Below are 57,671 nucleotides of genomic sequence, written 5' to 3' on the forward strand. Positions count from 1 at the left end.
CGGCGACGCCTGCCGAAGGAGTGCGATGACCGCGACAGTCCGCCACGACAGCAGTGGCGTCATCCCCCAGGATCTGGTCACCGTCACCATCGACGGCACGACGATCGCCGTGCCCGCCGGAACGTTGCTGATCCGCGCCGCCGAACTCGTGGGAATCCAGATCCCCCGGTTCTGCGACCATCCGCTGCTCGATCCGGTCGGAGCGTGCCGGCAGTGCCTGGTCGAGGTGGAGGGGCAACGCAAACCGGTCGCCTCCTGCACGATGGCCGTCACCGACGGGATGGTCGCCCACACCCAGATCAGCTCGCCGGCCGCGCAGAAGGCCCAAACCGGGGTCATGGAACTGCTGCTGATCAACCATCCGCTGGATTGCCCGGTGTGCGACAAGGGCGGGGAATGCCCGCTGCAGAACCAGGCGATATCCAGCGGGCGGCCCGAATCGCGCTTCGAGGGGGTGAAACGCACCTATCCCAAACCGATTCCGCTCTCGCCCGCGGTGCTGCTGGATCGGGAGCGGTGTGTCCTGTGCGCCCGCTGCACCCGGTTCTCGCAACAGATCGCCGGTGATCCGTTCATCGAACTGATGGACCGCGGCGCACTGCAGCAGGTCGGGATCGCCGCCGGGGAGCCGATGGACTCCTACTTCTCCGGCAACACCGTCCAGATCTGCCCGGTCGGCGCCCTCACCGGCACCACCTACCGCTTCCGCGCGCGCCCCTTCGACCTGGTGTCGAGCCCGGCGGTATGCGAACACTGCGCCGCCGGATGCGCCCAGCGCACCGACCACCGCCGCGGAAAAGTGCTGCGCCGCTTGGCCGGTGACGATCCGCAGGTCAACGAGGAATGGAATTGTGACAAGGGGCGCTGGGCCTTCACCTACGCGACCGAACCCGACCGGATCACCACTCCGCTGATCCGCGACGACAGCGGCGCACTCGTGCCGGCCTCGTGGTCGGAGGCGCTCGCGCGCGCCGGTGCGGGCCTGGCCGCCGCCCGCGGGCACGCCGGAGTGCTGGTGGGCGGTCGCGCCACCGTCGAGGACGCCTACGCGTACGCCAAATTCGCGCGTATCGCGCTGGGCACCAACGACATCGACTTCCGCGCCCGCGCCCATTCCGCGGAGGAGGCCGCATTCCTGGCAGCGGCCGTCGCCGGACAGGGGGTGCGGGTGGACTACGGCGCGCTGGATTCGGCGCCGGTCGTCCTGCTCGCCGGCCTAGAACCCGAAGAGGAATGCCCCATCCTGCATCTGCGGCTGCGCAAGGCCGCCCGCACCTCCGCGACCGCGATCTATTCGCTGGCCGCCTATGCGAGCCGGGGGCTGAACCGGATTTCGGGCCGGTTGATTCCCACCGTGCCCGGCGACGAAGCGCGGCTGCTGCAGGCGCTGGCGGTCGCGGGCGCCGGATACGAATGCCCGCCCGATCCGCCGGGACTCGACGAACTCGCCCGCGCGCTGCGCCGGCGCGGTGCGGTGATCCTGGCCGGTGAGCGGCTGGCCGCGCTACCCGGCGCGCTGTCGGCGGTGGCCTCGCTGGCCGAGACCACCGGCGCCGCACTCGCCTGGGTGCCGCGCCGCGCCGGCGAACGTGGCGCGCTCGAGGCGGGTGCGCTGCCGGATTTGCTGCCGGGCGGACGTCCGGTCGCCAATGCCCGTGCGCGCCAACAGGTTCAGCGAATCTGGCAGGTCGACGAACTGCCGACCGCCCCGGGACGCGATACCGCCACGATTCTCGACGCCGGCCGCCACCCGGGCGCGCTGCTGGTCGGCGGTGTGGAGATCGCCGATCTGCCCGACCCTCGCGCCGCCCGCGCCGCCGTCGAGGCCGCCGCCTTCGTGGTCAGTCTGGAGTTGCGCCACAGCGAGGTCACCGAGCGCGCCGATGTGGTGTTCCCCGTCGCCGCGGCCATGGAGAAGGCGGGAACGTACCTCACCTGGGAGGGCAGGCCGCGGCCGTTCGGCGCCGCTCTCGGCGATGCGACCGTGCGGCGGCAGGCGGCGCCGCTGGCCGATCATCGCGTGCTGCATTCGCTGGCCGACGAGATGGGGGTCCGGTTGGGCTTGCCGACGGTCGACGCGGCCCGCGCGGAACTGGACGCCCTGGGCGTCTGGGACGGGCCCCGGCCGCAGCCGCCGGCGTATCCGTCGGCCGCGCTCCCGGAGACCGAAACCGGCACCGCCGTCCTCGCCGGTTGGCGCATGCTGCTCGACAACGGACGCATGCAGGACGGCGAACCGAATCTCGCCGGCACCGCCCGCCGGCCGGTCCTGCGGCTGTCGCCGGCCACCGCGGCCGAAATCGGCGCGGCCACCGGCGATTCGGTGCGGATCAGCACCGGACACGGCCGCATCGTGCTGCCGCTCGACATCACCGAGATGCCCGATCGTGTCGCCTGGCTGCCGTGGAATTCGGCGGAATCGACGGTCAACGACCGGCTCACCACCGCCCTCGGTCACCGCGTGCGCATCCAACGGGAGGAACCCCATGAGTGAGATGTCGCCGGCCGTGCTGGTCGCCGCCCCGGCCGATCTGTCCGCCTTCGGCCACGACCCGTGGTGGCTGGTCGTGGTGAAATCCATCGGCATCTTCGTCTTCCTGCTGCTCATCCCGCTGCTCGCGGTGGTGATCGAACGCAAGGTGGTGGCCTGGATGCAGATGCGGGTCGGCCCCAACCGGGTCGGGCCGCGCGGCTCGCTGCAATCCATCGCCGACGGGGTCAAGATGCTCCTCAAGGAGGACATCATCCCCGCGATGGTCGACAAGCCGATCTACATTCTGGCACCGATCGTCGCGCTGATTCCGGCGGTGATGGCGTTCGCGGTGATACCGCTCGGACCGGAGGTGTCGATCTTCGGCACCCGCACACCACTGCAGTTGACCGATATGCCGGTGGGAGTGCTCTACATTCTCGCGATGACCTCGATCGGGGTCTACGGCATCGTGCTGGCCGGGTGGTCGTCGGGATCGACCTATCCGCTGCTCGGCGGCCTGCGCTCGACCGCGCAGGTGATCTCCTACGAGATCGCGATGGCGGCCTGTTTCGCGGCGGTGTTCCTGCTGGCCGGAACCATGTCCACCTCCGGCATCGTGGACCGGCAGTGGGGCACCTGGAACGTGTGGCTGCTGCTGCCGTCGTTCGTCGTCTACGCGGTGGCGATGGTCGGCGAAACCAACCGTGCCCCCTTCGATCTGCCCGAGGCCGAGGGGGAACTCGTCGGCGGATTCCACACCGAATACTCGTCGCTGAAATTCGCGATGTTCATGATGGCGGAATACATCAACATGGGCACCGTCTCGGCGCTGGCCACCACACTCTTCTTCGGCGGCTGGCACGCACCCTTCCCGCTCAACCTGTGGGACGGCGCGAATTCGGGCTGGTGGCCGCTGCTGTGGTTCACGCTGAAGGTCTGGACGTTCCTGTTCGTCTTCATCTGGTTGCGCGGGACGCTGCCACGGCTGCGCTACGACCAGTTCATGAACCTCGGCTGGAAGCTGCTCATTCCGGTGTCGCTGCTGTGGGTGATGATCGTGGCGACGCTGAAGGTGGTGCAGGACAACGGCCACGACGTGCAGACCACGGGCCTCGTGGTCGCCGGGGTGATCATCTCGGTGGTCCTGCTGGCGATGATGTTGCGCGCCGGGCGCGCCGGGGACAATCCCGCACCGGAAACCACCGGGACACAACAGTTCTCGGACTTCCCGGTCCCGCCGATGCCCGAGACCGCGCCGCCCGCGACCAAAGCCGGTCTGCTGGAACCCATCGGCGGATTCTGGGTCACCTTCGTCACGATGTTCAAGAAGAAGAACACCGAGTTCTATCCCGAGGAGAAGGTCCCGACCGCGCCGCGCTATCACGGCCGCCACCAGCTGAATCGGCATCCCGACGGCCTGGAGAAGTGCATCGGCTGCGAACTGTGCGCCTGGGCCTGCCCCGCCGACGCGATCTATGTCGAGGGCGCCGACAACACCGACAGCGAGCGCTACTCCCCCGGTGAACGCTACGGCCGCGTGTACCAGATCAATTATCTGCGCTGCATCGGCTGCGGTCTGTGCATCGAGGCATGCCCGACCCGGGCGTTGACTATGACCAACGAATACGAGCTGGCCGACGACAATCGCGCCGATCTGATCTACGAGAAGGACCGGCTGCTCGCCCCGCTGGGCGACGGCATGATCGCGCCGCCGCACGCCGCCTATCCGGGCGCCACCGAGGAGGACTACTACCTCGGCGCCGTTCCCGCAGCGCCGGGCACCGACCGCGATACGGGCCTCGGCTCCACCGGTATCGCGGTGGCGCGGCAATCCGGTTCCCGCGGTGCGGATCTCGCGGGCGCACAGGGAGGCGCGCAATGAAACCGGAAGTGAACATGATTGCCGCCGAGGCGGTTACGCGAACGTCCACCGGCGAGGCCGTGCTGTTCTGGGTCCTGGCCGTGGTCGCGGTGGCGGGTGCCCTCGGCATGGTGTGTGCCCGCAAGGCCGTGCATTCCGCGCTGTGCCTCGCGGCCACCATGATCACCCTGTCGGTGTTCTACATCGCCCAGGACGCGCTGTTCCTCGGCGTGGTGCAGATCGTGGTGTACACGGGCGCGGTCATGATGCTGTTCCTGTTCGTCCTGATGCTCGTCGGCGTCGATTCGTCCGAATCGCTGCGGGAGACGTTGCGCGGGCACCGCATCGCCGTCGTCGTGGTGGGCATCGGATTCGGGCTGCTGCTGATCGCGGCGATCGCCCGCGGCGTGCGCGACGATTCGGTGGCCGCCACCGGACCCGGGTTCGGTGCCGACCCGATCTCGGCGCTGGCCGAACTGATCTTCGTGCGCTACGTGTGGGCCTTCGAACTCACCGGCGCACTGCTGATCACCGCCACCATCGGCGCGATGATCCTCGCGCACCGGGAACGGTTCGGTCCGCGCACCGGGCAGCGCGAACAATCGCAGCGCCGCCTGCGCGAAGGCCACCGCATCACTCCCCTGCCCACCCCCGGTGTCTATGCCCGGCACAACGCCGTCGACGTGCCGGCCCGGCTGCCCGACGGCTCGTTCGCCGAACTGTCGGTGAGCACCATCCTGCGCCATCGCCGCCGCCGCGCCCACACCGAGGCGGCGGAGATCGGCATGCGAAACGGCAACGGCGCCAACACCGCCCACACGACCGGCGACAACGAGAGGAAGGCTCCGCGGTGAATCCGGACAACTACCTGTATCTGTCCGCCCTGCTGTTCACCATCGGCGCGGCCGGGGTGCTGGTGCGGCGCAACGCGATCGTGGTGTTCATGTGCATCGAGTTGATGCTCAACGCGGTCAATCTCGCCTTCGTCACCTTCGCCCGCCAGCACCACAACCTCGACGGGCAGGTCTTCGCATTCTTCACGATGGTCGTCGCCGCCGCGGAGGTCGTCGTGGGCCTGGCGATCATCATGACCATCTTCCGCACCCGCCGCTCGACCTCGGTCGACGACGCCAACCTGTTGAAGTACTGACGTGGGTACCGGGAATCTGCTCTGGCTGCTGCCGGCCCTGCCCGCCGCCGGTGCGCTGATCCTGCTGCTGGCCGGACGTACGAGCGACCGCTGGGGGCACTGGCTGGGCTGCGCGACCGCGGTGGCCTCGTTCGGCGTGGCGGTGTGGGCGTTCGCCGAGATGCTCGGCCGCGCCGGCGCCGATCGCGCGGTGTCGCACAACTTCTTCAGCTGGATACCGGTGGCCGGTCTGCAGGCGGAGTTCTCGCTGCAACTCGATCAGCTGACGATGTGTTTCGTCCTGCTGATCACCGGCGTCGGCTCGCTGATCCACATCTACTCGGTCGGCTACATGGCACACGATCCGGCGCGGCGGCGGTTCTTCGCCTACCTCAACCTGTTCCTGGCCGCGATGCTGATCCTGGTCATGGCCGACAACTATCTGGTGCTCTACCTCGGCTGGGAGGGTGTGGGCCTGGCCTCGTACCTGCTGATCGGGTTCTGGCACGAGAAGCCGTCGGCGGCCGCGGCGGCGAAGAAGGCCTTCGTGGTCAACCGCGTCGGCGACATGGGATTGGCGATCGCGCTGTTCCTGATGTTCGCCACCTTCGGCTCGGTCGATTTCGGGCACGTCTTCGCCGGTGTCCCGCATGCGAGCGAAGGCACCCTCACAGCTCTGGGGCTGCTGTTGCTGCTGGGCGCCTGCGGTAAATCCGCGCAGGTGCCGCTGCAGTCCTGGCTCGGTGACGCGATGGAGGGCCCTACTCCGGTGTCGGCGCTCATCCACGCCGCCACCATGGTGACCGCCGGTGTGTATCTGATCGCGCGCTCGAACGCGATCTTCGACGCCGCCCCGGCGGCGCGCGCCGGCGTGCTGGTGGTCGGGGCGGTGACGCTGCTGTTCGGTGCGATCATCGGCTGCGCGAAGGACGACATCAAGAAGGCGCTGGCCGCGTCCACGATGAGTCAGATCGGCTATATGGTGCTGGCCGCCGGACTGGGCCCGGCCGGATATGCCGTGGCGATCATGCATCTGCTCACCCACGGCTTCTTCAAGGCCGGATTGTTCCTCGGCGCCGGATCGGTCATGCACGCGATGAACGACGAAACCGATATGCGCCGCTACGGCGGGCTGCGCAAGTATCTGCCGATCACGTTCGTCACCTTCGGGCTCGGCTATCTGGCGATCATCGGGGTGCCGCCGTTCGCGGGGTTCTTCTCCAAGGATCGGATCATCGAGGCCGCGTTCGGGTACGGCGGTGCGAACGGCATCACCCTCGGCGCCGCCGCGCTGCTCGGCGCCGGAATCACCGCCTTCTACATGACGCGCGTGATGTTGTTGACCTTCTTCGGTGAAAAGCGCTGGGCTGCGGGCGAATCCGAGGTAGAGCCGCATCCGCACGAGGCGCCCGCGGTGATGACCGGACCGATGATCGTGCTGGCACTCGGCTCGGTCTTCTCCGGTGGCGTGTTCGTCTTCGGATCGTCGCTGCAGAACTGGCTGGCGCCGGTGGTCGGGACCGAACACGCCGAAAGCGCCGTGCCGGCGTGGGCGGTGACCGTGGCGGCGCTGGTCGTGGTCGCGATCGGTGTCGCGGTCGCCTACCGCCAGTACGCGCGTCGGCCGGTGCCGCGCACCGCTCCGCAGGACGTCACGCCGCTGACCGTCGCGGCTCGGCGCGATCTGTACGGCGACGCGTTCAACGAGGCCGCGTTCATGCGTCCGGGCACCCACCTGACCCGCTCGCTGGTCTTCCTCGACAACCGCGGAATCGACGGCATCGTCAACACCACGGCCGCGGTGATCGGCGGTCTGTCGGCGCGAATCCGGCGCGTGCAAACGGGTTTCGTGCGCTCGTACGCCCTGTCCATGTTCACCGGCGCGGCCCTGGTGGTCGCGGCCCTGCTGGCGGTGAGGTTGCTGTGACGGAGTATCCCTGGCTGACCACCCTGTGGGTGCTGCCCCTGGCCGGCGCCGTCGTCGTGCTGGCGGTCCCGGCCGGCCGGCGCACGCTGGCCCGGGTGACCGGACTCGTGTTGTCGCTGGCCACCCTGGCCGTCGGGATCGTGGTCGCGGTGCGTTTCGATCCGGGCGGCCCGCAGTATCAACTCGTCGAATCTCACCGCTGGATACCGGCTTTCGGCGCCGGCTACACCCTCGGCGTCGACGGAATCGCCCTGGTACTGCTGCTGTTGACCGCGGCACTGGTGCCGCTGCTGATCCTCGCCGGATGGAAGGACGACCGCGAGGCGGGCAGCGGGCGGCGGGTCGCGCACATCTACGTGGCGCTGACCCTGATCGTCGAGGCGATGGTGCTGATCTCGTTCGTCTCGCTCGACATCCTGCTGTTCTATGTGTTCTTCGAGGTCATGCTCATCCCGATGTACTTTCTCATCGGCGGATTCGGGCCGCGCACCACCGGCGGTGAATCGGCGGCCGTGGAACTGGCACTGCGGCAGCAGCGGTCGCGCGCGGCGGTGAAGTTCCTGCTGTACAACCTGTTCGGCGGCCTGATCATGCTGGCCGCGGTGATCGGGCTGTACGTGCTCACCGCGCGGGCCCATCTCGGCGGCGACGGCGGGACCTTCGATTTCCGGGCGGTCACGGCGGCGGCGAATTCCGGGCAGCTCGGCGCCGGGCCGGCCGTGCTCAACGCGCTGTTCCTCGGCTTCATGTTCGCCTTCGCGGTGAAGGCGCCGCTGTGGCCGCTGCACACCTGGCTGCCGGGTGCCGCGGTGTCGGCCACGCCCGCGAGCGCGGTGCTGATGATGGCGGTGGTCGACAAGGTCGGCACCTTCGGCATGCTGCGCTACTGCCTGCTGCTGTTCCCCGCCGCCTCGACCACCTACGCGCCGATGATCAGCGTGCTGGCGGTGATCGGCATCCTCTACGGCGCACTGCTGGCCATCGGGCAGACCGATGTGATGCGCCTGATCGCCTACACCTCGATCTCGCATTTCGGCTTCATCATCCTCGGCATCTTCGCGATGACCGATCAGGGTGGCGCGGGTGCGACGCTGTACATGGTCAACCACGGCATCTCGACCGCGGCGCTGTTCCTCATCGCCGGATTCCTGGTCTCGCGCCGCGGAACTCGGGCGATCGCCGAATTCGGCGGCGTTCAGAAGGTGGCGCCGATATTGGCGGGCACCTTCCTGATCGCGGGCCTGGCGACGCTGTCACTACCCGGGCTGGCGCCGTTCGTCAGCGAATTCCTCGTGCTCGTCGGCACGTTCACGAGGTATCCGGTGGCGGCGGTGTTCGCGACGGGCGCGTTGGTGCTGGCGGCGCTCTACGTGCTGTGGATGTACCAGCGCATGATGACCGGACCGGTCCGCAAGGGCAATGAGCGCTTGCCGGATCTGCTACCACGCGAACTGGTGGTCGTGGTGCCGTTGCTGGTGGCGCTGCTGGTCCTCGGCGCGTATCCGAAACCGGTTCTCGACCGGATCAATCCGGCGGTGGCCGGCACCCTCACCACCATCGGCAAACACGATCCGGCGCCCACGGTCGCGCCGGATGCGGCGACCGTACCGGCCGCGACCACTCCGAGCGGAGGTAACCACCGGTGAATCAGTATCTGGCCGCGACGGTTCCGGCTCCCTCGATCGAATATCACGCCCTGTCACCGATGCTCGTCGTCTTCGGTGTCGCTGTCGCCGGGGTGCTCGTCGAGGCGTTTTTGCCGCGTTCGTGGCGTTACCCGCTCCATCTGGTGCTCGCGCTGGGCGGTTTGGTGGCGGCACTGGTGGCGGTGATCGCGCTCGCGGGCACCCATGCCACGGTGGCCGTCGGCGCGGTCGCGGTCGACGACGTGACGCTGATGCTGCAGGGCGCCATCCTGGTGGTCGCGATCCTCGCGGTCGCGCTGATCGCCGAACGGGGTATCGAACCGCGGCTGGCGCGCGAAAGCCGGGAGGGCCCCGGAACCTGGAGCCGGGCGGCAGCGGTGGCCTCCGGCGCGGTCGTGGTCGACGCGTTCACCCCGCAGGCCGCGGCGGTGCCGGGAAGTACGGACGAGATCGCCGCCGCGCGGGCGGGTATCGCCACCACCGAGGTTTTTCCGCTGACCCTGTTCGCGGTCGGCGGCATGTTGCTGTTCCCCGCCTCCAACGATCTGCTGTCGATGTTCGTCGCGCTCGAGGTGCTGTCGCTGCCGCTGTATCTGCTGTGCGGGCTGGCGCGGCGGCGTCGGCTGCTGTCGCAGGAGGCGGCGCTGAAGTACTTCCTGCTGGGCGCGTTCGCCTCGGCCTTCTTCCTGTACGGGATGGCGCTGCTGTACGGCTACGCCGGCACGGTTCGGCTGTCGGGCATCGCCGACGCGGTGGCCCGGGATTCGGGCTCGAAAACCCTTGCGGTGCTGGGTGTGGCGATGCTGGTGGTCGGGCTGCTGTTCAAGATCGGCGCGGTGCCGTTCCAGTCGTGGGTACCCGATGTGTATCAGGGCGCGCCGACCGCGATCACCGCGTTCATGGCCGCGGCGACCAAGATCGCGGCCGTGGGGGCGCTGCTGCGCATCCTGCAGGTGGCGGTTCCGGGGCTGAGTGCGGACTGGCGTCCGATCCTGGGCGCCGTGGCGGTGGCCACGATGGTGCTGGGCGCCATTCTCGCCGTCACCCAGACCGATGTGAAGCGCATGCTCGCCTACTCCTCGATCGCGCACGCCGGGTTCATCCTCACCGCGCTGGTGGCGGCCAATTCCGACGGGGTGTCGTCGGTGCTGTTCTACCTCGCCGTCTACGGCGTGAGCACCGTCGGCGCGTTCGCGGTGGTCACGCTGGTACGCGACCGCGTAGGCGATGAGGCGACCGCACTGTCGGCGTGGGCCGGGCTCGGCCGCCGTTCACCATGGCTGGCAACGGTTTTCGCGCTGTTTCTGCTGTCGTTCGCGGGTATTCCGCTCACCAGTGGTTTCGTCGGGAAATTTGCCGTGTTCTCGGCGGCCGCCGCCGGGCACGCGGCGTATCTGGTGATCGTCGGTGTGATCTCCAGTGCGATCGCCGTGTTCTTCTACATCCGCGTCATCGTGCAGATGTTCTTCACCGATCCGCCGGAGGCGCCGCCCGCCGTGGTCACCGCGCCGGTGACCACGATGGTCGTCATCGTCACCGGCGCCGCCACACTGGCCTTGGGTATCGCGCCGCAGCCGCTGCTCGATCTGGCGAACCGCGCGGTCGGATTCGTCACCGGCTGATCACGGAAAACATCTCGCGGACAACGGTTCTCGGTGACACCGCACCGAAAAGCCAACGCTGGCTCTAGGATCGAGCCCGACGACGACCTCCGCGCACAGAAACAGGTGTCATGACCGACAGCGCCGCACAGGTGGATCAATCCAAGCCGAGTATCGCCCGCGTGTACGACTATCTACTGGGCGGGCGCGACAACTATGCCGTCGACCGCAAGGTCGGCGACTACTTCATCAACGATCTGCCCGGCTCGGTCGCCATCGCCTATGCCAACCGGCAGGCCATGATTCGCGCGGTCGCCGATATCGCGGACTCCGGTGTGCGCCAGTTCATCGATATGGGCAGCGGGCTGCCGACCGTCGACAATGTGCATCAGGTCGCGCAGCGTCACCTCGAGGCGCCGCGCGTGGTGTACGTGGACAACGATCCGATCGTGCTGGCCCATGGTCGCGCACTGCTGGCCGCCGACGACCACACCACGGTCATCCGCGCCGACCTGCGTGATCCGGAGACCATCTTCTCCCATCCGGATCTGCAGCGGCTGATCGATTTCGACGAGCCGGTGGCGGTGATCTTCAGCGCCATCCTGCACCACCTCAACGACGACGAGAATCCGGCCGAACTAGTGCGGTGGTGGACCGACCGGATCCCGGTCGGCTCGCAGATCTACATCTCGCATTTCCGTTCCGGTTTCAACGAGGAGACGCAGGCCGCAGAGGGGAAATTGCAGGCGACGTTCGGGCGGGGGCGCTGGCGTTCGGACGAGGAGATCCTCGGCCTGTTCGGCGATCTCGAAGTGCTCGAGCCGGGGCTCGAGATCTGCGCCCGCTGGCGGCCCGCCGAAGCCGATGCCTCGGTCGCACGCATCGGTCCAGCCGAGCGCGAACCGACCCTGTGGGAACAACTGATCGCGTGCGCCCTCGCCCGGAAGACCCGCTGAGGCGCTCGCTCGGGCTCAATTCCTCGATCGGGAACGAGAAGCGTTGCGGCACTGGCGTCCTCGCTTGCCGGGGTGAGGGCGACTCGCCGTCCGCTGCCGGTGCGCCGGGCAGCGACTAAGCTGCCGGTCACCATGTGTGCACCTCGGATCGTCCGGATCGCCCACGACAGCGCCGATTTCCCGGCGGTTCCGTCGCGGCGCGCCTTGGCGGGCGCCGCGGGTCTGGCGGCACTGGCGGCGGCCACCGCACCCGTCGCACGCGCGGGCACAGGAACCGTCGTCGACCTCACTCATCCGGTGGGACCGAATATGCCGATGTGGCCGGGCAATCCGCCGTTCGCGATGGTCCCGGTGGGATGGCATGCGCTGGGAGGTTTCGATCAGAACGCGATCGCGCTGTGGGAGCACACCGGAACACATGTCGACGCACCGCTGCGCCGTGCCTCCGGCGGGGTGGGGCCCGACACCTTCTCGGCGCGCGATCTGGTGGCTCCGCTCATCGTGATCGACATCAGCGCGAAGGCGTCGTTCGATGTCGACGCGACGGTCACGATCGACGACATCGATGCTTTCGAGCGGATCTACGGTCGCATCCCACCGCGTGCCTTCGTCGCCATGTACTCCGGGTGGGAGCGTCGGCTCGCTCATCCGGCGGCCTTCGTCAACCTCGACGTCGAGGGCACCCCACATGCCCCCGGCTTCTGCGCCGAGGCCGCGGAATACCTTGTGCGTCAGCGCGATATCGCCGGCGCGGGGGTGGATACGCTCAGCCTCGACCACGCGGCCGATCTCGACTACGGCGCACACACCGCATTCCTCGGCGGGGGGCGCTACGGCGTGGAGATGGTGGCCAACCTCGGCGCCGTCCCGCCGACCGGTGCCACCGTCGTGGTCGGCGCGCCCGAATACATCGGCGGCACGGGCGGGCCGTGCCGGATGCTCGCTCTCACCTGAGATCGGGCACATCGCGACGCGGGCAGTTTCAGCCGGTGACCGGATGCACCTCCAGGGCACAGGTGTCGATGGTGGTGTGCACGGTGTGGGTGTCGGTCGAATCGGGGGCTGTCACAGCGAGACTCGTGTACAGCGGGCAGTCCTCCCCGGCCGGGCCCATCGCGGATCCCTCCACGACCGCGCGGGCGGGGCGGCCGGGCAGCACGGTGACAGTGGGCGGAGTGTCGTCGTCCGAGGGCAGGCCGCCCATATAGCCGCGTGGGGTGCGTCGGGCGTGCAGGACCGGGCCGCCCTCGCCGGTGTCGACGCCGGGATAGCCGCCGATCGTGCAGGGCGGGGTGTCGGCGGCGAGGGTGAAGGTCAGTTCGACGCCGCGATGCATCATGCCCGGCGACAGGGTGTGGGCGGCGATGTCCAGTTGGCGCGGCCGGCACGCGGCGATGGCCGACGAAGTGGTGGTGGGCCCCGCCGTGGGGCTCGCCTGCGGCGAAGGTGCCTGTGCGGCGGAGGTTTCGGTGGCCGGGCGAGCTGATGTGGCGGTTCCGGAGTCGTGGTGCGCACAACCGGCGAGCGCGGTGGCGGCGCCGAGCACCACCACCGCTGCCGTCCGATTTCCGTATCTGCCGATCATCACAGCGACTCCTTCCGGCCGCACGCGTGCACGTTCAGTTCACCGCTGCCTCCAGCACTACCCCCTCGGCCGTCGCGCCCTCCGCATCGGTCCAGCCCACCCGGACCCATCCGTGCACGGATGCGGCCGACCGCGCCGGAATCCGGTTGACGCGCACGGCCTTCGGTGTGTCCGGATCGACGACGGACACCTCGACGGTGCGGGCGGGGGTGTCGCTGAGGTTCTGGTCCTGGGCCACCGCGCGCCCGGCGAGCAGCGCCGCCATCTGCGCGAGTGCCACCGGATCGTGCGCGGCGTCGTAGATCCACCTGGTCCCGAGCACGCCGTGTTCGGAGGTGCCGATCAGGGCCGCGTCCGCGCCGGGAAGCGGGGCGCCGCGGTAGGTCATCGGCACGTGGTAGACGGGCTTTCGGGCATCGGCGGTGTCGACGACGAGCATGTGCTCGATGCCCACCTCGCCGTCGGGGTCGTCGAGCCGGAAACCGCCCGCCTTGTGCAGGTGTGGCGTTGTGCCGGTGAACCATTCGCGTGTCGGCAGCCATGCGGTGAGCAGGTCGAGTTTGCCCGGCTCGAGGGTGGTGTGGTGAACGACAGCCATATGCCGACCCTAATCCGCGGCCCGGACCGGGGTTGGTGCGCGCGGACCGAGCAGGCCGCGCACCCCCACCTGGTCCCCGCCGCGTTCCGGACGGCGCACGCGCACGGCCATGCGGATCTCCATCGCGCCGAGCAGGATCAGGCAGACACCGACCAGTATCGACAGGGCCGCGACGGTGTCGATCGGCCACACCAGCACGATCAGCCCGGCCAGCAGTGTCGCCAGGCCGTAGCCTTCGCGCCGGCCCGGCTTCGGTAGATCGTCCGACCAGGACGCGACGATGGCCTGCACGATGCCGCGGATCATCCATCCCATCCCGACCCACATGGCCAGCAACGCCACCCAGTCTCCGCTGCGCATGCACCACAGTGCCAGCAGTACCGACAGGGCCCCGCTCACGAATTCCAGCGCCTTGAGCCCGCCGCGGATGCGCGCCCGGAACGCCACCGTGAATTGCCAGGCGGCGGTCAACAGCAGCGTCGTACCGAGCAATAGCTCCGCAACCTGAACGGACTTATCGGGCCAAACGAGCAGGACCACCCCGACGACGATCGACCCACCGCCGATCGCGCACGCCAGGTGCCAGGCATCACCAGCGAAGACATCCCTGCGTCCGGCTGCTCGGAAGGTGGGCATGGCCCCGATGATATGGCCCCGGACGGTGCGCACTGCGCAATTTCACAGGTTCGGCCCGGCCGATCAGCTATCGGACAGCCGCACATCCGCTCGTAGAACGTGTGTGGTTCGGTTACGGCTACCGGGCTACCGTAGGTGGGATATCGGATCTCGCACCGTTGCGGCCCGCCGGGAGGTTGCCTCATGAGCACTGTGTTTCCGCCGGGTCCCCGGCTGCCACGAGTGGCGCAGACGCTGCTGCACGCGAAATGGCGGGGCTGGTTCGCCGGGGTGGCGTCGCGCCGCTACGGCGATGTCTACACGATGCGCATGATCGCACCGTATGCCGAGAATCTGGTGGTGTTCTCGCGGCCGGAGCACATCCGCGAGATCTTCGCCGGCGCCCCGGCGGATCTGCATGCCGGCGAGGGCAATCGGGTGCTGGAGCCGGTGATGGGACAGCATTCGCTGTTGCTCACCGACGAGGACGAACACGCCCGCGCCCGCCGATTGCTGATGCCGGCGTTCACGGGCTCGGCGTTGCGCGGCTATCGCGACCTGGTCGAGGCCATCGCCAAACATCACATCGACCAGTGGCAGCCCGACACCACCCTCGTGACGTTGCCCCGGATGAACGAACTGACACTCGATGTGATCATGCAGGTGGTGTTCGGTATCAGCGAGCAGCGCGGGCGTGCCGAGCTCGCGCCGCGGCTGCGCTATCTGGTCGATGTGGGCCCGCTGATCTTCCTGGGCTGGAAATGGCATCGGCTGCAGCGTTTCGGCCCGTGGAAGCGGTTCGCCGACAACAAGGACGCGATCGACGCGCTGCTCTACGAGGAGATCGCGCGCCGGCGCGGCGAACCGGATCCCGGCGACCGCGCCGATGTACTGGCCCGGTTGCTCGCGGTGGGCGCGGAGGCCGGTGACGAGCCGCTCTCGGATGCCGAACTTCGCGATCAGCTGGTGACGCTGCTGCTGGCCGGGCACGAGACCACCGCGTCGGCGCTGTCGTGGGCGATGTTCGAATTGGCCGCCCATCCCGACGTGCAGCAGCGGGCGCGGCGCGCGGCCGCCGAGGGTGACGACAAATATCTGGAAGCGGTGCTGAAGGAGGCGATGCGCCGCCATCCCGTCATCGGCGGCACCTTGCGCCGACTGACGCGCGAGACGACGATCGGCGGGTACACCTTGCCCCGCGGCACCGTCGTGCAGACCTCGATCGTGCTGGCGCATGCGAACCCGGACAATCATCCCGAACCCGAAAGTTTCCGTCCCGAACGCTTTCTCGACGGCAGTGTCGCCGCCAACACCTGGTTGCCGTTCGGTGGTGGTGTGCGCCGCTGTATCGGCGCGGGATTCTCGTTGATGGAGGGCACGGCGGTGTTGTCGGAGGTGCTGGGCCGATTCGCCCTGACTCCGGTGCGTACTCGCGAACGCGGGCGCATCCGCAACATCACCAACGTGCCCGCCCACGGGGCGCCGGTGCTGCTGCGACCACATCCGGGGACCTTCTGATCCGGCAGAATCCGTCTCGGAGGATTGCGGCGCGCTACTGCACCCGTTCCCAGCCGCGCGGCGGCCGGTGCGCCCCGAGCGACACGTCCCGGCTGCGATAGACCAGATAGGGTCGCGTCAGATAGCCGACGGGCGCGGAGAATACGTGGACCAGCCGGCTGAACGGCCAGAACGCGAACAGCGCACAGGCCGAGAGCGCGTGCAGCCGAAAGCCCAGCGGCGCACCGGCCATCAGCTCGGGGTGCGGGTCGAGATAGCACAGCGACCGGAACCACGGCGACACGTCGGTGCGGTAGTTGTGCGGATCTCCGGTCGCGTTGCCGTAGACGGTGGCCGCGAGGCCGAGCGCCAGGGTCAGGCCCAGCAGCACGTACATGATCTTGTCGTTGCGGGTGGTCGCGGAGAACACCGAGCCGACGGTGCGGCGGCGGTAGATCAGGATGCCCAGCCCGGCCACCGTCGCGATGCCGGCCACGGCGCCGAGGCTGAACGACACGATGTGATACGTGGTTTCGCTGATACCGATCGCCTCGGTCCACGACTGCGAAATCACCAGCCCCAGGACGTGGCCGAGGAACACGAACACGATGCCGTAGTGGAACAGCGGACTGCCCAGGCGCAGCAGCCGGTTCTCGTACAGCTGCGAGGAGCGGGTGGTCCAGCCGAATTTGTCGTAGCGGTAGCGCCAGATCAGCCCCACGACGCAGACCGCCAGCGCCGCGTACGGCACCGCGACCCACAGCAGCACGTCGGTCGCGCTCACGGTCATCGACGGCCTCCGATCGGTGTCGGCATGTAGGTGGGCGGTGCGAACGGCTCGGTGCCGACCTCCTCACCGGGCGGGCCGGCCGCGATGAGCCGCGCGACGGCCTCGCTGTCGGTGCCACGCAGCGGCGGCAACGTGGCCGATACCGAATCCAGTACTCCGGCCCACGGAGATCCGTGCTCGCGCAGGGCTGCTCGCATGACCTCGACGCCGGCGCGGTGTTCGATCAGCACCCGCAGTCCGGCTTCCGGTTCGGTGGCGGCGAATTCGAGGACGACGGCCAGATGGTCGGGTAGTTCCGCGTCGTCGAGTTGCCACCCGGCGCGGCGGTAGAGCTGTTTGAGGCGCAGCAACGCCATCCCGCGTTTGCGGGTGTCGCCGTGGGAGAAGTAGGTGAGGTAGGGGCTGAACCGCTTGCGGTGGTCGAAGGTGTCGACGTATTCGCTGCCCAGCAGCATCGGCGGCGTGCTCGCCAGGTGTGACAGCAGCGGACGCAGCGGTGTGCCGACCGCGACCGGCAGCGCCGCCGTCGCCCGGGCGAGCAGTGGAAGCGAATCCAGCAGCGCCGCATCGGGATAGCCGAGCAGCAGTGACTGGATCTGCCATGCCGCGCAGCGCGTCGTGGTGCGGGTCATGTGCGATGCCTCCCGCCCCGCCGCCGCGGTAACAGGCCCTCCGGCCGCCCACGTCCGTCCCAGTTGAGCAGATTCACTCGCGTCGGTTCCGAGGTGGGCGCGTCGGCAGTTTGACGGTCCTGCAACATGCGGAAGTTCTCCACCGCCACGGGAGTGGGCCCGCCGGAGCTTTCTCCGAACGGACCCCAGCCTCCCATCCCCGGGCCGCCGTCGCGGTCCAGATCGCATTCGGTGGCGAGTTCCTCGAGCCCGTGCGCCTGTTCGGCATGAGCCGTCGGAACGACGTAGCGTTCCTCGTATTTCGCCAGTGCCAGTAGCCGATACATGTCGTAGAGCTGTTCCTCGGACATGTCGACGGCGGCGGCGATCTCCGGCCGCGGCGGACGACCGAGATTGACATCACGCATATAGCTGCGCATCGCCGCCATTCGCCGCAGCACCGCCTCGACCGGTGCGGTGTCGCCCGCGGTGAACAGCTGCGCCAGATAGTCGACCGGGATGCGGAGGGCCTCGATCGCGGCGAACAGATTGCCGTGGTCCTCGGCGTCGTGGCCGGTATCGCGTAGCACATCCACCACCGGTGACAGTGGCGGGATGTACCAGACCATCGGCACGGTGCGGTATTCCGGATGCAGCGGCAGCGCGACCCGATAGGTGCGGATCAGCGCGTAGACCGGGGAGCGTTGCGCGGCCTGTATCCAGTCGCGCGGAATTCCGGCGTGTTCACACGCCGCGACCACCTGCGGATCGAACGGATCGAGAAAGGCGTCGCGTTGCGCGGCATACAGATCGCGCTCGTCCGGGGTGGACGCGATATCGGTGACGGTGTCGGCGTCGTAGAGCAGCACGCCGATATAGCGCAGCCGTCCCACACACGTTTCCGCGCACACCGTCGGCAGGCCGACCTCGAGCCGCGGGAAACAGAAGGTGCATTTCTCCGCCTTACCGGTGCGGTGGTTGAAATACACCTTCTTGTACGGGCATCCCGATACGCACATGCGCCAGCCGCGGCACCGGTCCTGATCGACCAGCACGATGCCGTCCTCGGCGCGCTTGTAGATCGCCCCCGACGGACACGCCGCCATACAGGCCGGGTTGAGGCAGTGTTCGCAGATGCGCGGAAGATAGAACATGAAGGTCTGCTCGAACTCGAATCTGACCTTGTCGCCGACCTTGTCCAGCAGCGGGTCGGCCGCGGCGAGTTCGGGGGCGCCGCCCAGATTGTCGTCCCAGTTGGCCGACCAGGTGACGGCGGTGTCGCGGCCGGTGATCAGCGAGCGCGGCCGCGCCACCGGCGGATGCCGTTGCAGCGGAGCGGTGGTCAGGGTGTCGTAGTCGTAGGTCCACGGTTCGTAGTAGTCCGACAGTTCGGGCAGGGTCGGATTGTCGAAGATCGTGAACAGTGTCCGCATGCGGCCGCCGCGCCGCAGCCGCAACCGGCCTTTGCGGTCGAGGACCCAGCCCCCCTTCCAGCGGCTCTGATTCTCGTAGGTGCGCGGATACCCCTGTCCCGGACGGGTTTCCACATTGTTGAACCAGACGTATTCGACTCCGGCGCGGTTGGTCCAGGTTTGTTTGCAGGTCACCGAGCAGGTGTGGCAGCCGATGCATTTGTCGAGGTTCATCACCATCGCCAGGTGTGCCATGGGCCTCATCGGTAGCTCACCTCCTGGCTGCGGCGGCGGATCACGGTCACTTCGTCGCGTTGATTGCCGGTGGGGCCGAGATAGTTGAACGCGAACGACAATTGCGCGTAGCCGCCGATGAGATGTGTGGGTTTGATCAGCAGCCGGGTGAGCGAATTGTGGATCCCGCCGCGCTTGCCGGAGGTCTCGGCCAGCGGCACATCGATCAATCGGTCCTGGGCGTGATGCATGTACACCGTGCCTTCCGGCATGCGGTGCGAGACGACGGCGCGGGCCACCACGACGCCGTTGCGGTTGACCGCCTCGATCCATTCGTTGTCGCGCACACCGAGTTTCGCCGCGTCCCGATCGGAGATCCAGATCGTCGGGCCGCCGCGCGACAGGCTCAGCATCAACAGGTTGTCCTGATATTCGGAGTGGATGGACCATTTCGAATGCGGGGTCAGATAGCGCAGCGACAGTCCGCGCTCCCCGTGCTCACCCAATCGGGGTTCGTCGAACAGGGCCGACATGTCCAGCGGCGGCCGGAAGACCGGCAATTGCTCACCGACCTCGGCCATCCAGTCGTGATCGAGATAGAAGTGCTGGCGGCCGGTGAGGGTGTGCCACGGTTTGGCGCGTTCGACATTGACGGTGAACGGCGAGTATCGCCGCCCGCCGCTTTCGGATCCGGACCATTCCGGTGAGGTGATCACCGGCACCGGCGCGACCTGGGTGTCGGCGAAGGTGATGCGCGTGCCCTCGTGTTCGGCGGCCAGATCGGCCAGCGGCGTGCCGGTGCGCTGTTCGAGAGTGCGAAAGCCCTGCACCGCGAGGCGGCCGTTGGTGGTGCCCGACAGTGCCAGGATCGCCTCGCAGGCGTCGATATCGCGTTCGAGGCTGGGACGCCCGGCGGCCGGCCCGCCGCGCACGATGCCGTTGCGCGCGGCCAGGTCCGACACCTCCCGGCTCACGTCGAAGGTGACGCCCTTGGTGGCCGCGCCGAGCCGGTCGACCAGCGGCCCGAGTGCGCCCATCTTCGCGCGGATCGCGCCGTAGTCGCGTTCGACGACGGTCAGCCGCGGCATCGTCAGACCCGGAACGGGTTGGCAGGCACCGGTTTTCCAGTCCCGCACGGCGCCGTGCGGGGTGGCCAGTTCGTCGGGGGTGTCGTGCAGTAGGGGTGTCGCGACGATATCGGTGCGCACCCCCAGGTGCCGGCGCGCCAAGCGGCTGAATTCGGCGCCGATGCTCGCGAACGCGTCCCAGTCGGTGCGGGTCTGCCACGGCGGTGCGATCGCCGGGCTGAACGAATGCACGAACGGGTGCATATCGGTGGAGGACAGATCGTATTTCTCGTACCAGGTCGCGGCCGGCAGCACCACATCCGAGTACATGGTGGTGCTGGTCATCCGGAAATCCAGCGTCAGCAGCAGATCGAGCTTCCCCTCCGGTGCCCGCTCGCGCCACACCACGTCGCGCGGCCGCGCATCCGGCGGAGCTTGCTCGGCGCGCAGCGAGGAGTCCGCGCCGAGCAGATGGCGCAGGAAGTATTCGTTGCCCTTGGCGGAGGAGCCGAGCAGATTGGACCGCCAGATCGACAGCACACGAGGGAAATTCGCCGGGTTGTCGGGGTCCTCGCAGGCGAACCGCAGCTTTCCCCTCGTCAACTGGTCGACGATATGGTCCGCGGGCGTGCGGCCCGCGCGTTCGGCCTCGTCGGCCAGGTCGAGGGGATTGCGATCGAAGGTCGGATACGAGGGGGTCCAGCCCATGCGCGCCGCCTGCGCGATGAGGTCGGCGGTGCTGCGCCCGGACAGGTCACCCGGACCGGTGGTCGTGGTGAGGGTGTCGGCGGCGAAGGGGTCGTAGCGGAACTGATCGGTGTGCAGGTACCAGTAGACGGTCTGGTTCATATGCCGAGGCGGGCGGGTCCAGTCGGTGGCGTTGGCCACCGTCGCCCAGCCCGTGACGGGCCGGCACTTCTCCTGGCCCACATAGTGCGCCCAGCCGCCGCCGTTGCGTCCCTGGCAGCCGGTGAGGGTGGTGAGGGCCAGGAACGTGCGATACATGGTGTCGGAGTGGAACCAGTGGTTGGTGCCGGCGCCGAGGATGATCATCGAACGGCCTCGAGTCTCTTCGGCATTGGCGGCGAATTCGCGGCCGATGCGCGCCGCGGCGGCGGCCGGCACCCCGGTGATCGCCTCCTGCCAGGCGGGAGTGCCGGGATGGGCGGCATCGTCGTAACCGGTGGGCCACTCCCCCGGCAGGCCCTCGCGCCGCACACCGTAGCGGGCCAGCATGAGATCGAACACCGTGGTGACGAGATGGCCGCCGACCGTGCGCACGGGAACGCCCCGACGCACGACCGCGACGGCGCCGTCGGCGGTGTCGAAGCGGGGCAGTTCCACCACCACCGCCCGGTCGCCGGCTGCCGACAGTGCCGGCGCCACACCGTCCAACTCCAGATTCCAGCGTCCCGCGCCTTCGGCACCGTAGCGGAATCCGAGAGATCCGTTGGGCACCACCGGATTTCCGTGCCGATCCAGCAGGACGGTCTTGAATTCGGCGTGTTCGGTGTCGGCGAATTCGTCGAGATCGGCGGCGGTGAGGAATTTGCCGGGACGGTACACGCCGTCGCCGTCGTCCAGCCGCACCAGGAACGGCAGATCGGTGAACCGGCGCACGTAGTCCTCGAAATACGGCACCTGCCGGTCGACGAAGAATTCCCGCAGGATCACATGCCCCATCGCCATTGCCAGGGCGGCGTCGGTGCCCGGATGCGGGGCGAGCCATTCGTCGGCGAATTTCACGTTGTCGGCGTAGTCGGGCGCGATCGCGATCACCTTCTGGCCGCGATAGCGGGCCTCGGTCATCCAGTGCGCATCCGGGGTGCGGGTCACCGGGACGTTCGACCCCCACATCAGGAGATAGCCGGCGTCCCACCAGTCTCCGGACTCGGGCACATCGGTCTGGTCGCCGAAGACCTGCGGGGAGGCGACGGGCAGATCGGCGTAGAAGTCGTAGAACGACAGCATCGACCCGCCGATCAGCGAGATGAACCGCGAGCCGGCCGCGAACGACACCATCGACATCGCGGGAATCGGTGAGAAACCCGCAATCCGGTCGGGCCCATAGGCTTTGATGGTGTGCACATGGGCGGCGGCCACCAGTTCCACCGCCTCTTCCCAGCCGGCGCGGACGAGTCCGCCGCGGCCGCGCGCGCTCTTGTAGCGCCGGGCCGCCGCCGGATCGGAGACGATCGATTCCCAGGCGGTGACCGGATCGCCGGTGCGCGCCTTGGCTTCTCGATACATTTCGAGCAGCACACCGCGGATGTACGGGTAGCGGATGCGGGTGGGTGAATAGGTGTACCAGGAGAACGCCGCGCCGCGCGGGCAGCCGCGGGGCTCGTATTCGGGGCGGTCGGGACCGACGGACGGATAGTCGGTGGCCTGGGTCTCCCAGGTGATGATGCCGTCCTTGACATACACCTTCCACGAACACGATCCGGTGCAGTTGACGCCGTGCGTGGAGCGCACCACCTTGTCGTGGGCCCAGCGTTCGCGGTAGAACTCGTCGGCCTGGCGGCCGCCGCGCACGTATTCGGTGCGCAGATCCGCGGAGACGGTGGCGCGGGTGAAGAATCGGCGACTGCGGATCAGCGCTGCCGTCACGTCGGAATCCAGGGCCGCGCCGTTCCCGCGTGCGGTACGTGCCATCTGCCCGCCTCTCGCCCGGATCGCGGCGTCCCGCGCGATCGCCTCACACCGTCACACGAACACTGGCACCGTAATCGCTGATCATCGGCAATCGGCGTATTTCGGCGGCAACGGACACGGAGTCGAAATCGGCCGTTTCCAGCGATCATGTAGCACTCACAGGTCGCGACCTGGTATTTCCATCCGGAACCGACTGGTTCGCACCCTGCCGCACAACATCTTCCGCCGCGATTGCGGCCCCGCCTCCGAACCATGCCCCCGGTACTCGTCGCGGCCGATACGGCGCACCCGGGCGCGGTGCGTATCGGCGCGGAGTCCACAATCGGCAGTGGACCGCACTCGCCGACAGAGAGGTGATCACTCGTGAAGGTGTTCCAGATCGGCGCGGCGGGCGGCGTGGGCCGCCGCCTCGCGCAACGGCTGACCGACCGCGGTGACCAGGTCACCGGAATGCATCGCAACCCCGAACAGGCCGAGACCGTCGCGGCGTCCGGCGCGACGCCGGTGGCCGGTGACCTGATCCACGACACCGTCGAGGATTTGGCGGCCCAGATCGCCGGGCACGACGCCGTGGTGTTCTCCGCGGGCGCACACGGCACCGGCCCCGACAAGACCACGGCGATCGACGGCGCCGGATTGGAGAAGGCGGCCGCCGCCGCGACGCAGGCCGGTGTCTCGCGCTTCGTGCTGGTGTCGGTATTCCCCGATGCCGGCCGCGACCGCGAAACCTCGGCGGGGTTCGAGCATTACATGCGGGTGAAGAAGTCCGCGGACGTCCACCTGACCCACACCGCGCTCGACTGGCTCATCGTGCGCCCGGGCACGCTGCTCGACGATCCGGGTTCGGGCACCGTCACCGCCGGGTTGGCCATCGAATACGGGTCGGTCGCCCGCGACGATGTCGCCGCCTTCATCGATGCGGCCCTGCACGAACCGGCGTTGAACCGGGTCATCGTGGAGCTCACCGGCGGCAGCACTCCCGCCGCCGATGCGGTGGCGGAACTCGTGGCCGTGACCACTCCCCGTAGCTGACCGTGGCGCCGCCCCCGCGAAAATCATGTGACAGCCATCGACGCCGGGCCTAGCGTTCTCGGGCATGTCGATGATGGCGCCCGACGCCGGCGCCGGGCGGCGGCTGGGCTCCGGCACAAGTTGCGCGGTGGTGTCGGCGGTGTCGTTCGCACTGTCCGGCCCCGTGGCTCGCGCCCTGATGAACGCCGGGTGGAGTTCCGCGGCGGTGGTGATCGTGCGGGTCCTCATTGCCGCCGCGGTACTCGCGCCGCTCGCGGCCGCGCAGCTCCGGGGGAACTGGAAATTGTTGCGTGTCAACGCTTTTCTACTCATCGGGTACGGCCTGGTGGCGATCGCCGGGGTGCAGCTGGCCTATTTCACCGCGGTCGCGCATCTGGCGGTGGGACAGGCGTTGCTGATTCAATACACCTCCCCGATCGCGGTGGTCGGCTGGCTGTGGCTGCGTCACCGCCAACGGCCGGCGGTGCCGACCGTGATCGGCGCGTTCCTCGGCTTGGCCGGGCTGGTGCTGGTGATCGATCTGCGTTCGGGTGGCGCAGCCGATCGGATCGGCATCGCGTGGGCCCTGCTCGCCATGGCCTGCGGGGTCGCCTATTTCCTGCTCTCCGTGCGCGGTGACGGCACACTGCCGGGAACGGTGCTGGCCGCGGGCGGACTGCTGGTGGGTGGGCTCGGGCTGCTCGCCGCGGGCGGAGCGGGCGTTCTTCCACTGGTCGCGAGCACGAATCCCGTTGTGTACCAGGGTGTCACGGTGCCATGGTGGCTGCCGCTCACGATCCTCGGCACCGTGACCGCCGCCCTCGCCTACGTCGCCGGCATTGCCGCCACCCGCCTCCTCGGCTCCCGCGCCGCGGCGTTCACGGGCCTGCTCGAGGTGGTGGCGGCCCTGATCTTCGCGTGGGCACTACTCGGTGAGGCCCCGCACCCCGTTCAGCTTCTCGGCGGGGTGCTGGTCCTCACCGGCGTGCTCGTCGTGCGCCGCGGCGAGGCGGCCACCGCCGGCGCCGATCAGTCGGTGAGCCGCTGCTCGGCGTAGACGGCCATGGCGTCGCGCTGGTATTCGGCCAGGCCGGCCGCGATCCGGTCGTAGTTCGCCTTGAACCGCTCGTCGTCGACATACATCTGGCCGAGGCAGATATAGGCGCTGCGGTTCGGGGTCCAGAAACGGCGGATCCCCTCGTACTGAGTGTGGATTTCGGCCTGCACCGCCGCATCGTCGACCGGTGTTCCGGCGGCCATGAACTCGGCCATCCGGATCATCGTCGCGGTCAGTTCCCGCTGCATGCGCTCGACATCCTCGGCGGTCATATCGGCGCTCGCCTGCCGGGACTGCTCGAACTGTTCGGGCCAGCGCTGCCGGGCCTCGTCGTCGTACTGCGTGTGATCGAAGCCCGCGAACAGATTTTCCGGGCGGTTGATCTGCACTGACATCTCCTTGTTCCCTTCGAGTTCGGCGATGGTGCGCGCCACGGTCTCGGCCATCCGTCCCAGCCGGTCGCGTTCGGCGAGCAGCCGGGCGTACTGGCGTTTGAGCGCCGCGAGCGTGTCGGGTTCGGAGTCGACCGCTTCGGCGATCTCGGCGAGACCGAGCCCCAGCTCCCGCAGCACGAGGATCTGCTGCAGCCGCAGCAGGCTGTGCTCGTCGTAGTAGCGGTAGCCGTTGCTGCCCACGTGGGCCGGGGTGAGCAGGCCGATGTCGTCGTAGTGGCGCAAGGTGCGGGCGGTGACTCCCGACATCTTCGCCACTTCCGCGATCGACCAGCTCATGGTGCTTCCCATCTGTCCTGAGGCCGGTCGCTCCGGCCTCGTCTTCGACGGTAGAAGTTGCCGTAACGTGAAGGTCAAGCCGAATTCTCGGCGGCGGGGCGCAGCCCGAGCAGGGTTTCGGCGATCCGCCGCATCTGTTCGAGGTATCGGGCGCGCTCGTGCGGCGGATCGGCGCGTCGGTCGAGTATGCCGCGGGTCAGTGCGTAGCCGATGGTTTCGGCGACGACTCGGACCGGCGCCGCGGGGGCGATGGTTCCGGCGCGATGTTCGCGGTCCAGGTAGCGCGTGAAGCGGCGGATGGGGCGTTCGGAGATTTCGGCGGCCAGTTCGCCGATCCGGGGGTCCACGGTGCCGCGTTCCTCGATCAATCGCAGCAGCGGTCCGGTGTGCAGCACCGCTGCGGCGAACGATTCGATGGTGGCGCGCAACATCTCTCGCGGATCGGAATCGGTCAGATCGGGTTCCTGGGCGGCGAGAAATTCGTCGCGCACCCGCGTGGCGAGGGCGTGGAAGATCTCGTCCTTGGAGGCGAAGTACACATACAGCGTCGCGCGGGAGACGCCGGCCCGGGCGGTGATCGCGGCCACCGTGGTCGCCGCGTAGCCGCGTTCGATGAAAACCTCGGCCGCGGCATCGAGCAGACCACGATGCCGGTCGGTCTCCGAGCGCTCCCGGGCCGCGCGCACACTCCACGCCGACGTCATACCGTCCAGCATATTGACGTTGACGTCAATGTCAATCAGACTGGCGGTATGCAGGTGGTGGTGGCGAACCGGGGTGAAGTGGCGGTCCGTGTGTTGCGTACGGCGCGAGAGCGCGGCTACGGCACTCGGGCGTTGTCGACGGCGGACGAACCGGACGCGATGCCGGTGCGGCTCGCCGACGAGGCGGTCCGGCTCCCCGGCGCGGGAGCCGCGGCCTACCTCGACATCGACGCCGTCGTCGCGGCCGCCGGCAGTGCCGGACCGGGTGCGCTGGTCCATCCGGGATACGGATTCCTCAGCGAGAGCGCCGATTTCGCGGCCGCGTGCGCGGCGGCGGGTCTGGTGTTCGTCGGGCCGGATCCGGAGGTGCTGCGGATTTTCGGCGACAAGGTCGCCGCGCGGCGCGCCGCGGAACAGGCCGGTGTCGCGGTACTGCCCGCCACCTCCGGCGCCGCCGGGCCCGAGCAGATCGAGGCGCTGCTCACCGCCCACCCCGAGGGCGTGATGATCAAGGCGACCGCCGGTGGCGGCGGCCGCGGCATGCGCGTGGTGCGCCGTCGCGAAGAGCTGGCGCAGGCCTATGCGCACTGCCGGGCCGAGGCACGCGCGGGTTTCGGCGACGACACCGTCTACGCCGAAGCGCTGGTCGAACACGCCCGCCACATCGAAGTGCAGATCGTGGCCGATGGTTCGCGCGCGGTCGCCCTCGGCGATCGTGACTGCAGCGTGCAGCGGCGCCGTCAGAAACTGATCGAGATCGCGCCCGCGCCCTCCCTCGCGCCGGACCTGCGTGAGCGCCTGCACGCCGAGGCGGTACGACTGGCCGAAACGGTCGGCTGCCGGGGTGTGATCACCGTCGAATTCCTGGTGCGCGACGACACCGCCTGGTTCCTGGAGGTCAATCCGCGGTTGCAGGTCGAGCACACCGTCACCGAGGAGGTGACGGGCTCGGATCTGGTGGCCGTGCAGTTCGATCTCGCGCAGGGCCGCACTCTCGACGATCTCGAGCTGCCGGCCACCGCCCGCGGATATGCGATACAGGTGCGTGTCAATGCCGAAATCCTCAGCGCGACAGGCGATGTCCTGCCCAGTACCGGTGTGCTCACCCGGTTCACCCCGCCGACCGGATCCGGTGTGCGCGTCGACACCGCCGCCTACAGCGGTATGCGCCAAGGCGCCGGTTTCGATTCCCTGCTGGCCAAGATCATCGCGCGCGGACCGACCTTCCCGGCGGCGCTGCGGCGGGCCGCCGACGCCTTGGCCGAAACCACGATCGACGGCGTAGACACCACGGTCGCACTGCAATGCGCCGTCCTCGACACCTTGCCCGGCGACACCACGGTCGACACGCTGTGGTTCGAACGCCACAGCGCCGAATTGGCCGCCCGGGCCGAGGAATCGGCCTCCCCGCCGGCGCCGCCGGTCCACACTGCGCCGGTGGCGGTGGACCGGTACGACGGCGACGAGCAGGTGCTGCGCTCACCGATGGGTGGCACGGTGATCAGTGTCGTCGAACCGGGCACGGTGGTGGCCGCGGGTGCCGAGGTCGCCGTCGTCGAGGCGATGAAGATGCATCACGTGGTCCGCGCCGCGCAGCCGTTGCGGGTGATGCGGATTCTCGCCGAGCCCGCGACGGTGGTGGATCCGCATGCGGCGCTGCTGGTGTGGGACGACGCGGATCACGACGGCGAGGACGCCGACGTCACGGCCGTGGATCTCGACGCCGAACGCGAAGATCTGGCGCAGGTGCGGGACCGCCACCGTGCCGGACTCGACGAGGCACGCCCGGAGGCGGTCGCCAAACGGCACCGGCTGGGCCGCCGCACCGCCCGCGAGAACATCGCGGATCTGGTGGACGACGACAGCTTCATCGAATACGGGGCGTTGGCCGTGGCGGCGCAACGGTCCCGGCGCAGCATCGAGGATCTCATCGCGAATACGCCGGCCGACGGGCTCGTCGCCGGGATCGCGACCGTCAACGCCGCCCGGTTCGGTCACGACCGTGCGCGGGCGGTGGTGATGTCCTACGACTACACGGTGCTGGCCGGCACCCAGGGCATGCGCAATCACGCCAAGACCGACCGGATGCTGGAACTGGCACGCGAACAACGACTTCCGGTGGTGTTCTTCACCGAGGGCGGCGGCGGCAGGCCCGGCGACACCGATCACTCGGGCATCTCGGGCCTGGACGTGACGACCTTCCGCGCGATGGCCGCGCTGTCGGGCACGGTCCCGCTGATCGGCATCGTGTCCGGGCGTTGCTTCGCCGGTAACGCGGCGCTGCTCGGCATGTGCGACGTCGTCATCGCCACCCCCGACGCCAATATCGGCATGGGCGGGCCCGCGATGATCGAGGGCGGTGGCCTGGGTGTCTACGCGCCGGAGGAGATCGGTCCCGCGCGGGTGCAGCGCCGCAACGGTGTGGTGCACATCGTCGCGGCCGACGAAGCCGAGGCGGTGGCGATCGCCCGCGACTATCTCGGCTATTTCCAAGGGATCGTGGACACGTGGGAGGAGCCGGACCCGCGACTGGCGCGCCATGTGGTGCCCGAGGATCGGCTGCGGGCCTACGACATCCGTGCGGCCGTGGCCGCGATCGCCGACACCGGTTCGGTCTTGGAATTGCGCCGCGACTGGGGCGTGGGCGTGGTCACCGCTTTGATCCGCGTACAGGGCAGACCCTTCGGGCTCATCGCCAACGACTGCCATCACCTCGGCGGCGCGATCGACGCCCCCGCCGCCGACAAACTCAGCGCCTTCCTGCGGTTGTGCGACGCACACGGTCTGCCCATCGTATCGCTGTGTGACACACCGGGTTTCATGGTCGGGCCGGAGGCCGAAACGCATGCCACGGTGACGAAGTTCAGCCGCCTGTTCATCGACGCGGCCGCCATGTCGGTGCCGTGGGGCACCGTCATCCTGCGCAAGGGCTACGGCTTGGGCGCGCAGGCGATGGCGGCCGGCTCGTTTCGCGCTCCCCGGTTCGTCGTCGCCTGGCCCACGGGGGAAATCGGCGGGATGGGTCTCGAGGGAGCGGTGCGGCTGGGCTTCGCGAAGGAACTGGCGGCGATCGAGGATCCGGTGCAGCGCAGTGCCGCGTTCGACAATCTGGTGCGCGCGGCCTACGAGAGCGGGAAGGCGCTCACCGCCGCGACGGTGCTCGAGCTCGACGATGTGATCGATCCGGCGCAGACGCGCCGCTGGATCGGCACCCTGCGCTGAGCGCGGGCGCCGATCCCTGTGCGGCTCAGGCGGATTTGCGGGCCAGCCCCGCGACGATCAGCTGCTCCCACACGCTGAGTTCGCGGCCGTTGCCGGAATCGTCGGCGGCCGACTCGGGCCACCAGCGCGCGCACGGCTGCAGGCCCGGATCGATCAGTTCCAAATCGCCGAACAGTGCCTCGATCTCGTCGTCGTTGCGCCAGCGACCGCGGCCGAAGGCGTCGAGCACCTTCCGCTCGGTGGTGTTGGTCTCGCGGTTGTGCCCGGAACGGAAATGCGAGATGTAGACCTGGCTGCCGGCCGGAACACGGGCGGCCCAGTCGCCGACCACACCGACCGGATTCTCGTTGTCCTCCACGAAGGCCAGCACGACGCCGAACAACAGGCCCACCGGTTCGTCGAAGTTGATCAGCCGGTTCACATCGGCATGGTCGGCGATATCCGAGACCTGGCACAGGTCACGACCCAGCACCGCGATCCGGTCGTCGATCGACAGCAACGCGCGGCCGTGGGCGACGACGAACGGATCGTTGTCGACGTAGACGATCGGCGCGTCGGGGTGCTGGCGGCGCACCACGTCGTGCACGTTCTCGGTGGTGGGCAGTCCGCATCCCAGATCGATGAACTGACGAATTCCGTTGGCGCACATACTGCGTACGGCGCGGAGTGTGGCCGCGCGGGCGGTGATCGCCACCTGCTCGGAACCGGGCAGGAAGTCGATGAAGTAATCGGCGAGGTTCTGGTCGACGCCGTAGTTGTCGCGCCCGCCGAGGATGTAGTCGTATACCCGTGCCACGCTCGGCCTTGCTTGCCGCGCTCGCATGGCGTCGTCGTTCACTTGTCACCTCTCGATTCCCACGACGCCCGTCGCAGCCGTGGCTGATTCAGTTGTCGAGCATAGCGGTCGGCCCCCACCGAAGCCGACGATCGACTCGGTCTCGGCGTGGTTTTCGAGACCTGTCGCCGGTTGATTGCGCGAATGTTCACCACATCAGCGGGGATCGGCCATTTCTGGTGCGTCAGTGCCGGATTCACGCGCATCGGCGGTCCGCGTGCCGGTGCGCCGCGACAGCTCGGCATCGAGTTGCGCCTCGGCGCGTTCGGCGCGGGCCAGGGTCTGGCGGCGCGCGTCCTCGACCGCCGCCAGCCGGGCCGCGGTCTGCTGTGCGACATGTTCGGCGGCCGCGGCGGCTTCGGCGCGCACGGCGGCGATATCGTCGGCGGCGCGCTGTTGTGCTGCAGTCGCCTCCGCGCGCATCCGGTCGATGTCGCCGCGGGCCCGGACCAATTCCGCCCTGACCTCGTCCAGGGTCCGGTTGCGTTCGGCGACAGCCGATTCGGCGCGCTCGATGGCGCGTTCGGCGTCGGCGGCGCGCTGGACGGCCAGGTCGCGTTCGGCGCCGGCGGCGGTGATGCGCTGGGCACTGTCGCGACGCACCTGTTCGAGCTCGGCGGTGAACGTGGTGCGCGCCAGGTCGGTCTGTTCGGCGGCCTGCCGCCGCGCCTCCTCGACGTCGTGGGCACACTGTGCGCGAACCGCGCGGATTTCGGCATCGGCCTCGGTGTGCGCGGCGAAGACGTCGTCGGCCGCCTGTTTGCTGACGCGCTGCACTTCGCGCAGTGCGTCGTCGCGGGCGGTGAGCGCCTCCGCGATGCGTGCCTCGGCGGACTCGGCGGCCGCGGCGGCGTCCTCGGCCGCAGATTCCGCTGCGGCGCGGGCTTCCTCGGCCTCGCGCCGCGCCTTCTCCGCCGCCACGGTCGCCACCTCGGCTTCGGCGATGCGGCGCGCGGCGTCGGCCTGCACGGCCTGGACCTGCGCCTCCGCCACCGAGGGGTCGGCCAGAGTCGACAATTCGGCCACGGCTACCGACAACGTATTGCTCAGCTGATCGGCCAGGGTCCGGAACTGAGTGAGCATCTCGTCGGCCCGCAACCGAGCGGCGGTCACCGGGCCCGGTTGCGTCACAGTGACGTTCGTCTCCGGCTCCTCACCCTCCTGCTGACGACGCTGCCGCTCCCGCCATGCCCGCCATCGGGTGTGCTCGGGGTGGTCGCAATATTCCGAGGGCCGTCCCGGCGTTCCGCCGCGAGTGATGGTGCGCGTACAGCCCGGGTAGTTACAGATGCTCGACACAAGGGAATCGTAGCGTTGGTTTCGTTGTATCCAACGGAACGACACGAAACGAAAGGGTTTGGAGGCCAGATGATTCCGCTGTGTCCTGACCGCCGATAAGTGAACCTTATCGGAGGTCGGACCCGTACTTCTCCGTCGAATCCACTCCGGCTGTTACGTTTACGTTTGGTCGCAACCAACTAAACGAAACCCCAACGCAAACGCCGAAAAACTGTGCTCGGCGGTACGCGCGTACCAATCGCCTCTGGGGCCGGTCAGAAGTTTCGGGCGCAACACCGGACGGGTGCCGGCGACTCATGGATTTCCGGATTGCGACAGCGCCGCATCTCGTCAGCGGCGGGGCGGGCGACCAGGATGAGGTGATGACCGAGAGCGCTGGCCGTGAGTTTCTTCCGCCGGCGACAAGCGGACATGATCCGACCTAGTTCTCTGCGATCGTCGGTGCCGAGTCGACAACAACCCGAAAGGACCACGATGACCATCGAGAACACCCCGGCGACCGCACTCGACGGCGAACGGGCCGATCTGCTCGCCCAGCTCGCCGCCGCACGCAGCGCCTTGCGCGCCACCGTCGACGGGCTGACCGACGAGCAGGCCGGCGCGCATCCCACCGTCAGCGCACTGTCGTTGGGCGGGCTGGTCAAACATGTGGCGGCCATGGAGGACAACTGGCTGCGGTTCGTCGTGGAGGGCCCCTCCGCGATGAACTACGAGCTGCCCGAAGGCGTCACCTGGGCGGAGTTCGCCGCCGGCACCGCGCGGGAGTATCCGCAGTGGGCGATCGACCACCGCAACACCTTCGTGATGCTGCCCGGCGAAACACTTGCCGGCCTCCTGGCCCGCTACGAGCAGATCGCCGCACGCACGCAGGAGATCATCACCGGTGTACCGGACCTCGGGGTCACTCATCCACTTCCGGAGGCGCCGTGGCACGAGGCGGGCGGGGTGCGCAGTGTGCGGCGGGTCCTCATGCATCTGATCGCCGAGACCGCGCAGCACGCCGGGCACGCGGATATCCTGCGTGAGTCGTTGGACGGCCGAACCTCGAGTTGAACCTCGAAACGTGTTCGGGCTCCGGCGGATCGTGGCTCAGGCGGATTTGGTGTGCAGGAGCGGGCTGGACTGGTCCCGGCTCCCTCGAACGTCCGAGGTCAACTGGAACGCATACGAGACGAGACCGGCCTGAAGCCGGGATTCCACACCGAGCTTCGCCAGGATATGGGTGATATGTGCTTTGACGGTGCGCTCGGCGATGTCGAGTTGTTTCGCCATGGTGCGGTTGGAATTTCCCGCGCCCAGCATCAGGAACACATCGAGTTCCCGCTCGGACAGGTTCTGCACACGGTCGATCCGGTCGTTCCAGCGGTCGGCTGCCACCGGAGTCCGTTGTCCGATCGCGGTCACCGCGGACCCGGCCCCTGCGACGTCCGCCCCCGCGGTGGCGAGCCCCGATGAAACGTTATCCATCCTCGACATCCCCCACGCTCGAACGCTTCATGGATTCATCCGACGGACCGTGCCGATTTCCGCGGGCACAGCAAGGTCGATGACCCAAAATTACCACGCCCCAACTTAATTGGTTCAGCCGTGAATTCCCGGGGCAGGGAAGAAGAATCGCGGCTCTTCTCGGCGCGGGCCGGATCAACCGGGTCGGACCGGCTAACTCCGAGCGGTCAGGTCGGCCCGCGCCTGCTCGTCCGGCTCCGGAGACGCTACGGCACCGGCCGTCCGGGTCGGGGTGAGGAACGCCGCGACGACGGTGCAGACCGCGAGCAGAATCACGGTGAGGTACAAGGAGTCGGTCAGGGCCGAGGAGTACGGCGCCTTGACCGCGTCGGGAAGGGCGCCGGCTTCGCCGGTCGAGGTGGGCAGCGAATGCGCCGCCATGCGCGCGGTCAGCAGTGCCCCGATTCCGGCACTACCGAGCACGGAGCCGACCTGGCGGGTGGTGTTGTAGATGCCCGAAGCAGCACCCATCCGCTCCAGCGGCAGGCTCCGCAGCGCGGTCGCCGGCAGCGGCGCCCAAATGCAGGAACTGCCGATGCCGCACACCACAGACATCACGCACATCCACGCGATGGGGCCGTGCGGGGTGGCGAGACCGACGAACCACAACACCGCCGCGGTGAACACGGCGAAGCCGAATGTCAGCAGATAGCGCGGCGGCACCTTGTCGGAGAGCTTGCCGACAACCGGCGACAGGACGCCGGAAACGACTGCCATCGGGGCGAATACCAGCGCCGCCCGGGTCGGGGACAGATCACGAACGGTCTGCAGATAGAAGTACGACGGCACCATCTGTGCCGTCGTCGCGGCGGCCAGCGCCGCGGTCGCGACGTTGCCGAGCGAGAAGTTGCGGTTGCGGAACAGGCTCAGCGGCACCAGCGGTTCGATCGTCGCCCGGTTCTGGTAGACCAGGAACGAGGCGAGAACCACGAGACCGCCGACGATCAATCCCCACACCCAGCCCGCCCAGTGATAGCTGTTGCCCTGCTGGATACCGAACACCAACGCCGTCATTCCGATCGCGACGGCAATCACTCCGGGGATGTCGAAGCGGTGACGGTTGGTCGGCAGCACCGGAATCAGCCACGCGCCCAACGCGAACGCGATCAATCCGATCGGCACGTTGACATAGAAGATCCACTGCCAACCGCCGTTGTCGATGAGCGCACCGCCGAAGATCGGCCCGACCAGCGTCGCGATGCCCGCGACCGCACCCCATACGCCCATCGCCGCACCGCGCTTGTCCCACGGGAAGATGCGGCCGATCACCGCCATCGTCTGTGGCGCCATCAACGCCGCGCCGAGACCTTGCACAGCTCGCGCCGCGATCAGCGATCCGATGCTGCCCGCCCAGCCGCACCACAGCGACGCCAGCGTGAAAACCGCCAGGCCCCCCAGGTAGAGATATTTCGGTCCGAACCTGTCGCCGAGGCGACCGGTGATGAGCAGCGGCACCGCGAAGGTGAGCAGGTAGGCGCTGGTCACCCAGATCACCTTGGACATGTCGGTGTGCAGTCCGTTCATGATCGCCGGGTTCGCCACCGCGACGATCGTCATGTCCAGCAGGATCATGAAGTAGCCCACGCACAGCGCGCCGAGCGCCCCCCAAGGGTTACGTTCCGTTGTCATGTCCGCGTCCTCAATTTCTTTGTCGGCTGACACAGAATAGGTAGCAGCGCCTCGGAAGCCACGTCAAGAGATATCTTGAACGGGCAACACATATTTGGTGTGATCAGGGAAGGTGGTAGGTGATGGGAGAGCGTGGTCGTCCCCGGGGCTTCGACCGCGACGCCGCGCTGCGGCAGGCGATGATGGCGTTCTGGAACGACGGGTACGAGGCGACGTCGATGTCCGACCTCACGGCCGCGATGGGAATCGCCTCGCCCAGCATCTACGCCTGCTTCGGTTCCAAGGAGCAACTCTTCCGTGAGGCTGTCGAGCTCTACGATTCGATCGCGGGCTGTCCGGCGCGCCAGGCGCTCGATCGCGCGCCCGGCGCCCGGGAGGCGGTGGACGAAATGTTGTCCACGAGTGCCGATTTCTACACCGATCCCGCGACTCCGCCGGGATGTATGGTCGTGATGGCCACCACGTGGAGCGCGCTGAGCCCGGATGTCCGGGCGCACCTCGCCGACCTTCGGCGCGGTATGCAGGCCGCGATCGCCGCCCGGCTGCGACGCGCCGTCGCGGAGGGCGATCTTCCGGACGACGCGGCGGTGGACACGATGGCCGCCTTCTACACCACGGTCCAGCAGGGCATGTCGATCCAGGCCCGCGACGGTGCCACCCGCGCCGACCTGGACGCCGTCGTCACTGCCGCGATGTCGGCATGGGACGGCCTGGCAGGCCGGCGCTGACGACGCTGCGCAGCGCCTCGACGAGGGCATCGGCCAGTGCCTGCGCGCGAGCGGCGGACAGCAGCCCTTCGACATAGCCCAGATGAAGCGACAATTCGTCCGATCCGAGTCCGACGGTGAGCATCAGCAGACCGCTGATCGACATACCGGAGACGAATTCGGCGCCGGTGACCTCCCACTCGCCGATGCGCTCCGGGAAGTTCCGGGTGTCCACCACCGTCATGCACAGATTGCCGGGGCCGTGGGCATCCAGTTGCGCGACGACCCGGTCCACCCGGTCCGGCGTCTCGGGCATCATATGCGCGATCCCGAGCAGGCCCCCGAGATGCCGGCGTTGCCGCACCCGCGCGGCGAATTCGGTTTCGAAGCCGGCCGCTGCCTCCCACAGCGGCGGCCCGGCGGCGATGGGGACGGCGATCATCGCCTGGTACGCCCCGGTGCGGGTGTCGTCCAGCGGAGGGTCCAGATGCTCCCGGAACTGCACCGAGACGCCGATCGGGTAATGCGCATGCGCCGCACCGGTATCCGCCGCGGCGGCCCGCGCGAGCGCGGCGGCCACCAGACTCTCCGGCAGCACCTCGTGCTCGCGGCAGGCCGCCAGCAACGCCCGATACTCGGATCCGCCCACCGCCCGGCGCGTCGCTCTGGTGAAACGCTGCGCCGGTCGCACCTCGGCCTCGACTGCCAGACGCACGAGGTTCAGCCGTTCGTCGGCCTGGGCGGCCGCCATCGAGCGGCCCAGGGCCGCGCGCTGACCGTCGGTATCCCGGAATTGTCCGGGCAGCAGGTCTTCCGGTGCGGCGGGAGCCGGAATCTCCGGCACCCAGCCGGTCGTACCGGCGGCGGCGAACTCCAATACCTGGCGGGCGAACGACAGTGTCGTCACCGCGTCCGCGATGGTGTAGACCGAGGTCAGGATCAAGTCGTGCACACCGGGCGCGGCGGTGACCAGCGTGGCGCGCAGCAGTGGCGCTTCACCCGATCCGGATGTGCTGCCCGCGAAGCGTTCCCGCAGTTCGGTGTCGATCTGCGCGGTCCAGTCGCCGGATGTGACCTCTCGCAACGGAATCGGCTGTACGGCGAACGGCACGAACAGTGGGTTGCGGCCCTCGTCACTGCGCACCGCGGCGTGCAGCATCGGGTGGCGCCGGGCCAGCGCGGCCAGACCTGTGCGCACCGCATCGGCGGTCAGATCTCCCGCGACACGCACCCGGGACACGATGTGCAACGGTGCGACCCGGTCCACGGTCCAATGCCAGCGTTCCAGGGCGGACAGCGCACGCGGTAGCGCGGCGGCCGTGTCCGGGTCGCCCAGGCCCGGCCAGGTCATCGGCTCGAGACTGCGGGTGTGGCCGTCCGCGCTCGACATGTAGCGGTCGCGCGCCGCGACGCGGTCCGGGTCGACGGTCTGCTCGAGTTCGCCGAGTTTGCGCGATTCGTCGACGAACATGGTGGTGCGCGGAATCCGGCGCCGCTCGTAGGCCCGCAGCGCGGTCTCGGCGTCGTCGTGGGTGGCGAGTGCGTGTGCCAGCACGATCGCGTCCTCGATCGCGGCGTTCGCGCCCTGGCCGAGGCTGGGCAGCATCGGATGGGCGGCGTCACCGAGCAAGGTGACTCGCCCGCTCCCCCAGGCCGGCAGTACGGGCCGGTCCTGCGCGGGCAGCGCCAGGATATCGGCTTCCGGTGTGTCGGAGATTATTTCGCGAATTTCCGGCGCCCAGTCCGCGAACCGGGCCAGCAGGTCGTCCTTGCCGTGTGGCCAGTCCGCGGCCAGTTCGCCGGTGGTGGTTTGCGTGCCCCACCAATAGATGCGGCCCCCGCCGAGGTCGCTGATACCGAACCGCTGTCCGGTGCCCCAGTATTGGACCGACTCACCCACCTCGACGAATCGGCGATCGAACCGGGCCAGCGCGAGCCAGCACACGAATTCCCCGGGGCGCGGGGCCGAGTGGCCGTGCAGCCGGCCACGAATCGTGGAGTTGATGCCGTCCGCACCGATCAGCACGTCCGCGCTCAGCGTGCGGCCGTCGGCCAGTTCCACCTCGACCGCGTCGCCGGTTTCGGTGAATCCGAGCACGTCGGCGTCCAGTTCGACCCGCAGATCGTCGCCGCAGGCGCGTAGCAGGACGTCGTGCAGATCGGGCCGGGCCAGGACCACGGCCGGTGCGCCCAGCAGGGCCTCGGTCGGCGCCACATCGACGCGGCGCATGACCGAGCCGTCCGGGCGGCGATAACTGGCCGACAACGCCTGCCCGCCGACTCGCAGAAGTTCCTCGTCGATGCCGAGGTCCAGGGTGCGCAGCGCGTTCATCGCGTTGGACTGCAGCGACAGCCCGAATCCGGCCGCGCGCAACGTCGGGCCGCGCTCGCACAACACCACGTCGATGCCGGCCCGGCGCAGCGCCGCCACGGTGATGAGACCACCGATGCCGGCTCCGACGACTATCGCGGACTTGACAGAAGAATTCACGGAATGTCCTTGCTGGATAAGAGGATCCGGAGGTGTCATGCGGAGGGTGTCGCGGCGGGGTCCAGTACCAGGGCGAGCTGGGCGGCGACCTCGGCGACCTGTGGCGGCTGAATCAGCGTGAGATGGTCCCCGGGCACCGCGATCACCTCGAGACGACCCGCGGCGTAGGTGTCCCAGCCGTTGGTCGGATCCCGATGCAATGTCCCGACCCGATCGTGTCGCAGCCGCAGCACCGGCGGCAGCGGCTCGGTGGCGCGCAGCAGGGTCATGGTGCCGGCGTAGGCCTGCGGTCGATAGCCGACGAATGCCCGCCAATTACCGACGAAGACGTCGAACAGGCGCCGGACCAGTTCCCGGGAACCGGCCGACGGCAGCACACCCGCCTCGACGGCGGTGGCGAGCATGAAATCGAAGACCTGATCGTCGGTTTCGAGCTCGGCGGGGATCGCCACCACCGCCGCGTCCGCGCCACGGGCCAGCAGCAGCAGTTCCCACAGGAAGAACTCCTGCAGTCTGCGCTCGGCCACCGGGAGCGGGTCGCCGTGCCGAACGGTCATGGCGTCGATCAGCACCAGCGTGTCCACCTCGTGGCCGGCTCGCGTCAGCTGCTGGGCCATCTCGAAGGCCATCATGCCGCCCAGCGACCAGCCGCCCAGGTGATAAGGGCCCTCCGGTTGCACTCGGCGGATCGCCTCGATGTAGCCGCGCGCGATCTCCGGCATCGAGGCGGCCACGGTGCTGCCCGGCCGCAGACCCGCGGCCTGCAGACCGTAGACCGGCCGTCCCGCGGGTAGCTGTTGGGCCAATTCCACATAACACAGCACGTTTCCGCCGATCGGAGGCGCGAGGAACAGCGGCGCGCCGTCACCGTCGCGCAGCGGGACCAGCGGGTCGAAACCGGTATCCGGGCGTTCACGCAGATGCTCGGCCAGCGCAGCCACCGTGGGACCGGTCGCCAGTGCCGACACCGGCAACGCCACACCGTATCGCTGCTCGATGGACACGATCAGCCGCACGGCGGTCAGCGAGTTCCCGCCCAGGGCGAAGAAGTCGTCGTGGACTCCGATGTCGGTCAGACCGAGAGTGTCGGCCATGAGCGCGGCCACCGCCGACTCGACGGGAGTGCGCGGCGGCACTCGACCGCCCAGTTCCACGGCCGGCAACGTCATGGTGGCCAGCACCGCGTCGGCCCGCTTCCCGCTGGGGGTCGACGGCAACGCGTCCAGCCAGACCAGACGGCTCGGGATCATGTACTCGGGCAGCCATTCCCGCAACGCGGCGAGAAGGCCCGCCTCGTTCACTCCGGCGCGCGAACCGACCAAGAATCCCACCAGCTGGGTATGCGCACTCGAACCGCCGACACCGTCGTGCGCCACGACCGCCACCTCGGTGACGCCCGGCAGCGCCGCGGTGACCCGGCGCAGCGCCAGCTCCACCTCCATCGGTTCCACCCGATGACCGCGAATCTTGACCTGACCGCCGCGGCGGCCGTCGGCGACCACCTCACCGCCGGGCAGCCGTCGGCCGATATCACCGGTGCGGTAGACCCGCGCGCCCACCGCGCGAGGATCCGGCCGGAAGGCGGCGGCGGTGAGCTCCGGTCGACCGAGATAGCCGTCGGCGAGGCAGAGCCCGCCGAGATAAATCTCGCCGGGCACGCCGTCGGGTACCGGGAGCATGTTCTCGTCCAGTACCAGGATCTCGGCATTGTCGATCGCGGTGCCGATCGGCGGCAGCGCGGGGAACCGGGCCGTGTCGCCGGTCATGGTGTAGCGGGTCGCCACGTGAGTTTCGGTGGGCCCGTAGTGGTTCTCCAGGACGACACCGGAGCCCGCGGCACACAGGGCGCGGATCTCGTCGGTCACCCGCAGCTGTTCGCCGGAGGAGATGATCACCCGCAGTCCGGCCGGTGCGGTGCCCAGCCGCGCCGCGGCCTCGGCCAGTTGCTGCAAGGCGACGTAGGGCAGATACACCCGCTCGGCGCCGGTGGCTGTCAGCAGACCGGGCAGCGCGGGCAGGTCGCGGCGCTGTTGCTCGGTGAGCATGATGAGCCGCCCGCCACCGCACAGCGTGGAATAGAGCTCCTGGAACGAGACATCGAACGACAGTGGCGCGAATTGTGTTGTGGCCGGGGCTCGTCCGGTTTCGGGCAGCAGGCCGCTGGGTGCCGCGAGCTGGCCGCCGATCAGATTCGCCAGCGCTCGATGCGGCATGACCACACCTTTCGGAGCACCGGTCGAGCCGGAGGTGAACAGCACGTATGCGGTCGCGGACGGGTCGACGGCCGGCAGGTCCGCCGAGACCGGCGAGTCCATCAGATCGCTTAGGCGAATTCGCGAATACTGGTGCGGCACAGACGTTTCCTCACCGGAGCCGGTGATCACCGCGAACGGGCGAGCCTGTTCCAGCATCGCGTGCAGCCGCGAGGTCGGATAGCTCGGGTCCAGGGGAACACACGCCGCGCCGGCTTTGGCAATGCCCAGCACCGCCGCTACCAGCTCGATCGAGCGGTCCATCGCGAGCGCGATCCGGTCGCCCGGTCGCGCTCCGCGCGCCACCAGCGCCGCGGCGATCCGGCCCGACACTTCCGCCAGCCTCGCATAACTCGTGGTGTGCGAACCGAATTCGACCGCGATCGCGTCCGGCACACGCGCCACGCACGCATCGAACAGGTCCATCACGGTGGTCGCGGTATCGCCGCGCGGGACCGGAGCCGAAGTCGGCGTGCGTGAGGTGAAGGCGACCGGGACGGTGGGATCGCCGGTGAGCCGCGACAGTACCGACAGGTAGGTGTCGCCGATCATGGTCAGCTGATCGGGGGTGTAGAGGGCGGGATCGCCGTCGATGCGTAACGACAGGCTGCCATCGGCGGGGCTTCGCGCCGCGTTCAGCAGCAGCGCGAAATTGGTGTCCTCACGGATGTCGACGTCGAGCAGTTCCACGTCCAGGGCCCGCACGGCCGCACCGAAGGCATGGAAGTGGATGTAGTTGAAGGCGGTGTCCAGCGTCACGCCGATGTCGTGCTGGATTTCGGCGAGCGGAAAACGCCGGTGCGGCGCGCTGTTGCGCTCTTGATCGAACAGCGCGGTCAGGATCTCGTGCGGGCTGCGGCCGCCGAAGTCCAACCGGAACGGCACCGTATTGAGGAACAGCCCGATCATGCGTTCAGCCTCGAGCAGCTCGGGCCGGCCGTGGGTGACGACCCCGGTGGTGACGTCGGTCCGCCCGGACAGCAGGCCCACGGTGCACAGGTGTGCGGCCAGCAGCACGGTCTTCAGTGGCAGGTGCATGGCGGCGGCCACCTCGTCGACGCGCGCCCGGAGCGCCGCGGGAATCGACACCGACCGCGACAGGCGGGCGCTCGCCGGCGAGCCCGCTCGCGCCGGTTCGGCCGGAGCGGGATCGGCCGTGACGTGCGGGCGCATACCCGGGATGCGGGTGGATTCCGCACCGGCCAGCAGTTCCCGCCAGTACCCGCGATCGGCCGGGTCGCTGATCGAATCCTGTTCCGCGCGCACATATTCGGCGAACGACGGCAGATCGGACCCGGCAGCCGGACCGGAGCCGGTGGCGAGCGCGCGATAGTCGCCCAGCAATTCCGACAGCAGTGTGGAAACGCTCCAGCCGTCGAGGATCGCATGGTGGAACGACAGCACCAGATCGATCCGGTCGGCACGCCGGAAGACCGCGACATGGAACAGACCGGGCCGCTCGAAGCGGTACGGCTCCCAGCGGTGGTGGGCGACGTGGTCGGCCACGATCGCGTCGGCCGCTTCGGATTCGACCGCCCGCAGGTCGGCGATCGTCAACGGCGGTTCCAGCTGCGGGTGCACCAGTTGCAGCGGCTCGGAATAGGAGGCCGGATCGAAGGAGGTACGCAGCATCGGATGCCGGGCGACGGCCTGTGCCAGCGCGGTCCGCCAGGCCGGCTCATGCCAGTCCATCCGCAGCGAATACCGGAAAACGTCTTGGTAGAGCGGTGATCCGGCGCGTTCGCGACTGTGGAACAGCATGCCCAGCTGCAGCCTGGTCAGCGGATAGGCGTCGACCACATGGCCGAGCCCGGCGCGGTCGATCACCGCCACGAGCTCGAACGGTGTGACCGCCGTCGTGGCGGCCGCCCCGATATGGACGCGGTCGGCCAGTTCGGCGATGGTGGGCGACTCGGCGAGATCACGCGCGCTGAACAGCAGTCCGCGCGCCTGGGCGCGGGCTCGTACCCGCAGCAGCAGGATGGAATCGCCACCCAGGTCGTAGAAGTTGTCGGTCACCGAGACCGAGTCGCGGTCGAACACCTCGCTCCACACGTGCGCGAGCTGCTTCTCCACCCGGGTCCGTGGCGCACGGTGCGCGACGGCTTCCCGGCCGCGGCGGACGGCGGTCAGCGCGGAGCGGTCGGTCTTCCCGCTGGGGGTCAGCGGAATCGCCGCGACCGCGATGTATTCGGCCGGAATCATGAACGCGGGCAGTGTCTTCGCGAGCCCGGCACGCAGCGCGGCGGGGTCGAACACGTCCTGGGGCACACAGTAGGCGGCCAGATATCGACCGCGATGGGCCGAGTGCAGGTCGATGACCGCCGCGGCCGAGATGCCGGGCAACATCGCCAGCGCGTTCTCGACCTCGCCCAGCTCCACCCGATTTCCGCGGATCTTCACTTGCCGGTCGATCCGGCCGAGGTACTCGAGTTCACCGTGGGCCAGCCACCGGGCCAGATCGCCGGTTCGGTACATCCGTTCACCCGGGTGGAACGGGTCGGCGACGAACTTCTCCGCGCTCAACTCCGGGCGGTCGTGGTACCCGCGCGCGACACCCGCGCCCGCGACGCACAGTTCGCCCGGCACCCCCACCGGCTGCGGTTGATCGCCGGAGCCGAGGACATACAGCCGGGTGTTGTCGATCGGGCGGCCGAGCGGCACCCGCGTTATCGGCAGCTCCGGATCGGTGGGGCAGTCGTAGTAGGAGACGTCGACGGTCGCCTCGGTCGGGCCGTAGAGATTGACCAGCCGCGGGGCGTGGGCACCGAGCCCGGCGAAGGTCCGGTTCCACCGGGAAACCTGATGCGGCAGCAGCGCTTCCCCACTGCAGAACGCGATTCGCAGCCCGGCCGCCCGGGACACCAGGGATGCGTCGGATTCCAGCAGGTCCAGCAACGGCGTGAGCATCGACGGCACGAAATGCAGCACCGTGACACCGAAATCGCCGATGGCGTCGAGAATGTCGCTCGGATCCTTTTCACCACCGGGTCGCAACAGCGCTACCCGCGCACCGGCGAGCCCCCACCAGAACAGTTCCCATACCGACACGTCGAACGAGGACGGCGTCTTCTGCAGGATCACATCCGACGGCCCGAGCGGGTACCGGCGCTGCATCCAGCTCAGCCTGTTGATCACCGAATGATGCTCGACGGCAACGCCTTTCGGCTTGCCGGTGGAGCCGGAGGTGTAGATCAGATAGGCCAGGTCGGTGCCGCCGGGCACCGGTTCGGGGCGCGGTCCGGCCAGTGCGACACCGGCCGGCCAGCGGTCGGAGGTCAGCACCGGGGCAGCGGCGTGCGGGATTGCCGCCGCACCGGCGGCGTCGGTCAGCACGACGACGGCGGCACTGTCGGTGAGCAGATACTCGACCCGCTCGGCCGGGTAGCCGGGGTCGATCGGAACATAGGCGGCCCCCGCGTGCATGGCCGCCAGGATCGCGATCACCATGTCCGGCCCGCGCTCGAGCATGACGGCGACCGGATCCCCGGTGCGGACCCCGTTCTCGCGCAACAGCAACGAGAGCGCCACCGTGCGATCGGCGAGCCGGCGATAGGTGAGATGGGTGTCGGCTGTGCACAGGGCCACCGCGTCCGGAATACGTTCGGCCTGGGCCAGCACCGCACCGACCACACTCGCCTGCCGGTCGTAGGTGCGGGCGGTGGCCCGGTCCCGGTCGATCAGCACGTCGGCGACGGCGGCCGGCACCACCGGCAGCACTGTGGGGTCGGCGTCGGGCGCGGCTATTCCGGCCTCCAGCAGCGTGGTCAGCCCGGCGACGACGGACTCGATGGTGTAGTCGGCGTCGAAGACGTCCGCGGCGTGGTCCAGCCGGATTCGGAGCGGGCCGTCATCGTCGACCTCCATGATCGTCCAGGCCAACGTGTTGGGGCTGTAGCCCTGCCAGTTCGACGACGCGGAATCGGCGAAGGAGGTCGACACCGATTGTTGCGCCACCGGTTCGAGTCCCTCGACCCGGCTGAGATTCGCCGGCAGCCGCAGGTAGGAAACGGTCACGTCGAACAGTTGACGGGCCGGATCGCCGCCCCGGCGCAGTTCGGCCACCAGGTCGCCGAGTGGATAGCGCTGATGCTGCTTCATCTGGCGCACATCGGCTTTCACCGCCTCGACCAGATCGGCGACCGTGCGGTGCGCGGTGATCCGGATCGGCAGGGGCAGGGTGTTGGCGAAGTTTCCGACGGCGGCCAGCTCGGCCGGATTGTTGCGATTGCTGAACGGGACGCCGAGGACGACCTCCTCGGTCCGCAGCACCCGCGAGAGATAGACCCCGAGCATGGCGCACAGGTATGGGTACAGGGAGATGCCGGCCGCCCGGGCGCGGTCGACCAGCGCCCGATCGAGAGTGAATCCGCGGGTGAGGATCGGAGAGAGTTCGTCGGTGTCGCGCCGGCGGTCGAACAGCGCCGGGGTGACACCACGCAATCGGGTTACGAGAGCGTCGCGATCGAGGCGGTACTGCTCACTCGCTCGGTAATCGCGTTCGTAGGCCAGGCACTCGACGAAGGAGGAGCCCGGCAGCTCGGGCCGGTTTCCGGTCCCGGTGGTCGCCGCGTAGTCGGTCAGCAGCTCGGCGCGGAAGTTGCGCAGACCGGTGGCGTCGACCATCAGGTGGTGAGCGGCGGCGACCAGGTAGCAGGACGTATCGCCGGCGCGAAGGATGGCGAAACGGAAGGGTTCCGGGCCGGTCACATCGATCGGCGAGCGGGTGATCTCGTGAATGTGTTGCTGCGCGGACGATTCCGGGTCGGCGTCGTCTGCGACGTCGAGCACGACCACCGGCGGGGTCCAATCGGCCGACAGCTCCTGATAGGGAACGCCGTCGAGGACGCCGTACCGCAACCGGAGGCCGTCGTTCCTTGCCAGGGTGCGCCGCGCCGCCGCCACCAGCTCCGCGAGGTCGACCGGAAAACTCAGGTGCCACACCGCACAGCAGAGATAAGTGGGCAGGCCCGGATGGAGTTCGGCGATCGACCAGATATCGCGCTGGTAAGCGGTGAAGGGCACACGTACGGGAACGGACATGAACAACCCCCGGATGGAGCAGGTGAATAGGACGAAATCCGAACCGATCCAGCGCAGAGATATGGTGATCCGGGTTTCGAACGAATACGCTCGACGAATATGCTCACATCGAGCATTCACGTTGCGACACTGCAACGACCAAGCGCTCGCTTGTATTGATGACCAAAGTAATCCGGCGCAGATGGTGTGTCAATGCCGGTCCGCCGGCGCTCGGCCGGACTGCGTTGCGGTGCAGGACATTTCACACCTGCGGTTACAGCAATGCCCGGTCCGCTCGGTATTGTCCCAAGGTGCCATGCCCTAAAGTCTTATATACAAAAGTATGCGCCGGCTTCTAATTTCGACACTGCACGTAACTGCCTACTACTCGAATTCCGGTAAAGCATTTCGGTCCGCTTTTCCGGTCTTTCATGTGATTCGCCGGAAAATGCGCGGACCGACCCTTTCGGATCAGCCGGCGCTACCGGCGAGAGGGTGTGCCGCCGACACTCCCCTACGATGACGCCATGGCGGAGATCACGATGGAGCGGCGCGATACGGTCGCAGTGGTGACGGTATCGGACCCGCAGCGCCGGAATGCGTTGACACTCGGGCTGTCCGAGCAGCTGGCGGCGGCGATCGCCGAGGCGGAGGCCGATGCCGGGGTGCACGCGGTGGTGATCACCGGGTCTCCCCCGGCATTCTGCGCGGGCGCCGACCTCAGCGCACTAGGCGAGGCGGCGGAGGAGGGACTGCGAGCCATCTACGCCGGATTCCTCGCCGTGGCCGAGTGTTCGTTGCCCACCGTGGCGGCGGTGGGCGGGGCCGCGGTCGGCGCGGGACTGAATCTGGCCCTGGCCGCGGATGTGCGCCTCGCCGGGCCGCGCGCCCGGTTCGATGCGCGATTCCTGCGGCTGGGCATCCATCCGGGCGGCGGGATGACGTGGATGTTGCAGCGCGCCGTCGGTGCGCAGCGGGCTGCGGCCATGACGCTGCTGGGCGAGATCCTCGATGCCGACGCGGCGCACAGTGCGGGCTTGGTGCATCGTGTCGTGCTCGGTGACCACGACGACTTGGTGTCCGCCGCAGTCGAATTGGCGGCCGGCGCGGCCGAGGCGCCGCGCGAGTTGCTGATCACCACCAAACGCACCATGCGCCACACGCGCACACTGGACTCGCACGCAGAGGCCGTCGACGCGGAGATCGTGCCCCAGGTGGCATCGCTGGATTCCGCGGAATTCGCCGCCCGCCTCGCCGCGATGAAGGCGCGTATCAGCGCTCCGCGATAGCCGACGAGAATGCGATTCTCCTTGAAGTAGAATCGAAGCGCTCGCGTGTGGCCCGGCCGGGGCGCACCGGACCGGAGGAGATGCCGTGAGTGTCGAAAGCAGACTGTCCCCGCGCCGCCACGTGCTGCTCGAACTCGGCTTCGCCACCCGGCGCGCCGGCGACGAGGTGCACGGATCCGCGACCATCGTGCCGGAACTGCACGCGCCGGGAACCACGCATCTGCGCACCTCCATCCTCGCCACCTGGGCCGATACCGTGGCCGGGCTGCTGGCGTCGCTGGTGATGCATCCACGGGTCCCGGTGACCCTGGAACTCGACGTCCACCTCTACCGGCCCGCGCCCGCCGCCGGGCACCTCGAGGCGATCGGCCGCACGGTGAAGGTGGGCCGGTCGGTCTTCGTGGCCGAGATCGACTTCGCCGTCGACGGCGAACCGCTGGCCTTGGCCGGTGCCTCCTTCATGGTCGCACCCGACCCGGATCTGCAACTTCCCCGCGCGCTCAGCCTCGATATGCCGGCCGGGCGCGACCGGCTCGCCACTCCCCTGGCCGAACGCCTGGGCTGCGAACGCGTGTGCCCCGGCGTGGCCGTACTCCCGCGCACCGACGAGGTGCTCAACGCCGCGGGCAGCGTCAACGGCGGCCTCATCGCCGTCGCGGCCGAGGAAGCCGTGCTGTCGCTGGCTCCGGGCGACAGCCTCGGCTTCCTCGGTCTGCGCTATCTGCAACCGGCCAAGGTGGGGCCGGTGACGGCCACCGCGACGCTGCGCGGTGGCGTCGGACGTGTCGATCTGCGCGACACCGGCAGCGACGACCGTCTCGCCACCATCGCCACCGCCCGCACCTTCGGTGCCGCGTCCTAGCTCCGGCGCGTGATCAGGCCGCGCCGAACCAGGTCGGCAGGTGGGCGAGCAGATCGTCCTGCTCGTCACCGGCCCATGCGACATGCCCGTCCGGTCGCAGCAGCACCGCGGGCACATCCAATTCCTCGCTGACGTCGACGATGTGATCGACCCGATCGGCCCATCCCGCCACTGACAGCCGGCCGGTCTGATCCAGCAGCAGTCCGCGGCCCGCATGCATCAGCTCATAGAGGCGCCCGTCTTTCAGCCGCACATCCCGCAGGCGCCGGCCCAGCAGTTCGTGCCCGGTACCGAAGTCGTAGCGAATCGCGGTGGCGGTGATCTTCTCGGTCAGCCGCCGGTTGACCTCGTCGATATCGATGAGCTCCGTGAGCAGCTTGCGCACCGCCCGCGGGCCCGGTTCGAGCGACATCAGCTCCATCTGGGCGCGCGTATTGTCCAGCACGTCGGCGGCGACCGGATGCCGCTCGGACTCGTAGCTGTCCAGCAGACCGGCCGGAGCCCACCCGGCGAGTTCGGCGGCCAGCTTCCATCCCAGATTGAACGCGTCCTGGATGCCGAGGTTGAGGCCCTGACCGCCGACCGGCGGGTGGATGTGCGCGGCGTCCCCGGCCAGTAGTACCCGCCCGGATCGATACCGCTCGGCCAGCCGGGTCGCGTCGCCGAAACGCGAGAGCCAGCGCGGTGAATGCACGCCGAAGTCGGTGCCGGCGGTGGCCACGAGCTGCCGCTTGACCTCCTCCATCGTCGGCGGCACGGTGCGGTCCTCGGACAGTCCCTCGGCCGGCACCACGAACCGGAACGTGCCGTTGCCCGACGGCCCGACCCCGAAGCGCCGCTGTGTCTTGCGGACCTCGGTCACTACCGCGGTCACGGTCTCGAGGGGCGCGTCCAGCTCGACCTCCCCCAGCAGCGTCTCCACCCGCGACGGTTCGCCGGGAAAATCGATTCCCGCGAGTTTGCGTACGGTGCTGCGCCCGCCGTCGCAGCCGACGAGATACCGCGCGCGCAGCCGGCTGCCGTCGGCCAGTTCGACGGTCACGCCGTCCGCGTCGTGGGCGGCGCCGACCACCTCGCGGCCGCGCCGGACGTCGACACCGAGTTCGGCCGCATGCTCGGCGAGCAGCCGGTCGGTGACGGTCTGCGGAATGCCGAGCACATAAGCGTGCGCCGAGTCCAGCTCCGGCTGCGGTGCCGTGATACCGGCGAAGAACCCGCCGACCGGGTACTTCGTCCCCAGCGCGAGAAACCGCTCCAGCAGCCCGCGCTGATCCATCACTTCGATACTGCGCGCGTGCAGGCCCAGCGCGCGGACCACCTTCGTCGGCTCGGTCTCCTTCTCCAGCACGACCGGATTCAGGCCGTGCAACCGCAACTCGCACGCCAGCATCAGACCGGTAGGTCCGGCACCGGCAACGATCACGTCAATCATGAAACCCCATTCGACACGGTGAGGACACAGCCCGCGGAACAGCCGATTTCCGCAGGTCGTGGCGTTGGCCCGACGATTGTGCAGCACACCCCCGGCCTTGCCGCAAGGCCCCCTGTGCGCTATATATTGAAGTGGGAGGGAATGTCCTTCCGTTCTCCTGCTTCCGTTACGACCGCCGCTCACACCGTGCGCGTCATGAACGCACTCCTCCCGGTGTCGAGATAGTCACCGAAGGCGCCGCAGGCGACGAATCCACACCGCGCGTACAACGTCCGTGCGGGCCGAAACGCTTCGCCCACACCGGTTTCCAGGCTCACCCGCACCCCGCCGCGGGCGCGTGCCAGCGCGAGCAGATGCGTGACGATCGCGGTGCCGACACCGTGTCCGCGCGCCGCTTCCTCGGTGTGCATCGATTTCAGTTCCCCGTGCCCGGCACCGAGATCGCGCACCGCGCCCATCCCCAGTAGCACCCCGTCGCGGCGAGCGGTGATCAGCGTGAGCGCTGGATCGGCCCACGCGTCCGGGTCGAGCGCGAAGACGGCGTCGGCCGGGCTGTGTGCCCGCGCGAAGGCCAGATGGCGGGCGGCCAGCGCTCGTACATCGGCGCGGGCGGGATCATCGGCGGCAACTGTCATGGGCGGCACGGTCGAGCATTCTTCCCGGCGCGGACGGGCGCGGCGAAGGTCGTTGCCCGGTAACCTGTCTCGCGATGAGCGTCTCACCGAATCCCGTGGTCGTCGATATCGCCGTGCCGGAGGCGGTTCGCACCGAATTACGGCGGGGAGTGCGCAGCGTACTCGTCGACACGGTCGCCCTGCGGATGGTGCGGGAGCGCTTCGACACCGAGCAGGCCGGGGCGCTGGGCCGCTATCTGGAGGCCTCGCAGTCGCCGAACACGGTGCGCGCCTACCGATCCGACTGGGTGGGGTGGTCGGCGTGGTGTGCGGCCGAGGCGCGGTGCGCGCTGCCCGCGGACGCCCTCGATGTCGCGGTGTATCTGGCCGCGGCCGCGGATGCGCGAAAACCCTCCGGCGAGTGGGCATTCGGGCCGGCCACGCTGGAACGCAAGAGCGCCGCCATCGCCGCGGTCCATGCCGCCAACGGGCTACCCTCCCCGACCCGATCGGATGTGGTGCGGTTGACCCTGCGCGGCATCCGCCGCACGCGTCGCAGCGTGCCCAACCGGAAACGTCCCGTGCTGCTGCACACGCTGGCGCAACTGCTGGACGGATTGCCTGCCCCGGGCTGGCCGACCGAGCCTGCCCGCCGCCGCGACCGGCTGATGCTGCTCGTCGGATTCGCCGGGGCGCTGCGCCGCAGCGAACTCGCCGGACTCCGCGTCGGCGATGTAGCGGTCACCCTCGATCACCGCACCGGCGAACCCGTGCTGCTGGTGCGGCTGCCGGCGACCAAAACCGATCCGACCGGCGCCGGCGCCCAGTCGGTGGCCCTGCCGCGCGGGGCGCGACCTTCGACGTGCCCGGTGTGCGCCTTCGCCGAGTGGATCGACCTGCGCGACATCCACGCCGCAGGCGGCACCGACGATCTGCGGTGCTGGACCGAGAGCACCTGCGCCACCGGGGATATCCACCGCTGCCACGGCTTCACCGGCGCCACCCGGGTCGATGCGCAGGCCCCGCTGTTCCCGCCGGTGTCGCGGCACGGCGGTATCGGCGCGCAGCCGATCTCGGGACGGGCGGTAGCGGAGCTGGTGAAACGCTATGCCGCACGGGCGGGACTGGATCCGGCGCTGTTCTCCGGACATTCACTGCGCGCCGGATTCGCCACCCAGGCCGCCCTCGGCGGCGCCAGCGACCGCGAGATCATGCGCCAGGGCCGCTGGTCCAACCCCCGCACCGTGCACGGCTATATCCGCACCGCGAATCCCTTGGAGGACAACGCGGTAACCAAACTCGGGTTGTGAATCCTTGGTATTCACCTGCCTCGCCGTCCATCGTGACCGAGACGCGGTAGCCGTTGTGACATCTGTCTTGTTGTGCGAAACGGCATTTCATGGCCTGCGCGCCTCGCGTCGCGCACTACCGGCGGCGTGACCTGGGATATGACGGAACGCACGCGTCGATTCGCACAGAAGGCCGATCGATTCGAATGTGGGCTTTGCGTGAAGAGGCGTTTTATGCCCCCTGTGGCCGGCCCATACCGTCGGATTCATGGAGTGGAACTTTCAGTCGGCCGAAGAAATCCTGGCGGCATTGCGTGCGGGTGAGGTGACCTCGGTGGAACTGACCGAGGACGCGATCGCTCGTATCGAGCGCGAGGACACGGGGATCAACGCGATCTGTGTGCCGACCTTCGACCGTGCGCGGGCGGCCGCGCAGCGTGCCGACCGGGCGCGCGCCCGCGGTGAGGACCGGCCGCTGCTCGGTGTACCGGTGACGGTCAAGGAGTCCTACGACATCGCCGGGCTGCCCACGACCTGGGGTATGCCGCAACACGCGAACTACATACCCTCCGAGGACGCGGTGCAGGTATCACGGCTGGAGGCCGCCGGCGCGGTGATCCTCGGTAAGACGAACGTGCCGGAGATGCTGCGAGATATCCAGAGCTTCAACGAGATCTACGGCACCACCAACAATCCGTGGGACCACGACCGCACGTCGGGTGGGTCGTCCGGCGGTTCGGCGGCGGCCCTGGCGTGTGGATTCGGTGCGCTGTCCATCGGCTCGGACCTCGCCGGTTCGCTGCGCACCCCGGCGCATTTCTGCGGCATCTACGCGCACAAGCCCACACTCGGGCTGGCGCCGACCCGGGGCATGGTCGCGCCGCCCGCACCGGCATTGCCGGTCGATCTCGACCTGGCTGTCGCCGGACCGATGGCGCGGACCGCCCGCGATCTGACGCTGCTGCTCGATGTGATGGCCGGACCGGACCCGCTGACCCACGGCGTGTCCTACGACCTCGCACTGCCGCCGGCGCGCCACGATCGGCTGGCCGACTTCCGTGTCCTGGTCCTCGAGCAGCATCCGCTCATTCCGACCGGATCGGCGGGGCGGGCGGGCGTGAACCGGGTCGCCGCGGCGCTCGTCGACGAGGGCGCCCGCGTCGACCGGCACAGCCCGCTGCTACCCGATCCGGGCGAAGCGGCGAGGCTCTACATGCAGCTGATGCTGTCGAATGCCGCCGCGGGTCTTCCGCTCGAGGTGTATCGAGAGCTGCAGACCCGAGCCGCCGCGCTGAGTGCGCACGACCGGAGTCTCGACGCGGCGCGACTGCGCGGCATGGTGCTCAGCCACCGAGACTGGGTGGGGGCGAACAACGGTCGCGAACTCCATCGCCACGGCTGGCGGCAGCTGTTCGCCGAATTCGATGCCGTGGTCTGCCCCATCACGCCCACTCCCGCCTATCCGCACAACCACAACGGCGGGCTGGAGGACCGGCACATCGACATCGACGGTGTCGAGTACCCGTACTTCGACCAGCTCGTCTGGGCCGGTATGGCCACCATGCCCGGCCTGCCCGCCACCGCTGTTCCGGCGGGCCGTTCCCCCGAGGGCCTGCCGGTGGGAGTGCAGATCATCGGCCCGATGTTCGAGGACCGCACCCCGCTGCGGCTGGCCGAACTGCTCGAGGAGAAGATCGGCGGCTTCCGGGCGCCGTAGTGCGCACGAATCGTCGGCGGCGGTGCCCACCGCCGCCGGCTCACTTCGGATCCGAAACCCGACCGGATCTCCTTTCCCGATCCGCCCGTATCGGTGCGGCAGCGGCGAGGCCACGCAGGTCGTCGAAGGCCCGGCAGAGATACGCGTCCAGGCCGTCCGCAGGGTCGTCGACCCAGGCTCGGACCGCGTGCTGATAGGCGGCCCAGCCGGTCCGGGCGGCCAAGTCGGCCGGACCGGCATCGACACCCCGTTGTCGTAGCGCCTCCGCCACGGCATCGGTGAGTCCCGCGTGTTTGGCCAGCTCGCGTTCGCGCAGTGCCGGTGTCACCGCGATGACCGTCCACCGTGGATCGGAGGACGGGCGGTTGCGTTCCACGTTCCGGGCCGATTCCCGGAATGCGCGCAGCAGTACATCGAACGGGCTCAGTCCCTGGGGTGCTTCGACAACTGCCTGCATCAGAGTGGTGCGCAGGTCGGCTTCGCCGTCGAAGAGGACCTCGCGTTTGTCGGGGAAGTGCCGGAAGAAGGTGCGCTCGTTGACCCCGGCCAGGGCGGCGATCTCCGCGGCGGTGGTCTGGTCGAATCCTCGTTCCCGGTACAGCTCGAGGGCCGCCTGTTGCAGGCGGCGACGCACCTCTGCTCCGCTTCGTGGCATTGACCGAGCCTACCGCGATGCGTCAGTGACTGGCATCACGTTGCGCCAGTCACTGACGCTACGCGTAGAGTCAGTGACTGACACTAAGTGTCAGTCACTGGCGTAAAAGGGAGAGTTCCATGCATGTCTTCGTCACCGGCGGCACCGGTCAGACCGGACCCGCTGTCGTCGCCGAGCTCATCGCGGCCGGTCACACCGTGACCGGTCTGGCCCGCTCGGAAGCCGCGGCCGCCCGGCTGGAATCGTTGGGCGCGACACCGCATCGCGGCTCCCTGGACGACCTCGACAGCCTGCGCAGCGGCGCGGCGGCCGCGGACGGCGTCCTGCACATGGCCTACGGAGGCGACTACGCGGATCCGGATGACCTCATCCGCCGCGACTGTGCCGCGATCGAGGCGCTCGGGCAGCCGCTGGCCGGCACCGGCAAGCCCCTTGTCAGCACGTCGGGCACCTTGGTGACCAGGGACGGGCAGGTCAGCACCGAGCAGGAGCCGCCGGACCCCGATTCGGTCGCCGCTTTCCGCATCGCGGGCGAGCAGAGCTGTCTGCGTCTCGCCGGGTCGGGGGTGCGCGCCAGTGTGGTCCGACTGGCGCCGACCGTGCACGGACCCGGCGACTACGGGTTCGTTCCGGCGCTCATCGCCGCCGCGCGCAGGGCAGGCGTTTCGGCCTACATCGGCGACGGCGCCAATCGGTGGCCCGCGGTCCACCGTGCCGACGCCGCGGTCTTGTTCCGGTTGGCGCTGGAGAAGGCTCCCGCCGGCAGCGTGTTGCACGGCGTGGGCGAAAGCGCTGTGACGATCAGAAGTCTCGCGGAGCAGATCGCGGATGTGCTCGACATTCCCACCGCTTCGCTGACCCTCGAACAGGCCGCCGCGCATCTGGGAAACCCGTTCCTGGCTCGATTCTTCTCCCTCGACGTTCCGGTCTCCAGCGAACGCACCCGAGCGCTGCTGGGGTGGGCACCCGAACATGCGACGTTGCTCGAGGACCTGCGGACCGGCGACTACTTCACCCCGCAGTCCGCCGTCCGCGCCGAAAAGGTGTGGTTGCCGCACGACTCTCACGAGCGCAGCCACAGCTGACCTGTCTCGGCACGGATCGCCCGCCGGAAATTCGTGTGCGCAGCCTTCCCGTTTCACGGCGTCGCGGGCGGTGACCACACCGCCGAGAGCCGATTCGAGCAGTGGCGGCTGCCCGCGACCGGCAACAACGCCGGGCGCTGGCTGCTGCACGGCTACACCCACAGTTCGGCGCGGATCCGCGGCCGCATGATTCACGTGGCTCTCGACGCGCACGATCTGGCGCCGGTGCCGGTGGACCGGGTGCGCGAGGTCATCGCGGGAGCGGCCTGAGGAGCCGTGCCGCGGAAAGCGGTGGCCGGTCTCCCCTTCCGCTCGTTATGGTCGTCGCATGGTGGCGCCCGATCATCTGCTCGAATTCGCCGGACTGGCGTTGGTGCTCGTCGTCGTTCCGGGGCCGAGCGTCCTGTTCGCGATCACCCGGGCGATCACGATCGGGCGGCGGGAGGCTCTGTTCACAGTGGCCGGTAACGCGGTCGGGGTCTACCTGCAGGTCGCTGCGGTGGCCTTCGGGCTCGGGACGATCGTCGCCGCGTCGGCCACCGCGTTCACCGCGGTCAAACTTCTGGGTGCGTCCTACCTGATCTATCTGGGTGTTCAGGCGATCCGCCATCGCGGCGGGCTGGCCGAGGCTTTCACCACGGAGGCGCCCGCGATCCGGCGCGGCACCGTCTCCATGCTGCGCGACGGGCTGGTCGTCGGTTTTGCCAACCCGAAGTCCGTGGTGTTCCTCGCCGCGCTGCTGCCGCAATTCGTCGACGCGGACGGGTGGGTGCCGGGGCAGATGCTGGTGCTCGGCCTGTGTATCCCGTTGTTCGGGTTGATCTTCGACTCCACCTGGGCACTGACCGCCGGAGCGGCACGCGCCTGGTTCGCGCGTTCGCCGCGGCGACTCGCCGCCGTCGGCGGCGCCGGCGGGCTCGTGATGATCGGACTGGGTACCAGCTTGGCGTTGACCGGCCGGAAGGACTGACACCGGATCATCGGCACGCCGCCGGGTTGTCCTGCGCAGCGAATGTTCCTGTCCAGCAGCCGGTTACAAGCGGTCGTGGTCTGCCACGATCCGCGGTGGGGTGAGTACGGTCAGGTCCGGCACCACGCCGTGATAGGCCTCGATCTGCACCAGCGCCAGTTGTCCCGTACTGCCCTGGCTCAGCGTGGAGGAGGGGCGGTCGGCGGTGAGCACGTTCGGGTTGCCGTGCCGGCAGAACGACGGATCTTCCGGATCCGGGTCGTACCAGGCCCCGGTGGACAACTGCGCGATGCCCGGTGCGACCGCGTCGTCGACGACGAGCCCGGCCAGGCAGGAGCCGCGGTCGTTGTACAGGCGCACGATGTCGCCGTCGGCCACTCCCCGCGCCCGGGCTTCCGACGGGTGCAGCCGCACCGGTTCGCGGTCGCTGATCTTCACCGACCGGCTGTGCGCGCCGACGTCGAGCTGGCTGTGCAGTTTGGTACGCGGCTGGTTGGCGACCAGCTGGAGCGGAAAGCGCTGCGCCGCAGCGCTTCCCAGCCATTCGTCGGGTTCGAGCCATACCGGGTGGCCGGGGCAGTCGGGGTAGCCGTAGCCGGCGATGGTTTCGGAGAAGATCTCGATGCGGCCGGAGGGGGTCGGCAGCGGATGCGCGCCGGGGTCGGCACGAAAGTCCGCGAATACCACCTGCGGCGGGTCGGCGACGGGCAGTTCGAGACCGGAACCGGACCAGAACCGGTCGAAGTCCGGGAAGTCCCGTCCCCGTTCGCCCAGATCGGACAACCATTGCTCGTACAGGTGCCGCAGCCAGTCACCCGTGGTGCGTCCTTCGGTGAATTCCTTTCCCGTGCCGAGCCTTTCGGACAATTCGGCGAGGATGTCGTAGTCGTCGCGGGCCTGCCCGTGCGGGCGGGTGAGGGCGGGCATGGGGAACAGGATGCCGTCGTTGTCGCCGGTGCCGTAGTCGTCGCGTTCGATGGTCATGGTGGCCGGCAGCACGATATCGGCGTGGCGGGCGGTGGCGGTCCAGAACGAGTCGTGGACGACGATGGTCTCGGGCCGGTCGAACGCGCGGCGCAGACGAGCCAGGTCCTGATGGTGGTGGAAGGGGTTGCCGCCGGCCCAATACACCAGCCGGATATCGGGATAGCGCAGCTCGCGCCCGTCGTATCGGAACGCTGTCCCGGGCGCGAGCAGCATATCCGCGATGCGCGCGACGGGAATGAAGCGGTCGATGGGGTTGGCACCCTGCGGAAGTCGCGGCAGCGGCAGGGTGCGGGTGGGTTCGCCGATGCTCGCCGAGGAGCCGTAGCCGTGTCCGAAACCGCCTCCGGGCAATCCGATCTGGCCCAGCATGGCGGCCAGCACCACGCCCAGCCAGGCCGGCTGCTCACCGTACTGCGCTCGCTGCAGCGACCAGCTGACCGTCACGAGGGTGCGCGCCGCGGCCATCTCGTGTGCCAGCGTGCGGATGCGTGCGGCCGGTACCCCGGTGATCGCGGCCGCCCACTCGGGATCCTTCACGATGCCGTCGGCCGTACCGCGCAGGTAGCGCGCGAACGGTTCGTAGCCGACGGTATGAGAGTCCAGGAATGCGGTGTCGGCCAACCCGTCGGCGTCGAGAACCTGGGCCAGCGCGAGCATCAGGGCGGCGTCGGTGCCCGGGCGCGGGGTGATCCACTCCGCCTCTGCGACCTCGGCGGTGTCGTCGCGCAGCGGGGCGACGGTGACGAACCGGCACCCCCGCCGCCGGGCCTGATCGACCCAGTCCCGGGTATGGTGCCGGGAGACGCCGCCCGGATTCACCGCGGCGTTCTTCGGTGAGATACCGCCGAAAGCGACCACCAATTCGGTGTGTTCGGCGATCACCGATTTGGCGGTGAAGCGCCACAGCAGCGCGAACAGATCCCCCACCACATAAGGCATCAGCACCGTGGACGTGCCCAGACTGTAACTGTTGACGTGTCGTACGTAGCCACCGAGGCAGTTCAGAAATCGGTGCAGCTGGCTCTGGGCATGGTGGAAACGTCCCGCGCTGGCCCAGCCGTAGGAGCCGCCGTAGACGGCTTCGGGGCCGAATTCGGTGTAGACGCGGCGCAATTCGCCGCTGAGCAGATCGAGTGCCCGGTCCCAGCTCACCGGGACATAGGCATCGCCGCCGCGTCCGGAGGCGCCCGGCCCGTGTTCGAGCCATGATTTCCGGACGTAGGGTCGATCGATGCGGGTCGGATGATGGTGCGCTGAAGCCACATTGCCGATCAGCGGGGTGGGCTCCGGGTCGCCGGGCCAGGGCCGTACCGCGGTCAGCCGCTCACCGTCGCTGACGGCGTCGAACGCTCCCCAATGCGTCATGTGCGTGACCATGGCCGCCACCCTAGCCGTGTGCACCGACAGTGTTCGACCGAATTCCGCAACATCTGGACACTCGCCCAATTGCGGGTCAGAATGACTGCGCCGCGTCCGGCCCCGCGGAAACGGTGACCGGGGTTACCGTTGCCGGACCGTACCCCACCGGATACCGAGGAGTTCGATGCGCAATCTCAGCCGTCGCCAGGCTTTCGGTCTGCTCGCCGCCGGAACCGCCGCCGCCGTGGCCGGTCCCGCCGCCCTCGCCCAGGCCCGCCCGGCCGCACCG

General features: G+C 68.8%; 43 protein-coding genes (2 of these 43 only partly in view). 24 read left to right on the top strand and 19 right to left on the bottom strand.

Annotated elements, in window-relative coordinates; all coding sequences use genetic code 11:
• The 10 genes from nuoF to NK1_RS05715 all read left to right on the top strand — a co-directional run.
• Positions 1 to 29, top strand: partial view of an NADH-quinone oxidoreductase subunit NuoF gene (gene nuoF, locus NK1_RS05670; RefSeq protein ID WP_063007481.1) — the 3' portion only. It extends 1,318 nt beyond the left edge of the window; 29 of the gene's 1,347 nt are visible here — the last part of the coding sequence; the start codon falls outside the window, past its left edge; the stop codon is at positions 27 to 29.
• Positions 26 to 2,494: an NADH-quinone oxidoreductase subunit G gene (locus tag NK1_RS05675; RefSeq protein WP_063007558.1), complete on the top strand. Its 2,469-nt coding sequence runs from the start codon at positions 26 to 28 to the stop codon at positions 2,492 to 2,494. Before nuoF ends, NK1_RS05675 begins: the two co-directional genes overlap by 4 nt.
• Before the next feature lies 1 nt (position 2,495).
• Positions 2,496 to 4,355, top strand: a complete 1,860-nt coding sequence (gene nuoH / locus NK1_RS35555; protein ID WP_063007559.1) for an NADH-quinone oxidoreductase subunit NuoH — start codon at positions 2,496 to 2,498, stop codon at positions 4,353 to 4,355.
• Positions 4,352 to 5,188: an NADH-quinone oxidoreductase subunit J gene (locus NK1_RS05685; protein ID WP_063007482.1), complete on the top strand. Its 837-nt coding sequence runs from the start codon at positions 4,352 to 4,354 to the stop codon at positions 5,186 to 5,188. Before nuoH ends, NK1_RS05685 begins: the two co-directional genes overlap by 4 nt.
• Entirely contained in the window at positions 5,185 to 5,484 is a 300-nt protein-coding gene (gene nuoK / locus NK1_RS05690) for an NADH-quinone oxidoreductase subunit NuoK (protein WP_025350204.1), read from the top strand. The genes NK1_RS05685 and nuoK overlap by 4 nt, the downstream gene beginning before the upstream one ends.
• A gap of 1 nt (position 5,485) precedes the next feature.
• Positions 5,486 to 7,390, top strand: coding sequence for an NADH-quinone oxidoreductase subunit L (gene nuoL, locus NK1_RS05695; RefSeq protein ID WP_063007483.1), 1,905 nt, complete (start codon positions 5,486 to 5,488; stop codon positions 7,388 to 7,390).
• Positions 7,387 to 9,036, top strand: coding sequence for an NADH-quinone oxidoreductase subunit M (locus NK1_RS05700; RefSeq protein ID WP_063007484.1), 1,650 nt, complete (start codon positions 7,387 to 7,389; stop codon positions 9,034 to 9,036). Before nuoL ends, NK1_RS05700 begins: the two co-directional genes overlap by 4 nt.
• Positions 9,033 to 10,658 carry an NADH-quinone oxidoreductase subunit NuoN gene (gene nuoN, locus NK1_RS05705; protein WP_063007485.1) on the top strand — a complete coding sequence of 542 codons (1,626 nt, stop codon included), beginning with the start codon at positions 9,033 to 9,035 and terminating at the stop codon, positions 10,656 to 10,658. Before NK1_RS05700 ends, nuoN begins: the two co-directional genes overlap by 4 nt.
• 110 nt (positions 10,659 to 10,768) lie before the next feature.
• Positions 10,769 to 11,593 (top strand): SAM-dependent methyltransferase, encoded by an 825-nt coding sequence (locus NK1_RS05710; RefSeq protein ID WP_063007486.1) that lies wholly within the window; start codon positions 10,769 to 10,771, stop codon positions 11,591 to 11,593.
• Positions 11,594 to 11,725: 132 nt separating this feature from the next.
• A complete protein-coding gene (locus NK1_RS05715; RefSeq protein ID WP_063007487.1) occupies positions 11,726 to 12,547 on the top strand; it encodes a cyclase family protein in 822 nt (273 codons plus the stop codon).
• Positions 12,548 to 12,575: 28 nt separating this feature from the next.
• Here NK1_RS05715 and NK1_RS05720 read toward each other — a convergent pair whose 3' ends face one another.
• From NK1_RS05720 to NK1_RS05730, 3 genes are read right to left on the bottom strand one after another with little or no spacing between them, the layout of a single operon-like run.
• Positions 12,576 to 13,178 (bottom strand): DUF4232 domain-containing protein, encoded by a 603-nt coding sequence (locus tag NK1_RS05720; RefSeq protein ID WP_084460611.1) that lies wholly within the window; start codon positions 13,176 to 13,178, stop codon positions 12,576 to 12,578.
• Between the two features lie 34 nt (positions 13,179 to 13,212).
• Positions 13,213 to 13,776, bottom strand: coding sequence for a maltokinase N-terminal cap-like domain-containing protein (locus NK1_RS05725; protein WP_063007488.1), 564 nt, complete (start codon positions 13,774 to 13,776; stop codon positions 13,213 to 13,215).
• Positions 13,777 to 13,785: 9 nt separating this feature from the next.
• Complete coding sequence (locus tag NK1_RS05730; RefSeq protein ID WP_157104090.1) at positions 13,786 to 14,412, bottom strand: DUF308 domain-containing protein; 627 nt, start codon at positions 14,410 to 14,412, stop codon at positions 13,786 to 13,788.
• Positions 14,413 to 14,595: 183 nt separating this feature from the next.
• Here NK1_RS05730 and NK1_RS05735 point away from each other — a divergent pair, with 183 nt between their 5' ends.
• Complete coding sequence (locus NK1_RS05735) at positions 14,596 to 15,909, top strand: cytochrome P450 (protein WP_063007490.1); 1,314 nt, start codon at positions 14,596 to 14,598, stop codon at positions 15,907 to 15,909.
• A 34-nt stretch (positions 15,910 to 15,943) separates the two neighbouring features.
• On the opposite strand, the gene narI is transcribed toward NK1_RS05735, so the two are convergent.
• From narI to NK1_RS05755, 4 genes are read right to left on the bottom strand one after another with little or no spacing between them, the layout of a single operon-like run.
• Positions 15,944 to 16,678, bottom strand: coding sequence for a respiratory nitrate reductase subunit gamma (gene narI, locus NK1_RS05740; RefSeq protein WP_063007491.1), 735 nt, complete (start codon positions 16,676 to 16,678; stop codon positions 15,944 to 15,946).
• Positions 16,675 to 17,310, bottom strand: a complete 636-nt coding sequence (gene narJ, locus NK1_RS05745) for a nitrate reductase molybdenum cofactor assembly chaperone (protein ID WP_063007492.1) — start codon at positions 17,308 to 17,310, stop codon at positions 16,675 to 16,677. The genes narI and narJ overlap by 4 nt, the downstream gene beginning before the upstream one ends.
• The gene (gene narH, locus NK1_RS05750) at positions 17,307 to 18,965 is read right to left on the bottom strand and encodes a nitrate reductase subunit beta (RefSeq protein ID WP_063007493.1); all 1,659 of its coding nucleotides are present in this window, start codon (positions 18,963 to 18,965) and stop codon (positions 17,307 to 17,309) included. Before narH ends, narJ begins: the two co-directional genes overlap by 4 nt.
• The gene (locus NK1_RS05755; RefSeq protein ID WP_174552694.1) at positions 18,962 to 22,657 is read right to left on the bottom strand and encodes a nitrate reductase subunit alpha; all 3,696 of its coding nucleotides are present in this window, start codon (positions 22,655 to 22,657) and stop codon (positions 18,962 to 18,964) included. The genes narH and NK1_RS05755 overlap by 4 nt, the downstream gene beginning before the upstream one ends.
• 363 nt (positions 22,658 to 23,020) lie before the next feature.
• Between NK1_RS05755 and NK1_RS05760 the strand changes: the two genes are divergently transcribed.
• Entirely contained in the window at positions 23,021 to 23,689 is a 669-nt protein-coding gene (locus tag NK1_RS05760) for an SDR family oxidoreductase (RefSeq protein WP_063007494.1), read from the top strand.
• Positions 23,690 to 23,753: 64 nt separating this feature from the next.
• Positions 23,754 to 24,725 (top strand): EamA family transporter, encoded by a 972-nt coding sequence (locus NK1_RS05765; protein WP_063007495.1) that lies wholly within the window; start codon positions 23,754 to 23,756, stop codon positions 24,723 to 24,725.
• On the opposite strand, the gene NK1_RS05770 is transcribed toward NK1_RS05765, so the two are convergent.
• Positions 24,698 to 25,456, bottom strand: coding sequence for a MerR family transcriptional regulator (locus tag NK1_RS05770; protein WP_063007562.1), 759 nt, complete (start codon positions 25,454 to 25,456; stop codon positions 24,698 to 24,700). The two genes, NK1_RS05765 and NK1_RS05770, sit on opposite strands and share 28 nt — an antisense overlap.
• A 74-nt stretch (positions 25,457 to 25,530) precedes the next feature.
• On the bottom strand, positions 25,531 to 26,160 hold the full coding sequence (locus tag NK1_RS05775) for a TetR/AcrR family transcriptional regulator (protein WP_167354222.1): 630 nt from the start codon (positions 26,158 to 26,160) through the stop codon (positions 25,531 to 25,533).
• Positions 26,161 to 26,208: 48 nt separating this feature from the next.
• Here NK1_RS05775 and NK1_RS05780 point away from each other — a divergent pair, with 48 nt between their 5' ends.
• The gene (locus NK1_RS05780; protein WP_063007497.1) at positions 26,209 to 29,382 is read left to right on the top strand and encodes a carboxyl transferase domain-containing protein; all 3,174 of its coding nucleotides are present in this window, start codon (positions 26,209 to 26,211) and stop codon (positions 29,380 to 29,382) included.
• Between the two features lie 25 nt (positions 29,383 to 29,407).
• On the opposite strand, the gene NK1_RS05785 is transcribed toward NK1_RS05780, so the two are convergent.
• On the bottom strand, positions 29,408 to 30,220 hold the full coding sequence (locus NK1_RS05785) for an SAM-dependent methyltransferase (protein WP_218023059.1): 813 nt from the start codon (positions 30,218 to 30,220) through the stop codon (positions 29,408 to 29,410).
• A gap of 153 nt (positions 30,221 to 30,373) precedes the next feature.
• The gene (locus tag NK1_RS05790; RefSeq protein ID WP_245660359.1) at positions 30,374 to 31,516 is read right to left on the bottom strand and encodes a coiled-coil domain-containing protein; all 1,143 of its coding nucleotides are present in this window, start codon (positions 31,514 to 31,516) and stop codon (positions 30,374 to 30,376) included.
• A gap of 474 nt (positions 31,517 to 31,990) precedes the next feature.
• Here NK1_RS05790 and NK1_RS05795 point away from each other — a divergent pair, with 474 nt between their 5' ends.
• Positions 31,991 to 32,569, top strand: coding sequence for a DinB family protein (locus tag NK1_RS05795; RefSeq protein ID WP_063007499.1), 579 nt, complete (start codon positions 31,991 to 31,993; stop codon positions 32,567 to 32,569).
• Between the two features lie 36 nt (positions 32,570 to 32,605).
• Here the strand turns inward: NK1_RS05795 and NK1_RS05800 are convergent, their stop codons facing one another.
• Together NK1_RS05800 and NK1_RS05805 are read right to left on the bottom strand one after the other, a co-directional pair.
• Positions 32,606 to 32,893: a response regulator transcription factor gene (locus NK1_RS05800; RefSeq protein ID WP_167354223.1), complete on the bottom strand. Its 288-nt coding sequence runs from the start codon at positions 32,891 to 32,893 to the stop codon at positions 32,606 to 32,608.
• 282 nt (positions 32,894 to 33,175) lie between these two features.
• Positions 33,176 to 34,651, bottom strand: coding sequence for an MFS transporter (locus NK1_RS05805; RefSeq protein WP_063007501.1), 1,476 nt, complete (start codon positions 34,649 to 34,651; stop codon positions 33,176 to 33,178).
• Positions 34,652 to 34,773: 122 nt separating this feature from the next.
• Between NK1_RS05805 and NK1_RS05810 the strand changes: the two genes are divergently transcribed.
• On the top strand, positions 34,774 to 35,379 hold the full coding sequence (locus tag NK1_RS05810; protein ID WP_063007502.1) for a TetR/AcrR family transcriptional regulator: 606 nt from the start codon (positions 34,774 to 34,776) through the stop codon (positions 35,377 to 35,379).
• On the opposite strand, the gene NK1_RS05815 is transcribed toward NK1_RS05810, so the two are convergent.
• Positions 35,333 to 37,849 carry an FAD-dependent monooxygenase gene (locus tag NK1_RS05815; RefSeq protein ID WP_063007503.1) on the bottom strand — a complete coding sequence of 839 codons (2,517 nt, stop codon included), beginning with the start codon at positions 37,847 to 37,849 and terminating at the stop codon, positions 35,333 to 35,335. The genes NK1_RS05810 and NK1_RS05815 overlap by 47 nt on opposite strands.
• Positions 37,850 to 37,884: 35 nt before the next feature.
• Positions 37,885 to 45,144, bottom strand: coding sequence for a non-ribosomal peptide synthetase (locus tag NK1_RS05820; protein WP_063007504.1), 7,260 nt, complete (start codon positions 45,142 to 45,144; stop codon positions 37,885 to 37,887).
• A 506-nt stretch (positions 45,145 to 45,650) separates the two neighbouring features.
• Between NK1_RS05820 and NK1_RS05825 the strand changes: the two genes are divergently transcribed.
• Together NK1_RS05825 and NK1_RS05830 are read left to right on the top strand one after the other, a co-directional pair.
• Entirely contained in the window at positions 45,651 to 46,412 is a 762-nt protein-coding gene (locus tag NK1_RS05825) for an enoyl-CoA hydratase (protein WP_063007564.1), read from the top strand.
• A gap of 85 nt (positions 46,413 to 46,497) precedes the next feature.
• Positions 46,498 to 47,274, top strand: a complete 777-nt coding sequence (locus NK1_RS05830) for a PaaI family thioesterase (protein WP_063007505.1) — start codon at positions 46,498 to 46,500, stop codon at positions 47,272 to 47,274.
• A 13-nt stretch (positions 47,275 to 47,287) separates the two neighbouring features.
• Here the strand turns inward: NK1_RS05830 and rox are convergent, their stop codons facing one another.
• Together rox and NK1_RS05840 are read right to left on the bottom strand one after the other, a co-directional pair.
• Positions 47,288 to 48,706, bottom strand: coding sequence for a rifampin monooxygenase (gene rox / locus NK1_RS05835; RefSeq protein WP_063007506.1), 1,419 nt, complete (start codon positions 48,704 to 48,706; stop codon positions 47,288 to 47,290).
• A gap of 179 nt (positions 48,707 to 48,885) precedes the next feature.
• Entirely contained in the window at positions 48,886 to 49,341 is a 456-nt protein-coding gene (locus NK1_RS05840; RefSeq protein WP_063007507.1) for a GNAT family N-acetyltransferase, read from the bottom strand.
• 74 nt (positions 49,342 to 49,415) lie between these two features.
• On the opposite strand from NK1_RS05840, the gene NK1_RS05845 reads away from it, so the two are divergent.
• Positions 49,416 to 50,630: a site-specific integrase gene (locus NK1_RS05845; RefSeq protein ID WP_063007508.1), complete on the top strand. Its 1,215-nt coding sequence runs from the start codon at positions 49,416 to 49,418 to the stop codon at positions 50,628 to 50,630.
• A 247-nt stretch (positions 50,631 to 50,877) separates the two neighbouring features.
• A complete protein-coding gene (locus NK1_RS05850; RefSeq protein ID WP_063007509.1) occupies positions 50,878 to 52,326 on the top strand; it encodes an amidase in 1,449 nt (482 codons plus the stop codon).
• 40 nt (positions 52,327 to 52,366) lie between these two features.
• Here the strand turns inward: NK1_RS05850 and NK1_RS05855 are convergent, their stop codons facing one another.
• Positions 52,367 to 52,981, bottom strand: coding sequence for a TetR family transcriptional regulator (locus NK1_RS05855; RefSeq protein ID WP_063007510.1), 615 nt, complete (start codon positions 52,979 to 52,981; stop codon positions 52,367 to 52,369).
• Between the two features lie 119 nt (positions 52,982 to 53,100).
• Here NK1_RS05855 and NK1_RS05860 point away from each other — a divergent pair, with 119 nt between their 5' ends.
• Genes NK1_RS05860 through NK1_RS05870 form a run of 3 tightly spaced genes read left to right on the top strand, consistent with a single transcriptional unit; the run spans position 53,101 to position 55,036 of the window.
• Positions 53,101 to 54,066, top strand: coding sequence for an SDR family oxidoreductase (locus tag NK1_RS05860; RefSeq protein WP_063007511.1), 966 nt, complete (start codon positions 53,101 to 53,103; stop codon positions 54,064 to 54,066).
• Between the two features lie 33 nt (positions 54,067 to 54,099).
• Positions 54,100 to 54,336, top strand: coding sequence for a hypothetical protein (locus NK1_RS05865; RefSeq protein WP_063007512.1), 237 nt, complete (start codon positions 54,100 to 54,102; stop codon positions 54,334 to 54,336).
• A gap of 58 nt (positions 54,337 to 54,394) precedes the next feature.
• Positions 54,395 to 55,036 carry a LysE family translocator gene (locus tag NK1_RS05870; protein ID WP_063007513.1) on the top strand — a complete coding sequence of 214 codons (642 nt, stop codon included), beginning with the start codon at positions 54,395 to 54,397 and terminating at the stop codon, positions 55,034 to 55,036.
• A gap of 63 nt (positions 55,037 to 55,099) precedes the next feature.
• Here NK1_RS05870 and NK1_RS05875 read toward each other — a convergent pair whose 3' ends face one another.
• Positions 55,100 to 57,400 (bottom strand): molybdopterin-dependent oxidoreductase, encoded by a 2,301-nt coding sequence (locus tag NK1_RS05875; RefSeq protein WP_063007565.1) that lies wholly within the window; start codon positions 57,398 to 57,400, stop codon positions 55,100 to 55,102.
• Between the two features lie 166 nt (positions 57,401 to 57,566).
• On the opposite strand from NK1_RS05875, the gene NK1_RS05880 reads away from it, so the two are divergent.
• On the top strand, positions 57,567 to 57,671 hold the 5' end (the start) of the coding sequence (locus NK1_RS05880) for a family 1 glycosylhydrolase (protein WP_063007514.1). The gene runs 1,230 nt beyond the window's last position; only the first 105 of its 1,335 coding nucleotides appear in the window; the start codon lies at positions 57,567 to 57,569; its stop codon lies beyond the right edge, outside the window.

Source organism: Nocardia kruczakiae NBRC 101016 (assembly GCF_001612965.1).
GTDB classification, from domain to species: Bacteria; Actinomycetota; Actinomycetes; order Mycobacteriales; family Mycobacteriaceae; genus Nocardia; species Nocardia kruczakiae.

Excerpts from the sequence above, each read along its gene's own strand:
- NK1_RS05735 (WP_063007490.1), top strand. The coding sequence starts at position 14,596 with ATGAGCACTGTGTTTCCGCCGGGTCCCCGGCTGCCACGAGTGGCGCAG.
- NK1_RS05720 (WP_084460611.1), bottom strand. The coding sequence starts at position 13,178 with ATGATCGGCAGATACGGAAATCGGACGGCAGCGGTGGTGGTGCTCGGC.
- NK1_RS05770 (WP_063007562.1), bottom strand. The coding sequence starts at position 25,456 with ATGAGCTGGTCGATCGCGGAAGTGGCGAAGATGTCGGGAGTCACCGCC.
- NK1_RS05755 (WP_174552694.1), bottom strand. The coding sequence starts at position 22,657 with ATGGCACGTACCGCACGCGGGAACGGCGCGGCCCTGGATTCCGACGTG.
- NK1_RS05685 (WP_063007482.1), top strand. The coding sequence starts at position 4,352 with ATGAAACCGGAAGTGAACATGATTGCCGCCGAGGCGGTTACGCGAACG.
- NK1_RS05860 (WP_063007511.1), top strand. The coding sequence starts at position 53,101 with ATGCATGTCTTCGTCACCGGCGGCACCGGTCAGACCGGACCCGCTGTC.
- NK1_RS05725 (WP_063007488.1), bottom strand. The coding sequence starts at position 13,776 with ATGGCTGTCGTTCACCACACCACCCTCGAGCCGGGCAAACTCGACCTG.
- narJ (WP_063007492.1), bottom strand. The coding sequence starts at position 17,310 with ATGACCCGCACCACGACGCGCTGCGCGGCATGGCAGATCCAGTCACTG.
- NK1_RS05775 (WP_167354222.1), bottom strand. The coding sequence starts at position 26,160 with ATGACGTCGGCGTGGAGTGTGCGCGCGGCCCGGGAGCGCTCGGAGACC.
- NK1_RS05855 (WP_063007510.1), bottom strand. The coding sequence starts at position 52,981 with ATGCCACGAAGCGGAGCAGAGGTGCGTCGCCGCCTGCAACAGGCGGCC.
- NK1_RS05850 (WP_063007509.1), top strand. The coding sequence starts at position 50,878 with ATGGAGTGGAACTTTCAGTCGGCCGAAGAAATCCTGGCGGCATTGCGT.
- NK1_RS05805 (WP_063007501.1), bottom strand. The coding sequence starts at position 34,651 with ATGACAACGGAACGTAACCCTTGGGGGGCGCTCGGCGCGCTGTGCGTG.
- NK1_RS05870 (WP_063007513.1), top strand. The coding sequence starts at position 54,395 with ATGGTGGCGCCCGATCATCTGCTCGAATTCGCCGGACTGGCGTTGGTG.
- NK1_RS05710 (WP_063007486.1), top strand. The coding sequence starts at position 10,769 with ATGACCGACAGCGCCGCACAGGTGGATCAATCCAAGCCGAGTATCGCC.
- NK1_RS05795 (WP_063007499.1), top strand. The coding sequence starts at position 31,991 with ATGACCATCGAGAACACCCCGGCGACCGCACTCGACGGCGAACGGGCC.
- NK1_RS05765 (WP_063007495.1), top strand. The coding sequence starts at position 23,754 with ATGTCGATGATGGCGCCCGACGCCGGCGCCGGGCGGCGGCTGGGCTCC.
- NK1_RS05780 (WP_063007497.1), top strand. The coding sequence starts at position 26,209 with ATGCAGGTGGTGGTGGCGAACCGGGGTGAAGTGGCGGTCCGTGTGTTG.
- NK1_RS05810 (WP_063007502.1), top strand. The coding sequence starts at position 34,774 with ATGGGAGAGCGTGGTCGTCCCCGGGGCTTCGACCGCGACGCCGCGCTG.
- NK1_RS05845 (WP_063007508.1), top strand. The coding sequence starts at position 49,416 with ATGAGCGTCTCACCGAATCCCGTGGTCGTCGATATCGCCGTGCCGGAG.
- NK1_RS05715 (WP_063007487.1), top strand. The coding sequence starts at position 11,726 with ATGTGTGCACCTCGGATCGTCCGGATCGCCCACGACAGCGCCGATTTC.
- nuoH (WP_063007559.1), top strand. The coding sequence starts at position 2,496 with ATGTCGCCGGCCGTGCTGGTCGCCGCCCCGGCCGATCTGTCCGCCTTC.
- rox (WP_063007506.1), bottom strand. The coding sequence starts at position 48,706 with ATGATTGACGTGATCGTTGCCGGTGCCGGACCTACCGGTCTGATGCTG.
- NK1_RS05820 (WP_063007504.1), bottom strand. The coding sequence starts at position 45,144 with ATGTCCGTTCCCGTACGTGTGCCCTTCACCGCTTACCAGCGCGATATC.
- narH (WP_063007493.1), bottom strand. The coding sequence starts at position 18,965 with ATGAGGCCCATGGCACACCTGGCGATGGTGATGAACCTCGACAAATGC.
- NK1_RS05730 (WP_157104090.1), bottom strand. The coding sequence starts at position 14,412 with ATGCCCACCTTCCGAGCAGCCGGACGCAGGGATGTCTTCGCTGGTGAT.
- NK1_RS05825 (WP_063007564.1), top strand. The coding sequence starts at position 45,651 with ATGGCGGAGATCACGATGGAGCGGCGCGATACGGTCGCAGTGGTGACG.
- NK1_RS05875 (WP_063007565.1), bottom strand. The coding sequence starts at position 57,400 with ATGGTCACGCACATGACGCATTGGGGAGCGTTCGACGCCGTCAGCGAC.
- NK1_RS05675 (WP_063007558.1), top strand. The coding sequence starts at position 26 with ATGACCGCGACAGTCCGCCACGACAGCAGTGGCGTCATCCCCCAGGAT.
- NK1_RS05840 (WP_063007507.1), bottom strand. The coding sequence starts at position 49,341 with ATGACAGTTGCCGCCGATGATCCCGCCCGCGCCGATGTACGAGCGCTG.
- narI (WP_063007491.1), bottom strand. The coding sequence starts at position 16,678 with ATGACCGTGAGCGCGACCGACGTGCTGCTGTGGGTCGCGGTGCCGTAC.